53 protein-coding genes and 2 pseudogenes (2 of these 55 cut by a window edge) are annotated in these 56684 nt (G+C 70.8%); 29 read left to right on the forward strand and 26 right to left on the reverse strand.

Annotated features, from left to right (window positions below; all coding sequences use genetic code 11):
• Nucleotides 1-128: the final stretch of a helix-turn-helix transcriptional regulator gene (locus ABT078_RS07710; protein ID WP_351224907.1), read on the forward strand. 238 nt of this gene lie to the left of the window's left edge; 128 of the gene's 366 nt are visible here — the last part of the coding sequence; its start codon lies beyond the left edge, outside the window; it ends in the stop codon at nucleotides 126-128.
• A gap of 127 nt (nucleotides 129-255) precedes the next feature.
• On the opposite strand, the gene ykgO is transcribed toward ABT078_RS07710, so the two are convergent.
• The 7 genes from ykgO to ABT078_RS07745 form a co-directional block, all read right to left on the reverse strand.
• Complete coding sequence (ykgO, locus tag ABT078_RS07715) at nucleotides 256-378, reverse strand: type B 50S ribosomal protein L36 (RefSeq protein WP_336554702.1); 123 nt, start codon at nucleotides 376-378, stop codon at nucleotides 256-258.
• 80 nt (nucleotides 379-458) lie between these two features.
• Entirely contained in the window at nucleotides 459-719 is a 261-nt protein-coding gene (locus tag ABT078_RS07720) for a type B 50S ribosomal protein L31 (protein WP_351224909.1), read from the reverse strand.
• A 101-nt stretch (nucleotides 720-820) separates the two neighbouring features.
• Complete coding sequence (gene rpmG, locus ABT078_RS07725; RefSeq protein ID WP_351224911.1) at nucleotides 821-985, reverse strand: 50S ribosomal protein L33; 165 nt, start codon at nucleotides 983-985, stop codon at nucleotides 821-823.
• 233 nt (nucleotides 986-1218) lie between these two features.
• A complete protein-coding gene (locus ABT078_RS07730) occupies nucleotides 1219-2175 on the reverse strand; it encodes an aldo/keto reductase (RefSeq protein WP_351224913.1) in 957 nt (318 codons plus the stop codon).
• A gap of 185 nt (nucleotides 2176-2360) precedes the next feature.
• Nucleotides 2361-3545, reverse strand: a complete 1185-nt coding sequence (locus tag ABT078_RS07735) for an MFS transporter (protein ID WP_351224915.1) — start codon at nucleotides 3543-3545, stop codon at nucleotides 2361-2363.
• A gap of 190 nt (nucleotides 3546-3735) precedes the next feature.
• Nucleotides 3736-4995 carry a macrolide-inactivating glycosyltransferase gene (mgt, locus tag ABT078_RS07740; protein ID WP_502981174.1) on the reverse strand — a complete coding sequence of 420 codons (1260 nt, stop codon included), beginning with the start codon at nucleotides 4993-4995 and terminating at the stop codon, nucleotides 3736-3738.
• A gap of 324 nt (nucleotides 4996-5319) precedes the next feature.
• Entirely contained in the window at nucleotides 5320-6342 is a 1023-nt protein-coding gene (locus ABT078_RS07745) for an asparaginase (RefSeq protein ID WP_351224919.1), read from the reverse strand.
• Between the two features lie 207 nt (nucleotides 6343-6549).
• Between ABT078_RS07745 and ABT078_RS07750 the strand changes: the two genes are divergently transcribed.
• Together ABT078_RS07750 and ABT078_RS07755 are read left to right on the forward strand one after the other, a co-directional pair.
• Nucleotides 6550-7005: an Lrp/AsnC family transcriptional regulator gene (locus tag ABT078_RS07750; protein ID WP_351224921.1), complete on the forward strand. Its 456-nt coding sequence runs from the start codon at nucleotides 6550-6552 to the stop codon at nucleotides 7003-7005.
• Between the two features lie 187 nt (nucleotides 7006-7192).
• The gene (locus ABT078_RS07755) at nucleotides 7193-8101 is read left to right on the forward strand and encodes a thermonuclease family protein (protein WP_351224923.1); all 909 of its coding nucleotides are present in this window, start codon (nucleotides 7193-7195) and stop codon (nucleotides 8099-8101) included.
• Nucleotides 8102-8153: 52 nt separating this feature from the next.
• Here the strand turns inward: ABT078_RS07755 and ABT078_RS07760 are convergent, their stop codons facing one another.
• Both ABT078_RS07760 and ABT078_RS07765 read right to left on the reverse strand, forming a co-directional pair.
• Nucleotides 8154-8996, reverse strand: coding sequence for an SMP-30/gluconolactonase/LRE family protein (locus ABT078_RS07760; RefSeq protein WP_351224925.1), 843 nt, complete (start codon nucleotides 8994-8996; stop codon nucleotides 8154-8156).
• Nucleotides 8993-9763 (reverse strand): IclR family transcriptional regulator, encoded by a 771-nt coding sequence (locus ABT078_RS07765; protein ID WP_351224927.1) that lies wholly within the window; start codon nucleotides 9761-9763, stop codon nucleotides 8993-8995. Before ABT078_RS07765 ends, ABT078_RS07760 begins: the two co-directional genes overlap by 4 nt.
• A gap of 198 nt (nucleotides 9764-9961) precedes the next feature.
• Here ABT078_RS07765 and ABT078_RS07770 point away from each other — a divergent pair, with 198 nt between their 5' ends.
• The 7 genes and pseudogenes from ABT078_RS07770 to ABT078_RS07805 all read left to right on the forward strand — a co-directional run.
• The gene (locus ABT078_RS07770; protein WP_351224929.1) at nucleotides 9962-11125 is read left to right on the forward strand and encodes a mandelate racemase/muconate lactonizing enzyme family protein; all 1164 of its coding nucleotides are present in this window, start codon (nucleotides 9962-9964) and stop codon (nucleotides 11123-11125) included.
• Complete coding sequence (locus ABT078_RS07775; RefSeq protein ID WP_351224931.1) at nucleotides 11122-12159, forward strand: zinc-dependent alcohol dehydrogenase; 1038 nt, start codon at nucleotides 11122-11124, stop codon at nucleotides 12157-12159. The genes ABT078_RS07770 and ABT078_RS07775 overlap by 4 nt, the downstream gene beginning before the upstream one ends.
• 92 nt (nucleotides 12160-12251) lie before the next feature.
• Entirely contained in the window at nucleotides 12252-13238 is a 987-nt protein-coding gene (locus ABT078_RS07780) for a hypothetical protein (RefSeq protein WP_351224933.1), read from the forward strand.
• A 5-nt stretch (nucleotides 13239-13243) separates the two neighbouring features.
• Nucleotides 13244-14350 carry a multiple monosaccharide ABC transporter substrate-binding protein gene (gene chvE, locus ABT078_RS07785; RefSeq protein WP_351224935.1) on the forward strand — a complete coding sequence of 369 codons (1107 nt, stop codon included), beginning with the start codon at nucleotides 13244-13246 and terminating at the stop codon, nucleotides 14348-14350.
• 42 nt (nucleotides 14351-14392) lie between these two features.
• Entirely contained in the window at nucleotides 14393-15967 is a 1575-nt protein-coding gene (mmsA, locus tag ABT078_RS07790; RefSeq protein ID WP_351224937.1) for a multiple monosaccharide ABC transporter ATP-binding protein, read from the forward strand.
• Nucleotides 15968-15972: 5 nt separating this feature from the next.
• Nucleotides 15973-17211 (forward strand): multiple monosaccharide ABC transporter permease, encoded by a 1239-nt coding sequence (gene mmsB, locus ABT078_RS07795; RefSeq protein ID WP_351224939.1) that lies wholly within the window; start codon nucleotides 15973-15975, stop codon nucleotides 17209-17211.
• Between the two features lie 288 nt (nucleotides 17212-17499).
• Nucleotides 17500-17877: pseudogene (locus ABT078_RS07805) on the forward strand (DUF8817 family protein); the annotation flags it as partial.
• 217 nt (nucleotides 17878-18094) lie between these two features.
• Here ABT078_RS07805 and ABT078_RS07810 read toward each other — a convergent pair.
• Together ABT078_RS07810 and ABT078_RS07815 are read right to left on the reverse strand one after the other, a co-directional pair.
• Nucleotides 18095-18541, reverse strand: coding sequence for a nitroreductase family deazaflavin-dependent oxidoreductase (locus ABT078_RS07810; protein WP_351224941.1), 447 nt, complete (start codon nucleotides 18539-18541; stop codon nucleotides 18095-18097).
• 125 nt (nucleotides 18542-18666) lie between these two features.
• Nucleotides 18667-19155, reverse strand: coding sequence for a carboxymuconolactone decarboxylase family protein (locus tag ABT078_RS07815; protein ID WP_351224943.1), 489 nt, complete (start codon nucleotides 19153-19155; stop codon nucleotides 18667-18669).
• A gap of 127 nt (nucleotides 19156-19282) precedes the next feature.
• Between ABT078_RS07815 and ABT078_RS07820 the strand changes: the two genes are divergently transcribed.
• The 3 genes from ABT078_RS07820 (at nucleotide 19283) to ABT078_RS07830 (ending at nucleotide 21799) form a co-directional block, all read left to right on the forward strand.
• On the forward strand, nucleotides 19283-20272 hold the full coding sequence (locus tag ABT078_RS07820) for a pirin family protein (protein WP_502981172.1): 990 nt from the start codon (nucleotides 19283-19285) through the stop codon (nucleotides 20270-20272).
• A gap of 26 nt (nucleotides 20273-20298) precedes the next feature.
• Complete coding sequence (locus tag ABT078_RS07825; RefSeq protein WP_351224945.1) at nucleotides 20299-20649, forward strand: GNAT family N-acetyltransferase; 351 nt, start codon at nucleotides 20299-20301, stop codon at nucleotides 20647-20649.
• 277 nt (nucleotides 20650-20926) lie between these two features.
• Nucleotides 20927-21799, forward strand: a complete 873-nt coding sequence (locus ABT078_RS07830; RefSeq protein ID WP_351224947.1) for a hypothetical protein — start codon at nucleotides 20927-20929, stop codon at nucleotides 21797-21799.
• Nucleotides 21800-21927: 128 nt separating this feature from the next.
• Here ABT078_RS07830 and ABT078_RS07835 read toward each other — a convergent pair whose 3' ends face one another.
• Nucleotides 21928-22443 carry a PepSY domain-containing protein gene (locus ABT078_RS07835; protein ID WP_351224949.1) on the reverse strand — a complete coding sequence of 172 codons (516 nt, stop codon included), beginning with the start codon at nucleotides 22441-22443 and terminating at the stop codon, nucleotides 21928-21930.
• Nucleotides 22444-22902: 459 nt separating this feature from the next.
• Between ABT078_RS07835 and ABT078_RS07840 the strand changes: the two genes are divergently transcribed.
• On the forward strand, nucleotides 22903-23226 hold the full coding sequence (locus ABT078_RS07840; RefSeq protein WP_351224951.1) for an ArsR/SmtB family transcription factor: 324 nt from the start codon (nucleotides 22903-22905) through the stop codon (nucleotides 23224-23226).
• 333 nt (nucleotides 23227-23559) lie between these two features.
• Here the strand turns inward: ABT078_RS07840 and ABT078_RS07845 are convergent, their stop codons facing one another.
• From ABT078_RS07845 to ABT078_RS07855, 3 genes are all read right to left on the reverse strand, one after another.
• Nucleotides 23560-24246 (reverse strand): DivIVA domain-containing protein, encoded by a 687-nt coding sequence (locus tag ABT078_RS07845; protein ID WP_351224953.1) that lies wholly within the window; start codon nucleotides 24244-24246, stop codon nucleotides 23560-23562.
• A 140-nt stretch (nucleotides 24247-24386) separates the two neighbouring features.
• Nucleotides 24387-25184 carry a ZIP family metal transporter gene (locus tag ABT078_RS07850; RefSeq protein WP_351224955.1) on the reverse strand — a complete coding sequence of 266 codons (798 nt, stop codon included), beginning with the start codon at nucleotides 25182-25184 and terminating at the stop codon, nucleotides 24387-24389.
• 275 nt (nucleotides 25185-25459) lie between these two features.
• Nucleotides 25460-26449: a cation diffusion facilitator family transporter gene (locus ABT078_RS07855; RefSeq protein WP_351224956.1), complete on the reverse strand. Its 990-nt coding sequence runs from the start codon at nucleotides 26447-26449 to the stop codon at nucleotides 25460-25462.
• 929 nt (nucleotides 26450-27378) lie between these two features.
• On the opposite strand from ABT078_RS07855, the gene ABT078_RS07860 reads away from it, so the two are divergent.
• From ABT078_RS07860 to ABT078_RS07870, 3 genes are all read left to right on the forward strand, one after another.
• Nucleotides 27379-28242, forward strand: coding sequence for a universal stress protein (locus ABT078_RS07860; RefSeq protein WP_351224958.1), 864 nt, complete (start codon nucleotides 27379-27381; stop codon nucleotides 28240-28242).
• Between the two features lie 716 nt (nucleotides 28243-28958).
• Entirely contained in the window at nucleotides 28959-29408 is a 450-nt protein-coding gene (locus ABT078_RS07865; RefSeq protein ID WP_351224960.1) for a DUF5709 domain-containing protein, read from the forward strand.
• Nucleotides 29409-29697: 289 nt separating this feature from the next.
• On the forward strand, nucleotides 29698-30339 hold the full coding sequence (locus ABT078_RS07870) for an RraA family protein (protein WP_351224962.1): 642 nt from the start codon (nucleotides 29698-29700) through the stop codon (nucleotides 30337-30339).
• 48 nt (nucleotides 30340-30387) lie between these two features.
• Here ABT078_RS07870 and ABT078_RS07875 read toward each other — a convergent pair.
• Together ABT078_RS07875 and trxB are read right to left on the reverse strand one after the other, a co-directional pair.
• Nucleotides 30388-30474, reverse strand: a pseudogene (locus tag ABT078_RS07875) (peptide-methionine (S)-S-oxide reductase MsrA); the annotation flags it as partial.
• A 191-nt stretch (nucleotides 30475-30665) separates the two neighbouring features.
• Nucleotides 30666-31661, reverse strand: coding sequence for a thioredoxin-disulfide reductase (gene trxB, locus ABT078_RS07880; protein ID WP_351224964.1), 996 nt, complete (start codon nucleotides 31659-31661; stop codon nucleotides 30666-30668).
• Nucleotides 31662-32551: 890 nt separating this feature from the next.
• Between trxB and ABT078_RS07885 the strand changes: the two genes are divergently transcribed.
• The 5 genes from ABT078_RS07885 to ABT078_RS07905 all read left to right on the forward strand — a co-directional run bounded on the left by ABT078_RS07885 (nucleotide 32552) and on the right by ABT078_RS07905 (nucleotide 39697).
• Entirely contained in the window at nucleotides 32552-32920 is a 369-nt protein-coding gene (locus ABT078_RS07885; RefSeq protein WP_351224966.1) for a peptidoglycan-binding domain-containing protein, read from the forward strand.
• A gap of 279 nt (nucleotides 32921-33199) precedes the next feature.
• Nucleotides 33200-33424: a hypothetical protein gene (locus ABT078_RS07890; RefSeq protein WP_351224968.1), complete on the forward strand. Its 225-nt coding sequence runs from the start codon at nucleotides 33200-33202 to the stop codon at nucleotides 33422-33424.
• Between the two features lie 283 nt (nucleotides 33425-33707).
• Nucleotides 33708-35768: a DUF4139 domain-containing protein gene (locus ABT078_RS07895; RefSeq protein WP_351224970.1), complete on the forward strand. Its 2061-nt coding sequence runs from the start codon at nucleotides 33708-33710 to the stop codon at nucleotides 35766-35768.
• Between the two features lie 8 nt (nucleotides 35769-35776).
• Nucleotides 35777-37348 (forward strand): DUF4139 domain-containing protein, encoded by a 1572-nt coding sequence (locus ABT078_RS07900; protein WP_351224972.1) that lies wholly within the window; start codon nucleotides 35777-35779, stop codon nucleotides 37346-37348.
• Between the two features lie 957 nt (nucleotides 37349-38305).
• Nucleotides 38306-39697: an MFS transporter gene (locus ABT078_RS07905; protein ID WP_351224974.1), complete on the forward strand. Its 1392-nt coding sequence runs from the start codon at nucleotides 38306-38308 to the stop codon at nucleotides 39695-39697.
• Between the two features lie 93 nt (nucleotides 39698-39790).
• Here the strand turns inward: ABT078_RS07905 and ABT078_RS07910 are convergent, their stop codons facing one another.
• The 5 genes from ABT078_RS07910 to lnt form a co-directional block, all read right to left on the reverse strand.
• Nucleotides 39791-41686: a helix-turn-helix domain-containing protein gene (locus ABT078_RS07910; RefSeq protein WP_351224976.1), complete on the reverse strand. Its 1896-nt coding sequence runs from the start codon at nucleotides 41684-41686 to the stop codon at nucleotides 39791-39793.
• A 147-nt stretch (nucleotides 41687-41833) separates the two neighbouring features.
• Nucleotides 41834-42655 carry a 3-hydroxybutyrate dehydrogenase gene (locus ABT078_RS07915; RefSeq protein ID WP_351224978.1) on the reverse strand — a complete coding sequence of 274 codons (822 nt, stop codon included), beginning with the start codon at nucleotides 42653-42655 and terminating at the stop codon, nucleotides 41834-41836.
• Nucleotides 42656-42710: 55 nt separating this feature from the next.
• Nucleotides 42711-43193 (reverse strand): NUDIX hydrolase, encoded by a 483-nt coding sequence (locus ABT078_RS07920; protein WP_351224980.1) that lies wholly within the window; start codon nucleotides 43191-43193, stop codon nucleotides 42711-42713.
• A 36-nt stretch (nucleotides 43194-43229) separates the two neighbouring features.
• Nucleotides 43230-43586 carry a hypothetical protein gene (locus ABT078_RS07925; RefSeq protein WP_351224982.1) on the reverse strand — a complete coding sequence of 119 codons (357 nt, stop codon included), beginning with the start codon at nucleotides 43584-43586 and terminating at the stop codon, nucleotides 43230-43232.
• Between the two features lie 107 nt (nucleotides 43587-43693).
• The gene (lnt, locus tag ABT078_RS07930) at nucleotides 43694-45298 is read right to left on the reverse strand and encodes an apolipoprotein N-acyltransferase (RefSeq protein WP_502981173.1); all 1605 of its coding nucleotides are present in this window, start codon (nucleotides 45296-45298) and stop codon (nucleotides 43694-43696) included.
• 249 nt (nucleotides 45299-45547) lie between these two features.
• Here lnt and ABT078_RS07935 point away from each other — a divergent pair, with 249 nt between their 5' ends.
• The gene (locus ABT078_RS07935) at nucleotides 45548-46729 is read left to right on the forward strand and encodes an O-antigen ligase family protein (RefSeq protein ID WP_351224984.1); all 1182 of its coding nucleotides are present in this window, start codon (nucleotides 45548-45550) and stop codon (nucleotides 46727-46729) included.
• Nucleotides 46730-46765: 36 nt separating this feature from the next.
• Here the strand turns inward: ABT078_RS07935 and ABT078_RS07940 are convergent, their stop codons facing one another.
• A complete protein-coding gene (locus tag ABT078_RS07940) occupies nucleotides 46766-47326 on the reverse strand; it encodes a hypothetical protein (RefSeq protein ID WP_351224986.1) in 561 nt (186 codons plus the stop codon).
• Nucleotides 47327-47470: 144 nt separating this feature from the next.
• The gene (locus ABT078_RS07945) at nucleotides 47471-48274 is read right to left on the reverse strand and encodes a glutamate racemase (protein WP_351224988.1); all 804 of its coding nucleotides are present in this window, start codon (nucleotides 48272-48274) and stop codon (nucleotides 47471-47473) included.
• Between the two features lie 58 nt (nucleotides 48275-48332).
• Between ABT078_RS07945 and ABT078_RS07950 the strand changes: the two genes are divergently transcribed.
• On the forward strand, nucleotides 48333-49517 hold the full coding sequence (locus tag ABT078_RS07950; RefSeq protein WP_351224990.1) for a glycosyltransferase: 1185 nt from the start codon (nucleotides 48333-48335) through the stop codon (nucleotides 49515-49517).
• A gap of 13 nt (nucleotides 49518-49530) precedes the next feature.
• Here the strand turns inward: ABT078_RS07950 and ABT078_RS07955 are convergent, their stop codons facing one another.
• Nucleotides 49531-50868, reverse strand: a complete 1338-nt coding sequence (locus ABT078_RS07955; RefSeq protein ID WP_502981175.1) for a TerD family protein — start codon at nucleotides 50866-50868, stop codon at nucleotides 49531-49533.
• Nucleotides 50869-51125: 257 nt separating this feature from the next.
• Here ABT078_RS07955 and ABT078_RS07960 point away from each other — a divergent pair, with 257 nt between their 5' ends.
• Nucleotides 51126-51578 (forward strand): DUF6643 family protein, encoded by a 453-nt coding sequence (locus ABT078_RS07960; protein ID WP_351224994.1) that lies wholly within the window; start codon nucleotides 51126-51128, stop codon nucleotides 51576-51578.
• Nucleotides 51579-51689: 111 nt separating this feature from the next.
• Entirely contained in the window at nucleotides 51690-52514 is an 825-nt protein-coding gene (locus tag ABT078_RS07965; RefSeq protein WP_351224996.1) for an MOSC domain-containing protein, read from the forward strand.
• 675 nt (nucleotides 52515-53189) lie between these two features.
• On the opposite strand, the gene ABT078_RS07970 is transcribed toward ABT078_RS07965, so the two are convergent.
• A complete protein-coding gene (locus tag ABT078_RS07970; RefSeq protein ID WP_351224998.1) occupies nucleotides 53190-53693 on the reverse strand; it encodes a MarR family winged helix-turn-helix transcriptional regulator in 504 nt (167 codons plus the stop codon).
• Nucleotides 53694-53798: 105 nt separating this feature from the next.
• Here ABT078_RS07970 and ABT078_RS07975 point away from each other — a divergent pair, with 105 nt between their 5' ends.
• The 3 genes from ABT078_RS07975 to ABT078_RS07985 all read left to right on the forward strand — a co-directional run.
• A complete protein-coding gene (locus ABT078_RS07975) occupies nucleotides 53799-54359 on the forward strand; it encodes an NADPH-dependent FMN reductase (RefSeq protein ID WP_351225000.1) in 561 nt (186 codons plus the stop codon).
• A 472-nt stretch (nucleotides 54360-54831) separates the two neighbouring features.
• Nucleotides 54832-56019, forward strand: coding sequence for a CE1758 family FMN-dependent luciferase-like monooxygenase (locus ABT078_RS07980; RefSeq protein WP_351225002.1), 1188 nt, complete (start codon nucleotides 54832-54834; stop codon nucleotides 56017-56019).
• 3 nt (nucleotides 56020-56022) lie between these two features.
• Nucleotides 56023-56684, forward strand: the 5' portion of a protein-coding gene (locus ABT078_RS07985) for a CE1759 family FMN reductase (RefSeq protein ID WP_351225004.1). The gene runs 40 nt beyond the window's last position; 662 of the gene's 702 nt are visible here — the first part of the coding sequence; it begins with the start codon at nucleotides 56023-56025; its stop codon lies beyond the right edge, outside the window.

Consider the following 56684-nt stretch of genomic DNA (forward strand, 5'->3'; position numbering starts at 1 on the left):
ATCCCGCAGAGGCCGACCGCGAGATCGCCTCGCTGCTCGACATCCTCGCCGGGTCTCCGGACGGGGTGCGGGGGGCCTCGGCCGGAAAGCCCGACGAGGGAGCCGACGAGGGCTTCCGGGACCGGTGATCCGGGGCGACGAGCCGCCCGGCGAGCCGCGACGACGAGCCGTCCGCCACGACCTCGGGCGGACCGCATGAGAGAGGCCCGGCCACCGCGGTCTCCGCGGTGGCCGGGCCGTCCCCCGTCCGCGCCGTCACCCCTGACGGGCCTTGAAGCGCGGCTCCTTCTTGTTGAGGACGAACGTCGTCCCCCTGCGCCGCACGACCTGGGCACCAGGCCTGGCCTTCAGCGCACGCAGCGACTTGCGCACCTTCATCGCTCCTCCTTTCCTCGCCCGCCGGGCGGCGTGACGCCCGGCGCACGAGAACGGCCCTGCCGGTCGACCACCCCTGTGGTTCAGCCCTGGGCCGCGTCCGCCACGCCGTAACGGCGCTCGAAGCGCTCGACACGACCGGCGGTGTCCACCACGCGGGAGGTCCCCGTGTAGTAGGGGTGGCTCGCCGATGAGATCTCGACGTCGATCACCGGGTAGGTGTTTCCGTCCTGCCAGTCGATCGTCCTGTCGGACCCGGCGGTCGACCGCGTCAGGAACGCGACGTCCGCGGCACGGTCACGGAAGACGACGGTGCGGGAGACGGGGTGGATACGAGGCTTCACGGTGGGTGTCCTTCCTTGACGCCTTGACGGCTGGTGCCTTGCGGCCTTCCCGGACCTGAGGCCCGGATCGGTCGGCCGGCCCTGATGCGGGTCGCAGACCCTCAGCGCTGTTCGCGGAACAGGACGTGCTCCCCCGCCACCGGGTCGTACTTGCGCAGCACGAGCCGGTCGGGGTCGCTCAGCCGGTTCTTGCGGGTCACGTAGGTGTGACCGGTTCCTGCCGTCGACCGGAGCGTCACGACGGGGCGAAGGTCGTTACGTGCCATCACTTTCCCCTTTCACCGGAGAACCGGGTGGATCAGCCGGGCGGTCCGCCTCCACCGGATTCGACAGGTGTAACCGAGCTATTGCTCATTACATTCCCGGGGTGGCAGTGCCCCGTGGGACGGGCGATCGGCCACTCGACCGACCCTTCTCTCCCGCTCCGTCCCACCCGCCCCACCTGCCGCGCCCGCGCTGTGCACACCCTGCGCCCGCGCCGCCGTGCGGTGGTCGCGACTCAGGGCAGGGGCACACCCCGTGCCGTCAGCCAGAGGTCGTACCACTCCTCGTGGGTGAGGTCCGGCTCCCGCTGCGCCGCGTCACGGCAGGCGCGGATGCGATCGGGCTGGACGGTGCCTATGACCGGGGCCATGCGGGCGGGGTGGCGCTGCAGCCACCACAGCAGGATCGTCTCCGGAGTAGTGCCCTTCTTCTCGGCCAGTGTCGCGATCAGCTGTGCGGTGGCACGCTCCTGCGGCGTCTCCTGGCGGCCGGTGAAGCGGCCCTGAGCCAACGCGCCCCACGCCTGGAGTTCGATGCCGTTCGCGCGGCAGTATTCGAGCGTGCCCAGCGGGAAACCGTTGGCCGCCGCCGCGGGAGTGTTCACGAGGACACCTGCTTCGAGCCAGTCGCGGCGCTGGAGACTCATCTCCAGCTGGTTGGCGACCAGTGGCACGTCCAGGCGCGCCAGCAGCGGCGCGATCTGCTCGCCCGACATGTTCGAGACGCCGAACCGCCGCACCAGGCCCTGCCGGTGCAGGGACGTCAACGTCTCGGCGACGTCGTCGGGGTCGGCCAGCGGGTCCGGCCTGTGCAGGAGCAGCACATCGAGGACGTCGGTACCCAGCCGGGTCAGGCTCTCCTCCACCCGGTGTGCGATCGTGCGCCCGCGCAAGTCGTAGATGCCGGGGCGCTCTCCGTCGGAGAGGCGGATGCCGCACTTGGTCTGCAGCACGATGCGCTCGCGCAGCCCCGGTGTGCGGGCGAGGATCTCGCCGAACACCGCCTCGGCCTTGCCGTGGCGGTAGATGTCGGCGTGGTCGAACGTGGTGATGCCGGCATCCAGGGCGGCGGCGATCGCCGCCTCGGCCGCGGCAATGTCCGCTGCCCCGTAGGGGCCGGGTTCCCAGGCCCCGCCGAGTCCCATGCACCCGTACAACAGGTGCCCGCCGCTCAAACCCGTGTTCGCAGTCACGGCGTCACCCTACGGGGGCCCGAGCCGCCGCCGCGTCCAGGCCCGCAGCCGTGCGGGAGGGCGGGCCGCCGGTCCGGTGGGCCGTGCCCGCGCACTGACCGGTGGGCGGGCGAAGTGCCGCATACGCGCCCGCGCAGGCGGCCACCACCATCACACAGCCCGCCGGTCCGGTGGGCCGTGCCCGCTCACTGACCGGTGGGCGGGCGAAGTGCCGCATACGTGCCCGCGCAGGCGGCCACCACCATCACACAGCCGGCGAAGACCAGCCCCGCCCCGCGCAGCCCGAGCCACATGGCCATGGCGCCGACACCGACCACCGGCAGGGAGATACCGGTGTAGGCGACGACGAAGAACGCCGAGATGGTCCCGCCCCGGTGCAGCGCCGGCGCGGCACCGCCGACCAGGCTGAGCGCGGCGCGGAAGGCGAGGCCCTGCCCCGTTCCGCCGAACAGTGCGCCCAGGACGAGCAGGGCCAGCGACTGGGTGATCAGCGACGAGGCCACCAGCATGAGCCCCACGACCAGAACGCCGCAGCCGACGGGGAGCGCACGGCGCGCACCGACCTTCTGGGTCAGCGACTGTCCGATCGTCGAGGCGAGGAAAACGGAGAAGACGACGGCGCCGGAGACGGCGAGATTGTGGACGCCCAGGGTCGTCGCGGCGAAGGTCGGTGCCACCGCCGTGAAGAGACCCAGCAGGGCGAAGCCGGCGAACGCCGCCACGGACGAGGGCACGAACACGCCCTTCACCTCGGGCGGCACGGATACGCCTTGTGGCGTCAGCGGCGGCCATCGCTCAGGGTTCTCGACGGTCTCGGGCAGCAGCCAGGTGATCACGGAGGCCACGGCCACCAGGCCCAGGTGGACCCAGAACGCCAGCATCAGCGGCCAGGGCGCGTACTGCGCGAGCAGTCCGGACAGCAGAGGCCCGCAGCCCAGGCCGCCCATGTTGGCGGCGGTCGCGGCGAATCCGGCACGCGCCTTCTTGCCGGGTCCGGCCAGTTCGATGACGGCGGCCGTCGCCGCGCCGCTCAGCAGCCCTGCGGCGAAACCCGACAGCAGCCGGCCGGCGAAGAGCAGGGGCAGGCCGCTCTCCAGGAGGAAGCAGCACGCGCTCGCGGCGGAGAAGCCCATCGCCGCGAGCAGGACGGGCTTGCGACCGACCGCGTCGGAGTAGTTCCCTGCCACCAGAAGGGCGGTGATGACGGCGACCGCGTACACGGCGAAGACGACCGTCACCATCAGCTCCGAGAAGCCGATCTGCTGCTGGTAGAGCGCGTACAGCGGAGTGGGCAGGGTCGTCCCGGCCATGCCGATGGCGAACACCGCGGCAGCGGCCGGATAGCCGAGCCGCACTGCCCCGTCTGTCATTCCCCGGTCTCCCCCGCCCCTTCCGGCCGCGCGAACGATCACGCCGTCACCATACGAGCGACGATCCGCCGGTCGCGTCAGGCACGGGGGCGTCGTGCACGTTCGGACGCGGACGGACACAGACGGACGCAGTCCGGCAGGGCGGCCCGGTCGGCGGACGCCGGCCCGGCCGGGCAGCAGCGCGTGCGAATCAGTCGCGAGCCGTGGGCAGTTCGGCCTCCACCAGGTCCGCCGCGCGCTTGGTGCCGCCCTCGCCCGCCATGGAGAGCTTGATCTCGTGCAGGCGGCGGGCGACCTCCGGGTCGTCGACCAGGTCGAGTACCGCCTCGCGCAGGGTGTCCGCGGTGGCCTCCTCCATCGGGACGTGGCGGGCCACCCCCAGGGACGCGAGCATGTCCGCGTTGCCGAACTGGTCCACCGCCTGCGGGACGGCGACCATCGGTGTCGCGGTGGCCAGGCCCTCCTGGCTGCCGCCGGCGCCCGCGTGGGTGATGAAGGCGTCCGCCTCCCTGAGGATCGCCAGCTGCGGAACCCAGCCGCGGACCTCGATGTTCGCGGGGATCTCGCCGAGTTCGGCCGGATCGACGAACTTGCCGATCTGCAGCGCCACATGCCACCCGGGCAGGTCGCCGAAGGCCTTCACGCACTCCCGGTAGAAGCCCGGCTGCTTGGTGAACGCCGAGCCCAGCGACACGAGCAGCACCTTCTCCGCGCCCGCCGGCCGGGTCCAGGTGGCCTGCTCCCGGCGATCGCCCTGGCAGGCGCCGACGAAGGAGTGCACGAACTCGTCGACCCGGTCGGCGTTCGGCTGCAGCACCCTGGGGATGAGGACGATGGACCGGCGAGGGCGCCCGACGAACGGGTCGGGGTGGGTGCCGATGCCGTTCTCGGCAAGCCACGACTCGAAGCGGGCGTAGTACGCCCTGCCGCGCTCGGTCGCCCTGAGTTCGGCCGTCATCGGCTCGCCGACCTCCTCCTCGTATCCGTCCCAGGCGACGAGGTTCGGCGAGAGCGAGACGGCGGGCACGCCCCAGCGGTGGGCGAGCACACGCGCCGCGTACGAGGTGATGTCGTGGAGGACGAGATCGGGCTCGTCGCCGGCGAACGCCTCGGCCAGCTGCGGCAGCGCCTGGATCGCGTCGCGCAGGAACGGCTCGATGTTGTCGATCAACTCCGTTCCCCATGCCTCCGGCTCGTCTTCGGTCGGGAGCGTGGAGGTGTAGAGCACCGGCTCGGCGCCGGTGGCGGCGATCTTCTCGGCGAAGGACGGCGGGATCGCGTAGCTGACGCGGTGCCCGCGGGCAACAAGCTCCCGGATCACCTCGAGGCTCGGGTTCACGTGCCCGTGGGCGGCGATCGAGAACATGGCGATGTGGGCGCGCGGGGAAGTGGTCACACCGCCACAATAAACGAGACGATACGTCTCGTACAACCTCGTGCGACGCGACAGGACGTCGGTCGCTCTCGCAGTCGCGCAGAAAGCTCAGGACGAGGATCGGGAAGAGAGCGGGAAGCACGAGGAACCAGGCGCCGCGGCCCCTGGGGGCCAGGTGGCCGCCCGTCTGGTCCGGTGATCTGCCTGACCGCGCCGTCACGGTCGTCGCCAATGCCACAGATTCGACCCATTTGCGCCATCGGGCCGGCCTGGCGTCATGGTGCTGACGGCCCGTCGGTTCGTCAACCCCACCTGCGAGGATGCGAGAAGCGCCGGCCGGAACGAGACACCGGCACAGGCGGTCGCGTATCCGACGAAGCCTGGCGTCTGGACGAGGCCTTACGTCTGGACGAGCTGGACCGCCGGGTCGGCGTCGGCGGACACGGCCTCGCCGAGCGCGTGCCGCAGCACCCGCTCCCGCTCCCTCGGATCGGTGGAAGCGAGCAGCGCGGCGAGCACGGCGATCCGGGCCTGGCCGGCGCGCAACGTGCCGGACGGCACGGCGCCCGCGGCCACGAGGTCGACCGCGCCGCCATGGGTGTAGAGCTCGGCGACAGGTCCGGCCTGGACCCGGGTGGTCAGGGCGACGAGCACACCGCGTGCGCCTGCAGAGGCGACCGCCTGGACCATCTCGGGGGTCGCGTTGCCCGCGCCGGTTGCCACGAGGACGAGTCCCTGCGCCCCGGCGTCCACGGCCGCGTTCAGCAGCAGCGGGTCGGCGTCGGCATGGTGCATCACCATGTCGACGCGGGGCGGGGTGCCGGGCATGCCGGGCAGCGCGAGCGCGGCGGGCCGCCGTGGACGCCGCAGCACGGAGACGCGTCCGAAACCGACGTTCCCGACAGGGGCGCCGGACGGGTCACCGAAGGCGTCGCGGGCGAGCGTCTGCGTCTTGACGGTGCCGCGGGCCGGGTGCACCTTGCCGTCGAAGGCGACCACCACGCCGAGACCCCGCGTCGTGGCGGCGGTCAGCAGCGCGTCGTGGAGGTTCCCCGGTCCGTCGCCGTCGGCCGCGTCGAGGGGAAGCTGGGCGCCGGTGAAGACCACCGGGCGGGGGTCGTCGTGGTGGAGGTCGACCAGGAACGCCGACTCCTCCAGGGTGTCGGTGCCATGGGTGACGACGATGCCGTTCACACCGGGATCGTCGAGCACCTCGTGCACCGTGCGCAGCAGGGTGAGCTGGTGCGCGGTGGTGAGGCGGGGGCTGTTCACGCTGAAGAGGTCGACGACCTCGATGGTGACGCCTTCGGGCACCGCGGCGGTCGCCATGACTTCCCGGCCGTGCGCGTCGGCGGCGAAACCCGAACCCTGCCAGCGGCTGGCTATCGTTCCACCGGTGCTGATGACGACGATCCGTCCCACAGTGCCCACTCCTCGTCCGTGCCGCAGGTGAGGCGGCGAATCCGACCGGGCACGCGCCCCGGCCTCGCTCGTGGCCCCGGCCGGGCTGCGCCCCATGGCTGATCCGGGGGTGGCCGGAGCAGTCGATGGCAATGATATGGGTCATTCGTCGCAATTTGATCGCCAAATTCCGCATCCGTGGCCGAGATCTTGGTGGATAATTGCGCGGTGGATGAGATCGACAGGGAAATCTTGCGTGAGCTTCAGAACGATGGACGGCTGAGCAACCAGGAACTGGCCCAGCGAGTGGGCCTCACCCCCTCGCCGTGCATGCGCCGCGTCCGGCAACTGGAGCAGGACGGGGTGATCCAGGGCTATCGGGCGATCATCGACCCCGAGGCGGTCGGCCGGAGCTTCGAAGTCCTCGTCTCCATCGAGGTCAAGCGCGACCGTGGCGTGGTCGAGGCGTTCGAGGCCGCCCTCCAGGACATCCCCGACGTCATCGAGGCTCACCGGCTCTTCGGCAGTCCGGGATGCCTGCTGCGTATCGCGGTGGCGGATCTGCATGCCTACGAGCGGCTGTGGATCGAGAAGCTGACCGCGCTGTCCGGCGTCACCGAGGTCAACTCACAGATCATCATGAAGCGGATCAAGGAGTCGCGCGGTCTGCCGGTGGACCGCTGACGCTGCCCCGCCGGGCGCGGTGTGTCGTCCGTCGTGCCCTGCTCACAGGCGCCCGCTGTCGCCGGCCGGATCACCGTGAGCACGGGCGTCCCCGCCGGCACATCTGCCGCGAATCCGCTTGCGGGCCCGTGAAGTCGGCGCAATCCTGGCGAGGCGGCCCCTTCCGTGGCCGCCCGAGGAGTCGATCGTGATCGATCCCGTACAGATCCTGTGGTCACCCGCCGGTGCCACCATGCCGTCGCTGGGTTCTCGCGCTCTGGAGGACGTCCACGACGGCGACACCCCGAACATCCGGATGCCGATCCGCATGCTCTCCGTCGACACCCCCGAAGTGACGGCCGGTTCAGCGGAACGGGCGGCAGTAATCGACGCGGAGTTCTTGCAACTCGCGGAGTGGATCCGTCGGGGCGACGCCCCGATCTCCCCCGGCCTCGCGGACTTCCTCCTCCCCAAGCTGGAGACGGGCCGGGCAGCGAGCCTGCATTTCCAGCAGGGCACGCAGGCGTCCGAATTCTCCAAGGCCAACATCGCCCGGCGGCTGGCCCGCCCGAACGGCCGGCCCAGGAATCTCTACATCCATACGGCCGACGCCCCCTTCGACGACAACCACCGTCTGCTGGCGTACATCGCTCCCAACTACTCGGCGAAGGAACGCACGACGATGCCGAGGGCGGAGCGCTCGACCTTCAACCTCGACCTGGTGAAGGCGGGCTGGGCGGCGCCCTTCGTCATCTACCCGTCGATCCCCGGTGAGCTGGATCTGCCCCTGCTGCTGGCCGAGGCCGACCAGGCGGTGGCGGAGGGCCGGGGCATCTGGGCGTCGGACGAGACGCTGCTGGCGTACGAGTACCGCGCGGTCGAGAAGCTCCACGACATCACGAAGAAGAAGGTGGAGGGCCGCCCGCTCGCCCCGCGTGAACTGTTCGCGTGGCGAAGCCGGTACTGCGTCGACATGCGCAACTGCGTGCTGCACGGCCCGGAGGGCTATGTCGAGGTGCCGCCGGTCTACCGGCTGTGGCTGTGGCCGCAGGATGTGCAGGAGGCGATGGGGCGACTGAACCTGCGGCCGTCGCCGAAGCTGGTGGGCGCGGAATAGCGGTGCGGCGCGCGGTGCGTGGTCAGCAGGTGGACCTGTGTACGACGCGCGGTCACCCCCCGAAGGGAGCGCCGGGCAGCCCCTCGCCCGCGTCCCGCAGCACCAGCACGGAGCCGGAGAGCGGGTGCGGGCGGGTCAGGCCGGTGCGGGCCGTGGTGATGTAGAGGTCACGGAGGCCGGGGCCGCCGAAGACGCAGGCCGTGGGGCGCCGCACGGGGAGTTCGACGGTGCGGTCCAGGTCACCGCGCGGGGTGTACCGGCGGATCTGGGCGCCGCCCCAGAGGGCGACCCAGACACAGCCGGCCGCGTCGACCGTGAGTCCGTCCGGGACTCCGGCGGCGGGCTCGACGGCCGCAAACGGTCGCCGGTGGGTGGCGAGTTCGGCTCCGGTCGGGCAGACGTCGATCCGGCGGGTGGGGCTGTCTATGTAGTACATGAGCGTGCCGTCCGGGCTCCAGCCGATGCCGTTGCTGACCGTCACCTCGGGGAGCATCTCAACGGCGGTCCCGTCGGGGGCAAGGCGGATCAGGTTGCCGCCGCCGGGCGCCTCGTCGTAGCGCATGGTGCCCGCCCACAGCGCGCCGTCGGGAGCGACGGCCGCGTCGTTGCCGCGGCGGCCCGGTACGGGGTCGTGCAGCAGCCACGAGAACGCCCCGTCCTTGTCGTACCGGCCGATGCCGTCCCTCAGATTCACCACCAGCCCGCCGCCGGCCAGCGGCTTCGCCGCACCGACGTGCTGCTCGGTGGCCATGACTGCGCGGTGGCCGCTCTCCGGGGCGTAGGTGTGGACGCGCGAGCCGAGGATGTCCACCCAGATCAGCCGCTGGGCGGCCGGGTCCCAGGTGGGGCCCTCGCCCAGTTCGGCGTGCTCGTGGACTGCGATCTCGGCCTTCATCGGGTGGCCCGGTGGCCGAGCCGTACGGAGAGGTCGGCGGCACCCTTCGCGGCCAGCTCGGCGAGCTCGGTCTCGCGCTCCTCGCTCCACCGGATCATGGGGACGGAGACGGAGAGCGCGGCGACGACCCGCCCAGCACTGTCGCGTACAGGTGCGGCGACACAGCTGACGTCGGGGTTGGACTCCTGGTGTTCGGTGGCGATGCCCCGCTCGCGGATCGCGTCGAGGACCACGCGCAGTGCGTCGGGATCGGTGATGCTCCCGGGAGTCATCGCGACCAGTTCGCGCCCCTCGATGCGGCTGTCGAGCTCGGCCGGGGGCAGGGAGGCGAGCAGCATCTTCCCGACGGCGGTGCAGTGCGCGGGGAGTCTGCGGCCGGCGGCCGAGACCATACGGACCGCATGGGTGGAGTCCACCTTGGCGATGTAGATGACGTCGGTGTCCTCGAGGAGCGCGACATGGACGGTCTCGTCGCAGGTCTCGGCGACCTCGCGGGCCACCTGCCGGCCCTCGGCGGCGAGGTCGAGCTGTTCCGCGTACCGGCTGCCGAGCTGGTAGATGCGGACGCCGAGGCGGTAGCGGCCGGGCTGTTCGGGGACGGGCATCAGGTAGTTGCGCGCCGCCAGTGTGGTGAGCAGCTCGTGCACGGTGGTGCGCGGGAGTTGGAGCTTGCGGATGACCTCCGGTGCGGAGAGTGTTCCGTCGCTCGACAGGAACAGCTCGAGTATGTCCAGCGCCCGGCTCACCGCGGGAACGAGGCGTCCCATGGCCGTCCACCACCCTCATCGCTCTTGATGTTCGAAACTCCGGCCATTGGCCGGTATGGCGAACACAGGCTATCCACAGCTCACTTCACCGGGCAATGGCCGCGCGGACCATTGACACCTCCCGGAACAGCCGCTTACGGTCACGCCTACATTTCGAACGCGTGACGAAATACCGAACAGATTCTAGGGGCAACTGCCGTGCGCATCACGGGAATCAGTACTCACGTCGTCGGGACCCCCTGGCGCAATCTCACCTATGTGCTCGTGCACACCGACGAGGGACTCACAGGTGTCGGCGAGACCCGCATGCTCGGCCGCACCGACGCGCTGATCGGCTACCTCCGTGAGGCCGAGGCCAACCACATCGCCGGCTCCGACCCGTTCGCGGTGGAGGACCTCGTACGCCGCATGAAGTACGGCGACTACGGGCGGGCCGGCGAGATCGTCATGTCGGGCATCGCGGTGATCGAGACGGCCTGCTGGGACATCAAGGGCAAGGCGCTCGGGGTGCCGGTCTGGCAGCTGCTCGGCGGCAAGGTGACCGACAAGGTCAAGGCCTACGCCAACGGCTGGTACACGACCGAGCGGACCCCGGAGGCGTACCACAGGGCAGCCCGCGCGGTGATCGAGCATGGATACCTGGCACTGAAGATCGATCCGTTCGGCACGGGGCATTTCGAGCTGTCGCACCAGGACACTCTGTATGCGATCTCTCTGATCGAGGCGGTACGGGACGCCATCGGGCCGGACGCCGAGCTGATGCTGGAGATGCACGGCCGGTTCTCGCCCGCGACGGCCATCCGGCTGGCCGGGGAGCTGGCGCCGTTCCGTCCGGCCTGGCTGGAGGAGCCGGTACCGCCGGAGAACCTCAAGGCGCTGGAGAAGGTCGCCGCGAAGGTGGACATCCCGGTGGCGACGGGTGAACGCATCCATGACCGGGTCGAGTTCCGCGAGCTGTTCGAGAGCCAGGCCGCCGACATCATCCAGCCGGACGTGGGCCACCTCGGCGGTATCTGGGAGACGCGGAAGCTGGCCGCGACCGCGGAGACCCACTACATGCTGGTCGCCCCCCACAATGTCGGCGGCCCGGTACTCACCGCCGCCTCGCTCCAAGTGGGGTTCAGCACCCCGAACTTCAAGATCCTCGAGCACTTCAACGACTTCGCGGACGCGGAGATCAAGAAGGTGGTGAAGGGAGCTCCGCAGGTGGTGGACGGCTATTTCCACCTGTCGGACGCACCGGGCCTCGGCGTCGAGCTCGACACGGACGCCGCGGCGGAGTTCCCGCAGCAGCAGGCCCGCTTCGACCTGTGGGCCGACGGCTGGGAGCAGCGCAATCCGTCGCGAGGCGGCGGCAGATGACGGGCGCGCCGAGCGGAGCGGGGCACGCCGTCGTACTCGACGCACCGGGACAGCACCGGCTCGTCCCTCACGAGCCGGCCCCGCCCGGACCGGGGGAGGCTCTCGTCCGCGTGCACGCGAGCGGCATCTGCGGCAGCGACCGCGAGATGTACCAGGGCAACCGGCCCGAGGGGTACGTGCGTTACCCGGTCACCCCCGGCCACGAGTGGTCCGGCACCGTCACCGCGGTCGGCGCCGGGGTGCCGCCGGAACTCGTCGGCAGGAAGGTGGTCGGGGAGGGCTTCCGCAACTGCCAGGTGTGCGACCGGTGCCACGACGGGGAGACCACGCTGTGCACGGCCGGATACGAGGAGACCGGGTTCACCCGGCCGGGCGCGATGGCGCCGACACTGACGCTTCCGGCACGACTGCTGCACGCGCTTCGGGATGACGCCGATCTGACGGCCGCTGCCCTGCTGGAGCCCGCTGCGTGCGTGGCGGCCGCTGCGCTCGTGGCGCGACCGCGGCCGGGTGAGCGCGTCGCGGTGATCGGCGCAGGCACCCTTGGGCTGATCGCCGTCCAGCTGCTGGCCGCCTCGTCCCCCGCCGAGCTGTACGTGGTGGAGCCGAGGCGTGAACGTGCCGAGCTTGCAGGGAAGTTCGGGGCCACTCCGGTGACCGAACCGGAGGAGCTGGCCGGCTTCGACGTCGCCGGGGGGTGCGATCTGGTGGTGGAGGCCGCCGGGGCGGCCGGCTCCGCCCGCGACGCGGTGAGGTTCGCCCGGCGTGGCGGCCGGGTCGTCCTGACCGGCATCCCCGCGCCAGGAGCCCTCGGCCTTGATCCGGCATCGCTCGTCACCCGCCGCCTGACCGTGCACACCGTCTTCGGCGCGCCACCCGCCGCCTGGTCCCACGCGGTACGGGCCTTCGGGGCAGGCCTGCTCGACCTCGCTCCACTGGTCACCCACGAGCTGCCGCTCACCGCGTTCCCACACGCGATCGAGCTGGTGGGATCGGGCGATCCCAAGGTCGGCAAGGTACTTCTGCGGCCCTGATCCGCGCGCCGGCACGAGCGCGTGACCGCCCGCGCCGGCGCGCCTCCAAAGACTCGAACCGCATCCGAAATATCGAACATGAAGGACTGCCCGTGCCCGACGTTCCCCCTTCCACTCCCCGCCGCCCCGGGGAACACGCGCTCGCCTCCCTCGGCCTCGGCACCCCCGCGCTCTCGCCCGCCGATGCCTCCCCGCACTCCTTCCCCGACGGGGGCAGCTGGCGTACCGAGGTTCCCTCCGTGGAGGGACCGGAGGCGCTGGACGCGGTCCTCGAGGAAGCCACGCGGCTCGATGTGCCGGTCCATCGCATCAGCCAGGGCAGCGGCATCTGGATGCTCACCGACGCCGAAATAGCCGAGATGGTGGACGCGGCGGCCGAACACGACATCGAGCTCTGCCTGTTCACCGGCCCCCGCGGCACCTGGGACATCGGCGGCTCGGTACGTACCGACTCGCGCGGCGGCGGTCTGCGCGCCCGCGGCCACGACGCCGTCGCCGGCTGTGTGGAGGACGCCGTCCGCGCCACCGAACTGGGCGTGCAGTGCCTCCTGGTGGCGGACGAGGGCGTGCTGTGGACGCTGCACCAGGCGCGGCGGCGGGGCATCATCCCGGCGGACACCACGCTCAAGGTCTCGGCCCTGATCGGCCCGGTCAACCCGGCCGCGTACGCCGTCCACGAGCGCCTGGGTGCCGACTCGGTGAATGTGCCGAGCGACCTGCCGCTCGCCCACCTCACCGAGATCCGCCGGGTCAGTGCCGCGCCGATGGACATGTACATCGAGGCACCCGACGACCTGGGCGGCTACGTCCGGATGTACGAGGTCGCCGAGCTGATCCGCCGCGGCGCCCCGTTGTATCTGAAGTTCGGCCTGGCGAAGGCGCCCTCGATCTATCCGTCCGGCCTGCATCTGCGCGAGACCGTCCTGGCGACCGCCCGTGAACGGGTGCGCCGCGGCCGGCTCGCCCTCGATCTACTGGCCCGGCACGGCGCGGACGGCGGAATGTCGCCGCTCGGATCCCGGCTGCCAGGCACCCTGAACCGCTTCCCGGACACCACCCACGAGACCGACAAGGACTGATGATCATGCCTATCCGCAGAGCCGCCACTGCCACCGCCCTCGCGACCTGTCTCGCGCTCGCCCTCGCCGCATGCGGTCAGAGCGGCGCGGGCGGCAGCAAGGAGGAGAAGGACGCCAAGGACCTCAACGTCGGCATCGCCATGCCCACCAAGTCCTCCGAGCGCTGGATCGCCGACGGCAAGAACATGGTCACCAGCCTGGAGAAGTACGGGTACAAGACCACGCTCCAGTACGGCGAGGACGACCCTGACCAGCAGGTCTCGCAGATCGAGAACATGATCACCCAGGGAGTGGACGCGCTGGTGGTCGCGGCCATCGACGGCCGGGCACTCGCCAATGTCCTCCAGCAGGCGGCGGACGCCAAGATCCCCGTGATCTCCTACGACCGTCTGATCCTCGGCTCGCCGAACGTCGACTACTACGCCTCCTTCGACAACGAGAAGGTCGGCGAGCTCCAGGGCGGCTACCTCGTCGACAAGCTGGGCCTGAAGGACGGCAGCAACAAGGGCCCCTTCAACATCGAGCTGTTCGCCGGCTCGAACGACGACAACAACACCCGCTACTTCTTCCAGGGCGCCATGAACGTTCTGCAGCCGTACATCGACAAGAAGCAGCTGGTCGTCAAGTCCGGCCAGACCCGGCTCAACCAGGTGACCACCCTGCGCTGGGACGGCGGCACCGCCCAGAAGCGCATGGACGACCTGCTCACTTCCTCGTACGCCAAGGACCGGGTGGACGCGGTCCTCTCCCCGTACGACGGCATCTCCATCGGCATCCTGTCGGCGCTGAAGTCCGACGACTACGGCAGCGCGAGAAAGCCGCTGCCCATCGTCACGGGGCAGGACGCCGAGGTGGCCTCGGTGAAATCGATCATCGCGGGCGAGCAGACCCAGACCGTCTACAAGGACACCCGCGAGCTGGCCAAGGTCGCGGCACAGATGGTCAATGCGCTGCTCGATGGCAAGAAGCCCGAGGTCAATGACACCGAGACGTACAACAACGAGAAGAAGGTCGTACCGGCCTTCCTCCTGGACCCGGTGAACGTCGACAAGAGCAACTACCAGAGCGTGCTGGTCGACTCCGGCTACATCAAGGCGAGCGACCTCGACTAGCCAGGGACTTTCCGCACTCCGAGGAGATTGGCAGGCACGACCATGGCGGGACCCGTCCTGGAAATGCGTTCGATCATCAAGACCTTTCCCGGCGTCAAGGCGCTGTCGGACGTCTCCCTGACCGTCCGTGCGGGCGAGGTCCACGCCATCTGCGGGGAGAACGGCGCCGGCAAGTCGACGCTGATGAAGGTCCTCAGCGGCGTCCATCCGCACGGCAGTTACGAGGGGGAGATCCTCTTCCAGGGTGAGCCGTGCCGGTTCAGGGACATCGGGGCGAGCGAGAAGCGCGGCATCGTGATCATCCACCAGGAGCTCGCCCTGGTGCCGTATCTCTCCATCGCGGAGAACATCTTCCTCGGCAACGAGCACGCCACACGGGGCGTGATCAGCTGGCACAAAACGCTCCGGCACGGCGCCGCGCTGATGCGGCGGGTGGGTCTGGACGAGCATCCGCAGACGCGGGTCGCCGACATCGGCGTCGGCAAGCAGCAGCTGGTGGAGATCGCCAAGGCGCTGTCCAAGGAGGTGAAGCTGCTGATCCTGGACGAGCCGACCGCCGCGCTCAACGACGAGGACAGCGGCAAACTCCTTGACCTGATCGAGGAGTTGAAGAGCCAGGGCATCACCTCGATCATCATCTCGCACAAGCTCAACGAGATAGCCCGGATCGCGGACTCGGTGACCATCATCCGGGACGGCCGATCCATCGAGACCCTCGATGTGAAGGCCCCGGAGACCACCGAGGAGCGGATCATCCGCGGCATGGTGGGCCGCGACCTGGACCACCGCTTCCCCGAGCGCACTCCGCACCAGGCGGAGGCCGGTGCGGCACCGGCGTTGGAGATCCGGGACTGGACCGTGCACCACCCGATCGACCAGCACCGCAAGGTCGTCGACGGAGTCTCGCTGAACGTACGGCGCGGGGAGATCGTCGGCATCGCGGGCCTGATGGGGGCGGGCCGCACCGAGTTGGCGATGAGCGTGTTCGGGCGCAGCTACGGGCGGTACGGGGGCGGCACGGTCCTCAAGGACGGCGTGGAGATCCGTACCCGTACCGTTCCCGAGGCGGTCGGACACGGGATCGCGTACGTCACGGAGGACCGCAAGCACTACGGGCTCAATCTGATCGACACCATCAACCGCAATGTCTCGCTGAGCGCCCTGTCCAAGGTCGCCCGGCGCGGCATCGTCGACGAGCACGAGGAGCGCAGGGTCTCCGAGGGCTACCGCCGGACCATGAACATCAAGGCTCCGACCGTCTTCGAGCCGGTCGGCAAGCTCTCGGGCGGCAACCAGCAGAAGGTCGTCCTCAGCAAGTGGATCTTCGCGGGCCCCGAAGTCCTGATTCTGGACGAGCCGACCCGCGGCATCGACGTGGGCGCCAAGTACGAGATCTACACGGTCGTCGACCGGCTGGCCGCCCAGGGCAAGGCAGTCCTCTTCATCTCCTCGGAACTCCCCGAGCTGCTCGGTATGTGCGACCGCGTCTACACCATGGCCTCCGGCCGGCTCACCGGTGAGGTGGCCCGCGCCGAGGCGACCCAGGAGTTGCTGATGCGGCACATGACCAAGGACACCGTCTCTCACGTTTCCCAGAACGACAGGAACAAGGGGTAGCACCCATGAGCGCCAATCTCACGGCCGAGACCGAGGCCGACCCGGCCGGCAGCCGGCCGGGACCGGGCCCCGGCGTCGGCCGCCTGATCCTCGACGGGCTGCGCGGCAATACGCGGCAGTACGGCATGCTGATCGCCCTCGGCCTGATCGTGGCCCTGTTCGCGGTCTGGACCGGCGGCGATCTGCTGCTGCCGCGCAATGTCTCCAACCTGGTCCTGCAGAACAGCTACATCCTCATCCTGGCGATCGGCATGATGATCGTCATCATCTCGGGCCATATCGACCTGTCGGTCGGCTCGCTCACCGCGTTCGTCGGTTCGGTGGCGGCGGTGCTGATGGTCGAGCACAGGATGGCGTGGCCGCTGGCGGTGGTGCTGGTGCTCCTGCTCGGGGCGGCAGCAGGTGCGATGCAGGGCTTCTTCATCGCGTACCTCGGCATTCCGTCGTTCATCGTGACCCTCGCCGGAATGCTGCTCTTCCGCGGTCTCACCGAGATCTTCCTCAAGGGCCAGACGATCGGGCCCTTTCCGGACGGGCTGCAGACCGTCTCCAACGGCTTCCTTCCGGAGGTCGGGCCGAGCACCAACTACCACAATCTGACACTGCTGCTGGGCCTGGCCCTGATGGTCTTCGTCGTGTGGCAGGAGGTGCGCGACCGCCGGCGCCAGCAGGAGTTCGCACTGGAGGTGCCGCCCGCCGGGCTCTTCGCCGTGAAGCTGGGCGCGCTGATCGCCGCGGTCCTGGTCTTCACGCTGCTGCTGGCCAGCTACAAGGGCGCCCCGGTGGTGCTGCTGATCCTCGCCGCGCTGCTGGTCGGCTTCGGCTATGTGATGCGCAACGCGGTCATCGGGCGCCATGTGTACGCGGTCGGCGGCAACCTGCCCGCCGCCAAACTGTCCGGCGTCAAGGACAAGAAGGTCACCTTCGCCGTCTTCCTCAACATGGGAATGCTCGCGGCGCTGGCAGGACTGGTGTTCGCCGCCCGGTTCAACGCCGCCTCGCCCAAGGCCGGCATCAACTTCGAACTGGAGGCGATCGCCGCCTCGTTCATCGGCGGAGCGTCGATGAGCGGCGGCGTCGGCACGGTACTGGGCGCCATCATCGGCGGCCTCGTGCTCGGCGTGCTCAACAACGGCATGAACCTTGTCGGGATCGGCACCGACTGGCAGCAGGTCATCAAGGGCCTGGTGCTGCTGGCGGCGGTCGGCTTCGACGTGTGGAACAAGCGCAAGGTCGGTTCGTAACCCCTCTCCCCGTCAAAGGAGTCGAACGGGTATGAGCACCACAGACGCACGCTTCTCGCCGCGTCGGCGGCGGCCGCGATCGCCGCCGCGACGGCGGGCACGGCACAGGCGCACACGCACTCGTACACTCCGGGCACCAGGAAGCCGACGAGGGAACTCTTCGGCAGGCTCGCCGACGGCACCAGGGTGTACCGCTGGACGCTGGAGAACGGCGGCACCCGGCTGAAGGCCCTGTCGTACGGCGGCATCGTCCAGTCCCTGGAGACACCGGACCGGCGCGGCCGGCACGTCATGACCGATCCGGGCGGCAACTGCATCCGCGTCGGGCAGAGGACGAGCGGGACCCCGGAGACCCGGGCCGGCACCAAGGAGACCTTCGGCCGGGCCCTGGACCACGCGTCCCTCTTTGCGGACTCGAAGGACGACCCGGCGGGCGCTGCGAAGATCATCGACAGGGTGCTGCGCCTTGAGGACGAGCGGCCCACGCCCGTGCAGTTGTTCCGCCTTCTGGTGCTGCGTGCGGACGTCGCCGGGCGCCTCGGCGACGAGAAGAGCGCGACGTCGGCGAGGGCCGAGGCCGCTGCGGTCCGGCTCACGGCCGAGGAGCGGGAGTCGGTCCACGACGACCTCGAGCGTCTCGAGGATCTCCGCACCCAGGACGGGTGATGAAAACGCCGGTCACCGCCACCCCGCCAGGGACCGCGACCGGCCGGGACCGTCACCGGGTCGGGCCCGCCCGCTGCATCCGCCTGGCCGTGGAGCCGGGCGCCGATCCGGGCCACCGGCCCGTTCGCCGGACCGCCGCGTCCCGCGACTCACGACTCACGACTCACGATCGTTCAGGGCCGAGACTCACTCACGTGACACACCGCCCCCTGCCCGCTCAGTGCCCCTCGGCCACCGGTTCCAGAACGAAGACCGGGATCTCCCTGTCGGTCTTCTTCTGGTATTCCGCGTAGTCGGGCCATGTCTCGACCGCGCGAGACCACCACTGGGCCTTCTCCTCACCCATGACCTCACGTGCGGTCATGTCCTGGCGCAGCGTCCCGTCCTGGAGCTCGACCCTCGGATCGGCCACGATGTTGTGGTACCAGACCGGGTGCTTGGGGGCACCGCCCAAGGAGGCGACCACGGCATAGCGTCCATCGTCCTCCACGCGCATCAGCGGCGTCTTGCGGATCTTGCCGCTCTTCGCACCGCGGGTCGTCAGAATGATCACGGGCCTGCCGCGCAGCGTCGTCCCCTCTGTGCCACCGGAGCTCTCGTAGAGTTCGACCTGTTCACGCACCCAGGTCTCCGGACTCGGCTGGTACTCGCCCACCAAAGGCATGCGATCCTCCTCGACTGCACGTCGTGCCGCTCGTTTCCCCCATCCTCACGCGCTCACCCCCCATGCCGCGACGAGACGCGCTGGCGACATGGGCAGCAGGAACGGGCCGAGGCGGGTGCGGCGGATCACTGCTGGGGCTTGTTCCGCACCGGATGCTTGCTCATGATCGAGACCCGGTTGAACGCGTTGATGGTGATCGCCACCCAGATCACCGCGGAGACCTGGTCGTCGGTGAGCGCCTGGCGGGCAGCGTCGTAGGCGGATTCCTGCGCGGCGATGTCAGCAGGGTCGGTCACCACCTCAGCCAGTGCGAGTGCCGCACGCTCCCCGGGCGTGAACAGTTCGGTGTCCCGCCAGGCCGCCAGCACCCCCAGCCGCTGCGGGGTCTCTCCCCCACGCAGGGCGGACCTGGTGTGGACGTCGAGGCAGTAGGCGCAGCCGTTGATCTGCGAGACGCGAAGGTTGATCAGTTCCACGACGGCACGGTCGAGTCCTGCGTCGGCAGCGACCGCACGAACCGCTTCGGACGTCTGCATCAGCGCGTAATGGGCCTTGGGGCTCTGTTTGTCGATGAAGATCCGCCGGGCCGAGGGCCCTGCCGTTTCGCTGCTCAACCTGGGACTCCTTCGGGGCTGCCGGCCCCTTGTTCCGCCCTGCACCCGGTCGGGTTTGTCGTCCGTCCTATGATCAGGGCATTATAATTGAAAATCAAACCATCTTGGTGGCGGAGGGCGGTTCTCGGTGAGCAACGTCGAAGCGGAATCCATCGAGCTGCGCTGCGGAGCGCCTGCGGACGGCGGGCACGGGACAGAAGCGGCGCAGGTCGACGTGCTCACTCCGCGTGACGTGCCTCTGGGTGGCCCGCGGGCGATGACGGTGCGGCGCACGCTGCCGCAGCGTGCCCGGTCACTGATCGGAGCCTGGTGCTTCGCCGATCACTACGGCCCCGACGACATCGCGGCGACGGGCGGCATGGATGTCGCCCCCCATCCGCACACCGGACTGCAGACCGTGAGCTGGCTGTTCAGCGGGGAGATCGAGCACCGCGACAGCATGGGCAGCCACGCCTTCGTACGGCCGGGCGAGCTGAACCTCATGACGGGTGGGCACGGCATCAGCCATTCGGAGGTCTCGACCCCGCGGACGACGGTCCTGCACGGCGTCCAGCTGTGGGTGGCGCTGCCCGAGGGACACCGGCATGCGGATCGCGACTTCCAGCACTACGTACCTGAGCCCGTACGCATCGACGGGGCCGAGGTCAGGGTCTTCCTCGGCTCCCTCGCCGGGGACGAGTCCCCGGTGCGGACGTTCACGCCCCTGCTCGGCGCCGAGATCGTCGTCGAGCCACGCGCGACGATCAGGCTCGCTCTGGACCCGGCCTTCGAGCACGGCCTCCTCGTCGACCACGGCAACGTCCGCATGGCCGGCGCCCTTCTGGCCCCGGCGGAGTTGGGCTTCGTCCACGCCGGGGTCGACGCTCTGACGTTGACGAACGAGTCGGACGACCCGGCACGGACCGTTCTGCTCGGCGGAACCCCGTTCGAGGAAGAGATCGTCATGTGGTGGAACTTCATCGGTCGCAGCCACGAAGACATCGTCCGGGCCCGGGAGGAATGGCAGAACTCCTCCGACCGTTTCGGCACCGTCCAGGGATACGCGGGTGATCGCCTTCCCGCGCCCGCGCTGCCCAACGCCACCATCACACCGCGCAGGAATCCGTCCCGTCGCTGACACCGCCCTGACCTGAAAGGCACCTGATGAGCCAGCCCACCCCCGCCCCGGTCGTCGAGCGGAACGACGCCCGGCACCGTTACGAAATCCTGGTCGACGGCAAGCGCGCAGGCCTGTCCGCCTACCGCGACCGCGGTGTGCAGCGTGTCTTCTACCACACCGCTGTCGACGACGCCTTCGCCGGACAGGGCCTCGCCTCGCAGCTGGTCCACCACGCGCTCACCGACGTGCGCGACTCGGGGATGCGGATCGTGCCCGCCTGCCCCTACGTGGCCAAGTACCTGAAGAAGCACGAGGAGTTCGTCGACATCACCGACCCCGTCACGCCCGACGTCCTGACGTGGCTGGAAAGAGAACTGGCTGACCGCGCTGGCTGACCGCGAACGCTCGCGTCGCTGACGCCACCTCCCTCGTGCGACCTCGCTCTCGCCGGCGTCCCCGCCTGCACCTCACGTCGCGTGAGGAAGCAGGCTCGGGGGGCGTAGACGGAGTGGAGCGAAAACGCGGCCCGGCACACGTCCTCCCACTCCCCCGAACCCCACCCCGCGGTGCCCTCTGCCCAGCGCCCGCCCGGGTGACGTCGCGTGCGCAACCCGCGGAACTCGCGGTCCTGCCACCAGGGTCCCGTTGGTGCTGCCCAGCACAGTAGGGAGCGTGGATGTCGAGCAGGTCATCGAGGAGCTGTACGGGGTGCTGCCGGAGGAGTTCACCGCGGCCCGTGACGCCCGTGTCGCCGAGGCCCGGCGGGCCAAGGAAACGGCCGCGGCGAAGCGGATCGCCGGCCTGCGCCGCCCGACGTCTGCGGCCTGGACGTCGAACCTCTTCGTCCGCAGGAGACCGAAGCAATGCGAGCAGCTGCTGGCTCTCGGGGAGACGCTCAGGGAGGCGCACCGCACCCTCGATCCGCAGAAGTTCCGGGAAGCGAGCGGTCAGCAGCACAAGGTCATCGGTGCGCTCGCCCGGGAGGCGGCCGCGCTTGCCGAGCAGGCCGGGCAGTCGGTGAGCGAGACCGTCCGTCACGAGGTCGAACGGATCTTCCACGCCGTACTCGCGAGTGCCGACTTTGCGGCGCGCTGGTCGGCGGGCTCGCTCGTCAAGGCGCCCGAAGCCGCCACCGACTTCGGCGCGCTCGTTCCCGAGCTCCTGCCCTCCCGTCCGGCGCCGCAGGCGAAGGGAACCCCTGCCGCTTCTGCCCGGACCACCGCCCAGAAACGGGAGGCCGAGCGTCGTGACAAGCTGGAGCATGCCCGTGCCGTGGCCGGGGAAGCCGAAGCCGAGGCCCGCCACCGGGACGAGGCGCTCCGCGCGGCAGAAGAGGCGCAGCGGACCGCGGATGCCCGCGCCGACGGGGCAGCCGAACGTGTCGCCGAGCTGGAGCGGCAGCTGCGCAATGCGCGCCAGGAGGAGCAGGACGCGCGTACGGCGGCGGCCGAAGCCGGGTCGGCGGCGAGCGAGGCCGGGCGTGCGGCGAAGGTCGCCCACCGCGCGGCCGACCGAGCCGCGCGGGCGCTGGGGGGCCTTGGCTGAGGACGAAACCGGCGACTTGGCGTGCGTTGTCCGGCGCGTCCTCAAAGGCGCCGGGTGGGGCGCTCGCCCTGTCCCGCCCAACGGCGGGCGGGGAGCGCATCCCCTTCCCGCCGCGGCGACGCGCCGGCTCAGTCCCGGTCGACCTCCTCGCGCAGGACGTCGCCGTTGGCGGCGTCGATGTCGAACGCGGTCTTGTACCAGTCGTTCGCCGTCACCACGTCGACGGACCAGATCGTGGCACCGCCGTCCGAGTCCTCGAGTCCGACGGCGCTCACGGTGCCCTTCTTCCGGTCCGTGGCGGTCGTGACAGCCTGCTGTGCGGTGATCTTGGCGCTGCTGAGCCGGCCGGCCAGTTCCCGCTTGTCCTCGGCGTCCTGATCAGACTCGACCCGGGACCGGGTCACCTTTCCGGAAACGGCGTCGACCTCGACCTCATGGGCCGTTCCGTCCGCCGCGGCGATCTTGCTGTCCCATTCCGGGCCTCCGCCCGTGGAGCGCTTCAACTCGATGTCGACCAACTTGGCGCCTTGCACCGTCGCCAGCGCGGTGTTCGCTGCCTCGTCCCATCCGATCTTCACGGCGGCGATCAGATCCTTCCGCTCCGTCTGATCCTCGGTGAGGCCCCCGGTCGTCTGCTCGCCCACCGACTGACCCAGAGCAGTCGGCGCCGCGGCGGAGGATTCACCGTCCCCACTGTTCCCGCATCCACACACCACGACCGCCGAAGCGGCAACAGCACACAGCGCACCAATGACACGGCCACGGCGACGACCGCCGGGATTCACGGATCCAGAACTCATGCGCCTAGCCTCTCCCCGGAGCAGCTCGTGGCCGTCGCCCCACACCCCGCTTCGCCCGATCAGCCCCAAGGAATCCCCCACACGACTCCCCGAGCGGACCGCAGGGGCCCAGCTCGCGCCGAGACGCCCGGCAAGCTGCCCCAGCATCAGGCATGAAGGTGGCGCGGCACGGCCGGCATCGGGCGGCGGCCCTCATCCGGGCGCGGCAGCCCGAGCGCGGTGAAGTCCGGCTGCGAGCGCATCGGCCTTCGCCCCTTGAATACAGGGGTACTTGAATTCACGCTTCTCTGTAACATGCCTGCCATGTTGTCGCTCGCATCGTCGGCCGAGGTGCTGGCCCGCTTCGGTCGTGCTCTCGCCGACCCCATCCGCTGCCGACTGCTGCTCGCGCTGCGCGAGGCCCCCGCCCACCCGTCGGAGCTGGCCGATCAGCTGGGCATCAGCCGCACGCGCCTGTCGAACCACCTGACCTGTCTTCGCGACTGCGGCCTGGTGGTGGCCGTCCCCGAGGGCCGATGGACGCGGTACGAGCTGGCCGATGATCGCCTCGCGCACGCACTGGACGACCTGAGGGCCGCCGTGGTCGCCATCGATGCGGACCACCAGGACGTCGGGGCGGACCGATAGCTCTCCGTCCTCGGCAACCGTCGTCCGCCGTACGGTGCGTACTCCCCCGGCGGAGTACGCACCGCGCCACGTGCGCTCCGGTCGTGCACAGCAGGTGTCGGTGTCACCGCCGGAACGGGCGCCCGCGACAACGCCGCCCGTAGGGCTGTTGTGCTGCTGGTCGCCAAGGCCTCGCGCCCCGCGCCCGCGCCCGTGCGTCGACACTCCCGGGCCGCCGTCGCACTCCCGTGGTGGTGGCGTCCCCCTCTCGGTTCGGCACCCCTCGTGTCGGCCGTGGTCTGCCACGCCGTCAGGAGGCGGCACGGCGGCCCTCGGGGGTTGCGCACCGGGTTGTCACCCGGTCTTCCAGCTGTTGTCGGCTGCGGCGTCCGAATGGTTCGAGCCCTGCTGGGGGACCTGTGGTTGCCGGGGCCACACCGGTGGAGCCTGATGGTGGACGAGTCCGGTCGGCTGCGAGGGCACCGTGACACCGAGGTACTCGTCGGCCCGGCGCTCGACCTCCTCGAGCTGGTCGTCGAGTTGGACCGTCATGCGGCTGCGGTACTCCTCGATCAGGCCGCGCAGCCCCGCGAGTTGACGTTCCAGGGTGAGCCGGGAGCTGGTCATCGTCTCCAGCTCGGAGCGTTTCTCCCGGATCTTCCTGTCCAAGTCCGCTGCCATTTCGGCGGCTTCGTAGGTGCCCTGCTGAGCGCGCGCAGTGGCTTCGCGCTCGATCACGTCGGCGCGTGCCTGGGCTTCGCCGATGATGCGACCGGCCTCGGCGCAGGCGGCGGCGATCGCCTGGCCGACGGTCTGATCCGCCAGGGCGATGATGCGCGACGCGCCCTGACTGTCGGAGGCGGCCAGTTGCTGCGCCGAGGAGGCTGCGGCGAGCTGCTGCTGCAGCACCGCGTTGTCCCGGTAGAGACGGTCGAGCGTGAATTCGACGTCGAACAGGAAGCTGTCGACTTCACCCAGGTCGTATCCCTCACGCAGTCGCGCGGTGGTGAACCACTTGTGATGGACGTCATCGGGGGTCACCAGGGGCCTTTCCTGGCCCAGGACTTCCGGATGGCGACAAGGGGCGTCGGCTCGGTCGATTTCCGTTCTGAGGGCTTCATTGCTGCAGCATGCGTCACCCACGACTGTGCCTTTCTGTTCTGTGAGATCTCGTCCGGGCGTCAGTGCGCGGCCAGGAGAAAGGCCCCCATCGCAAAGGTGGTGGCAGCCGCGGCGGTGATGTGCCAGCGGGAGAGCTGGCCCTTGCTTCGTTTCCGGGCAGCGAGCTTCAGACCGACGACCGCGATGCGCAGGATGACGCCGGCGACCAGGGCCAGGGCGAATGGCAGGACCGCTGCGGGGAGCGGACGGACGGTGGTGATCAGGACGCCGACGGCCGGGCTCGCGCAGGCCACCAGCAGCCAGGGAGCGAGGCGCTGCTTCGTCTCCCGCAGCATGGCCGCAAGTGCCAGTCCGTCGCCGGCGGATGCCACCATGAGCGTCAGGATCACCGGGATGGAGAAGGCCAGGGCCAGCGCGGTCCCCTCGACGACGCGGTGGGTGGACAGGGCGGCTGCCGCCCCCAGACCCACCGACAGCGCACCGGCGCTCTCCTTGAGCCTGCGATGGCGGCCGGGGGCGTGGGCGCCTGCCGCCTGGGCAGCCGCTTCCATCTCACAGCCGCAGCCGTTGCGGGTGAAGAATGCCATCACGAGGTAGGCGGTCACGGCCGTCGCGAGGGAGAGCCAGACGGGCATCCCCACCGCGGCGCCCTCGTGCCATGCTTCCGGAAGCAGGTCCACCACGGCTGTGGTGAGCATCATGCCCGAGGCGATCACCAGGATCAGGGCCGCCTGCCGGGAGCTTCTCTTCGCCAGGACCGCTCCCGTGGCCGTGGCGGCCGCCATGAGCGACACGGCGAGCCATACCCGGAATCCGGGAATGCCCAGCAGGAGTTGGAAGAAATCCGTCACAGACATCTGTGCACCCTCCCGTGCCCATTGTCCGAGGCACGCGCGGAACGTAGTGCTCTGTTGCGGTAGTTGAATCGTGATGCCGCTTCTGCGGCGGGCTCGGGGAGGGCGAACCGGACCCTCTGGACTATTCGTGCATCGCTTTCGACAATGCCCGCGACGCATGCCGGGAAACCGTCAGAAGGTGACTTGTCGACCAAGACCCGAGGGACGGCAATTCATATGAGGGGTCGTCTGGATTTCGTTTCGTCCGATGAATGAGGGAGCTGCCGACTGTTGCCCTAGAACACTCGTGCACTGCCTACGTGGGCCCGGCCGTGGGAGTCGGCGCAGTGTGCGACGTCGGCCCCGACGCGCTCGGACGCGTGGTCCACCTGGAGGGTGAGGTGCTCGATGCCGTACTGGTCGTGCAGCATCCGCTCGGCGGCCCGGCGCACGGTGTGGCAGTCCGCCGTCGGGGTGACGAGGATGTGTGCGGACAGCGCCGTGTAGCCCGAGGTGAGCTCCCAGACGTGCAGGTCATGCACTTCCCACACAGATTCGAGCGCCGCGGTCTTCGCGCCGACCTCGTCGGGATCGACGCCGACCGGGGCGGCCTCCATGAAGACGCGTCCTGAGTCGCGAACCAGCCCCCAGCCCGCCTTGAGCATCAGCGCGGCGACCACGAGCGCGGCGACGGCGTCCGCTTGCGCCCATCCGGTCAGCCAGACGACGAGACCGGCGACCGTGGTGCCGATGAACGCATAGAGGTCGTTGAGCAGGTGCTGGAAGGCGCCCTCGACGTTGAGGCTGGTGCGGTTGGCCTTGCTCAGCAGCCAGGTGGCGGCGACGTTCACGGCGATGCCCGCCGCTCCCGTCATCACGATGTACAGGCCCTCGACCTGCGGGGGGTCGTTGAGCCGACGGATGCCTTCATAGACGAAGTACGCGCTCAGCAGCAGCAGCGTGATCCCGTTGACCTGGGCGGAGATGATCTCTGCCCGCCTGTGCCCGTAGGTGAATCCGCCACGGGCGGGCCGTGCCGCGATGCGCATCGCGACCAGCGCGAACACGATGGCCGCGGCATCGGTCAGCATGTGCCCCGCGTCGGAGATCAGGGCCAGCGACTGCGCGATGAAGCCGATGACGACCTCGATGGCCATGAATCCGACGATCAGCGCCAGCGCACCCGACAGATACCGGCGATCGGCTCCTGCGATTACGCCGTGGTGGTGCCCGTGGCCGCCGTGCGGTTGATCGTGACCATTCTCAGCGATGTTGCGCCGGCTCATGGGCAAACCCTTCCCTCGCGCCTCCACATGACGGGTCGTCACTCACGGTGACGATTCGAACGGTACAGGGATCCATGAATCCATGAAAGGCTGTATCGCTCGATCGAGTGGCAGACGGTCGGCGGACGCATATCTCCGACCGCAAACGGACAAGGAGGGGATTCCTGCGGCCTGCGCGATCGGTCCCGCAGGGTCACGACGGCTGCGTTGCGCATGGCACGGTCGGGCCGATGACCTGATACGGAGGAGGCGGCCGTAGAGCCTGGCGGCGACATCCCCGTGGCTGCTCGGCGGCATGGCGAGAGCGTCGGCGCCGCCCGAAGGGCAGCGAGGACTCCGGGCCGCGCGACCGCTCGGGCAACCCGCGGGCCGCCCCGACCAACGCCTGCAGGGATCGCATCCGCGGCTGCGCCCTCGACTGCGATGGATCGGGCCGACACCGCCCGCCGCGGCGGAACACGCCCCGCCCCGGGCACGAGGCAGATGCCTCCGTGCCCGCGGCGGAACACGCCCCGCCCCGGGCACGGAGGCATCTGCCCTGACCATTCGTCGCCTGCGCCGGATGGTGCAGTCGTCACCGTCGTCGAACGCAGCGCCGCCCTGGCCGCCGCGGGAGCCCGCGCTGAAGGGGGTGCTCCCTGGCGGACGGGCCTGCCACGCCCGGGGATGTAACGCAGCGCCGCCCTGGCCGCCGCGGGAGCCCGCGCTGAAGGGGGTGCTCCCTGGCGGACGGGCCTGCCACGCCCGGGGGTGTCCGGACGGGCGCCTGGGGGCCGGTGCACATGGGCAGCCCTCACTATCCGTGACGCCCTAAATCGCACTATTTACGGTGACTCGGTAGTTTCCTGATCAGGCGCCCTCGCGCGTGGAATGCCGATGGCGGCCCTCGTGACGGTCCCTTCGCAACAGCCCGAGGCAAGGAGAGCAGCATGTCCCGACCCATCGCCGTGGGAGTGGACGGCTCCGAAGAAAGTCTGGCGGCAGTGGACTGGGCCGCTGACGAAGCGGCCCTGCGCGGTAACGGCCTGCGGCTGGTGAACGCCACGCGGTGGGCGGAGCACCAGTTGCAGGGCGTGAAGGTGTCGCACGAGGACCGTGCCGACGAGGCGGAAAGCGTGCTCACTGCGGCCGAGAAGCGCGTCCGGGCCCGACGGCCGGACCTCGCCGTGACCGCGAAGGAGATCGAGGACGCCCCCACCAATGTGCTGCTGGCCGCAGCCTCGGAGGCGGAGCTGCTGGTCATGGGGTCGCACGGGCTCGGCAGCGTCGGCGGCTTCATCATCGGCTCGGTGGGGCAGGAGGTCGTCGCGGAGGCGAAAAGCCCGGTGGTGCTGGTGCGCCCGGGGTACGGGGATGCCGGGTCCGGCGCCTCCGGCGCCGGGAATCGCCAGAAGGTGGTCCTCGGTCTCGACGTGAGCGAGGTGAAGGACGAACTCATCGAGTTCGCGTTCGACTTCGCCGGGCGGCACGGCGTCCCGTTGCAGATCGTGCACACATGGCACCTTCCGTTCTTCCAGCGCCACAGAGCAGCCGACGACACGGGTACGGAGGCGGAGATGGCGTCGGCGCTCTCGGGCGCGGTGCGTCCCTTCAGGGACAAGTTCCCGGCGGTCAAGGTGTCCGAGGTGTCCAATCCCGGGCGGGCGGCCGAGCACCTCGTCGAGGCGGCGTCGGACGCGCGTCTCGTGATCGTCGGCCGACGCAGGGCGGCCAAGGGCTCCCATGTCGGATCGGTCACCCACGCCGTGCTCCACCACGCCTCCTGCCCTGTGGCCGTCGTGCCGCACACCTGAAGGACCGTCCCGTAAATGATCTACGTCGGATGATCCACGTCGGCGTTGACTGACCTGCTCGTGCGTGGGGACAGACCTGCGACGAGCGGGGGCGCAGGTCTGCGATGCCGAGAGATCGGTCCTGGTTCACCGGCCGGACTGCGGCCGGGTCGCAGTGGGCCGGGCACGCCGCAGGGGAGACCTCGTTGCCGAGGACGAGCCCGTAAGTGCCGGCCTCGATCACACCATGGCCGCCGTACGGCCGATCTCCGGGCGGACCGCACGGCAGGGCCTTTTCGACCACGATCGCCTCACGATTGGTCGGACCGTCCTGATCCCAGGCGGAAACCCCGACCGAGAAGCAACGCGTTAGCATGGAAAAGCAGAACCCGATCAATGACAAGGCTCTTCTCGCCTTGTCCCGGCGGTGGAAGAGACCGCCACCGCGGCGGGTCTTGACTCGCTCCTGGTCGAGCATCTGAAGATCCGCACGTCCCAGATCATCGGGGCAGTCCAGGCTGGGACTGCAACAGCACCGGCGAAGAGACCATCATCGGAATCCAGCCCGAACCACTGTTACGGGCGAGCGCGATGGCTTCATCGGCGAGGAGCAGCAAGAGACAGCCGATGGACATCGAGTTTACAGCCCCGTACTGGACTCGGAGTGGCAGGGAATGGTGGCTCCATGTCGCCAACGGCGGTCGCCACCACATCCGACCGATTCAAAGGACGCAGCGATGGCATCGAAGAGCGAGTCGGACAGCGCCGAAGCGGCGGGGTTGCTCAGATCACAGGAAGGTCTGGACAACGAAGAGGTCGGCGAGTTCCTGGACGAGGGGTACTCACCGCCGGAAAGGCCGCTCGCGATCGGGGAGTGGGGCATCACGGCTCGTGAAGCGTCGTCACACGAGGACCTGGGCCATCGGCTTGCCCGAGAAGTGCAGGAGGAGGTCGCCGACGAGGGAGACGGGCTCGGAGATGCCTCGGACACCGACGGCGAACTGATCGACGACCAGGTGGGCGGTGCGCGTGCCGGCCGTCTGGTGGCCTGGGACACGGACGTCGTGCACAAGGACTACGACGGTTACGACTATTGGGCGCGTGACGTGGGCATTGACGGCGGCGCTGCCTCGGCCGAGGAGGCAGCCGTCCATATCGTTGCCGACCCGGACGACCACGAGCGCTGAGACCTGATCCGTCCGGGCCGGATCCCCGAGATGCGTTTCGCTGATCGGTCAACGGCAGCAGGGGCGGAGGTGGTGTGCGTAGCGCCGTTCCTGACAGGCCCGAGGCAGCCGCTGATCGCCCATCCGTGCCGGCCCAACCGGTCGTTGGACCCGACGCCGTTGCGGGGGATGCGCACCCCGATGCGCTGAGCATGCACACCACTCCACAGGTAGGAGCACCTATCGGGGAGAGTCCTCGGTGTTCCGGCGTCACGGCCCATGACACCCGGCTCGGCTGGGAGGTACGAAAGTGAACGAAGAGGTCCGGCTGCACGATCTGTTGGCGCATCTGAGCACGGCCGACATCGTCGATGCCATGGGGCGTTTCCACCGCCACCGATGCCATCTGATCGACCTGGTGAGCCCCACGCCGCACCGAGTGCTCTTCGGCCCGGCAGCGACGATCTCATACCTCCCCTCGTGCGAGGAGGAACTCCCGACCGACCGGTACAACTTCTCTCGCCTCTTCTACGACGCAACCCGGGACGGCATGCAGGGACGGGTGCTTGTACTCGCGAGCAACGGGCACCCCGGGGTTTCGTTGGGCGGCGGGACGAAACTCTCTCGGCTTGCCGTCCATGGCCTCGCCGGGGTCCTGGCCGACGGCCGTCTGCGCGACTTCGCCACGCTCTCGACATACGAGTTCGCCACCTACTGTCGCGGCGAGACCGTGCGGTGGGGCGGCGACACAGTGACGCCCTTCGAAGCCGACCGGCCTGTCGTCGTGGGGGGCGTGGTGGTCCGGCCCGGCGACTATGTGTACGCCGACTCCTCCGGCGCCGCGGTGATCCCACAAGCACACATTCGTGAGGTGCTTGAAGAGGCGCAGCGCGTGGTGAGCGAAGACGCGGCATTCGCCGAGCGTATTCGCCACGAGGACGGCGCACCGTAGAGCACGACCCAAAGCCGCACTGCAATACCAGGCCACAAAAGCCCGGGGTCAGGCCCTCGCGCGCTTGGGCAGCCGCCATTCGGGACGCACGAAGTGACAGGTGTAACCATCTGGGTAGCGTTGCAGGTAATCCTGCAGGCGTCCGGCGCGTTTGCTTGACCCGTGCAGGTCTTCGCTGTCGTCGGACCCTTTGAACCCACTCCGCCACCAGACGGGGCCCGCGGTGCCCCGGGTCGGTACGCGGGCCGAGGGTGAGTCCATCGTCGCGGACCTCGTCCGCGTCCCACCGTGACCGATCGGGGGCGCCTGCCACCGCCGGCGGTGGGTCAGTGCACGAGCTCGGCTACGGCCGTGGCCTCGAGGCGGGCTTCCTCACAGGTGGTGCAGTCGTCGAGCGCCGCGAGGTACCTCTCGGCGTCCAGAGCCGCCGCGCAGCCGGTCCCGGCGGCGGTGACAGCCTGCCTGTACTCGTGGTCGACGACGTCTCCGCAGGCGAACACGCCGTCCAGGTTGGTGCGCGTGGACTGGCCTTCGACAGCGACGTAACCGGCGTGGTCGAAAGAGATCTGGCCCTTGACCAGTTCGACCCGCGGATCGAGCCCGATGGCCACGAAGACGCCGGTCACCGGCAGGTCGGTCTCCTCCCCGCTGTTCACGTCCCGCGCACGGACACCCGTGACCTTGTCCTCCCCCAGAACGTCGACCACCTCCCGGTTCCACAGAAAGCGGATCTTCTCGTTGCGGCGCGCCCGTTCCTGCATGATCTTCGAGGCGCGCAGGCTGTCACGGCGGTGCACAACGGTGACCGAGCGTGCGAACTTCGTCAGGAAGGTGGCCTCCTCCATAGCGGAGTCGCCGCCGCCCACGACCACGACGTCCTGGTCTCGGAAGAAGAAGCCGTCGCAGGTGGCGCACCAGCTCACGCCGCGGCCGGACAGCCGCTTCTCGTTCGCCAGCCCCAGCTCGCGGTAGTGGGACCCGGTGGCCAGGATGACCGCCCTGGCACGGTGGGTCTCGCCGGCGCTGTCGACGACCTCCTTGACCCTGCTCGCTAGACGGGCTTCCACTACGTCGTCGGGGATCATCTCGGCGCCGAAACGCCCCGCCTGGTCCCTCATCTTCTGCATCAGGTCCGGGCCCAACACCCCATCGGGGAACCCCGGATAGTTCTCCACGTCGGTGGTGTTCATCAGCGCACCGCCGGCGGAGACAGCCCCCTCGAACACCACCGGGCGCAGTTGCGCTCGGGCTGTGTAGAGCGCGGCGGTGTAACCGGCCGGACCGGAGCCGATGATGATCACTTCCCGGACGGTGTCATTCACGTTGATCACCTACCTGAGCTCAGGGAATGGAACGAGACCGGCCGGCAGTCACCTTCCATGCCGCCGCGTTGCGCAGGACCACGGTCGTGCACGGCGGGCAGACCCCGCTGCGGCTGCGGCGCGGCCTCGGCCGGCAGTCCGCCGTTGACGACGGACACCTCGGGTCCCAGCGGCAGACGACTCCACCATGCACGCGCGAAGACCTGCACGCATCCCAGCGCCGCACAAGCCCCACATGTGCGACGGAATCGACGCCGTCGAACGCCTCGTGGCCGAGACGTCCTGAAGTCGCACGACTCCTCTCTGTACGGATCAGTGCTTCCTCGCACGAGGCAGCGGCTCAGGCGTCGTGTGCCCCTCGTGTGCTCCCCCTCGGACGCGCGGCGCAGCCGGTCTGAACCATGCCCGCTTGTCGAGCAGGGCCGTGGCCAGGGGCAGTGCGGGATGTAGCTCCATCACTTCGGCCACGGTCCGGCACACAACATGGCTCCACTCCCCGACACGGACGACCGGGTCGCACGTACCACCTGCCCGCCCGGCAGTCCGGGAACGGCGGTGGCATCCCTGCCGTTGTTCGTTCGAGGCCATGAAGGGACGCGACGCTCGGTGCAGATGCCACCGCACATTGATCAACGGCGTCGGCTGCCGAATGGAGCTGCAGCTCAGCCCGGGTGGAGTGGCGGTCGAACTCCTCGGCGACCTGCACACGCGCGGACGACACATGCGCGGACACCACCGGGGAGCCGGAGGTGATGGTCCCCGATGTGCAGGTCCTCCACCTCCGCACTCGCGGGCCGCGCGTCGACCAAGGAGGATGGACGGTGCCCTGCACCCCGGACACCGAGCCGCGCAAGCCGACCGGGGTCGACCGGACAGAAAGGGGAGGTCATATGAGGCAGCGCAGGCTCATGGCCTGGGGCGCCGCCCTGTTCACCGCCGCGTCCCTGGGTGCCGCCGTCCCCCAGGCCGCGGCCGTGCCCGCCCAAGGAGGATGTTCCTACACCCCATCGACGGCTCGCCCCGTCCTCTGGTACGGCCGCACCGGCCACGCGGTCCGGCAGGCACAGTGCCTGAGCAACCGGTGGGGCGGCGAACCGCCCAAGCTCCTCGTCGACGGCGTCTTCGACATCCGCCTGATCGACAAGATCAGGTGGATCCAGGGCTGCCACGGCCTGCCCAGAAGCGGGGTCATCGACCCGAACACCTGGCAGGCCCTCTACCACCCGGCCCCGGACTGCTACAACCCGTACCCGGGCTGAGCCACCCAACCAGAAGGCTGTTGGCCAAATTCACGGAACCGGGCACCACCACCCACACGGTGGCTCCGAACTGCCCGCCACCCTGCCCACCTTCATCGCCGTCGGCCTCGGGCCCGTGCGCACACCCGCGTTCTGCACGGCGGGCGTGGAGAAGGCGTCGTTGTCGTTGCCGAGCACGGCCGTGCCGGACGTGTCCGTGTTGAAGCCGGCCGCAGGGTCTGGGCACCGACGACCGCCCGTTCGACGCAGCCCGCACGGCCCTCGTGGGCCGTGCCGCGCTTGTCGGCCAGGAAGCGGGACCTGCGGCCCGTGCTGCGCTTCGAGTCGGCCGACGGGCATGCGGCCACCCTCCGTCTTCAGTGCGCGAGGCGGCACCTGGAGCGCGAGGCCACGCCATTGTCGACCGTCGCGTACAAGGACGCGGTGGCGGGCGCGGATCGTACGGCGCCTGACCGATACCACGGTCGCTGCTTCGGTGCGCTCATCGGTGACCGCACCGGCTGAGCCGGGCTCCTGACACGACAAGGCCCCCGGCCGCCGGCCGTACATGGCAAGACGGCGCAGGGGCCTCGTTCGTCTGCCGGAGGCGCGCGACAGGTTCGCGGCCTCGGGTGCCTCTTTGCCGGGCCCGAGGCCGGGGTGGGATCGAGCAGCATCGACGGAACCGCCCGGCGGCAGGAGTCGATTGACGATCGCACGGAGTTCATCCGGGACATGGGGACGGAGCCGGGCACGCGGACCACTGGCGTAGGCTTCGCACAGCATGGACGCGGCGGGGGCGGAGCGCATGACGGCTGAGACGGCGCAGACGTGGGGGGCGACCCTCGATTCGGTGGTGGTGTACGCGCAGGGCGCGGTCTGCCGCCGACTGGCCCGCGGCAGCGTGCCGCCGGACGGCCGGGTGCGGGTGACGGGACTGCCACGCTCGCTGGATGCGGGTTCGCTGCGGGCCCGTGTCCTGGGCACCTCCGGTGTGCGGGTCATCGAGGCCCGGGTGGAGGTCGAGGCCAGGCCGGCCGCCCCCGGCACCCCCGACGCGTTGCGGCGCGAGGTCGAACGGCTGCGCGACGAGTACGCGGCGGCGGAGGGGCGCCGGGACCGGCAGCTGGGCCTGATCGAAGAGGTCAGGGCGTTGGGACCGGTCCCACCGACCCGTAAGCGCGAGGACCCGCACCGCCGCACCCCCGTCGACGCGTGGCTGGAGCTCGCCGACTTCGTCGACACGCGGCTGACGGGCCTTCAGGCCCGGCTCGTCGAGCTGGAGGAGGGGCTGCGCCGGGTCGAGCACGAGCTCCACGTCGCCGTGGACAAGCTCGAACGCGCCTCCGACGACGCACCGTCAGCACACGTGGAGACCACGGTCTCCGTGGCCTTGACCCTCCAAGGCGCCGGAGACGCGGAGGTGGAGCTCGAGTACGGGGTACCGGGCGCCGTCTGGGTGCCCGCCTACCGTCTCACACACCGTCAGGGCGACGGCACCGGCCGTCTGCTGCTGCGCGCCTCGGTCGCCCAGCGCACCGGCGAGGACTGGACGGGCGTACGCATCGGCCTGTCCACCGCCGACCTGCGGCGCCGCACCGACCTGCCGAGGCTCCGCTCGATCCGGATCGGACGCCGTCAGCCCGCCCCGGCGCCTTCCGGCTGGCGTGAGCCCCCGGCGGGGCTCTCCGGCCTCTTCGCGGGGTACGACGCGGCAGGCCCGCGCCCTGCCACCGCAGCCGTGCCCGTGGCCGGCGCCGCGCGTGCGGCTGCCGGGGCCGCCCCGCCACCGGCGCCGCAGGCCTACGGCGCGCCGCCTGCAGCGCTCCCGGTACCCGGTGGTGCGGCCGGCCCCTCCCCGGAGGTCTTCGGCGGCGGGGTGCCCGACCTCGCGCAGCCGGTTGGGTCGCGACCGCGCGGCAGGCCACGACCGGGCGGCGGGCCACGCCCGCGCGGCGCATCCTTCGCGACCCCCGCCCCCATGGCACCCGCAGCTCCTGGCAGTCCCGCGCCTCCGGAACCGGTCGCCGGTCCGCCGCGGCCGAGCGTTGCCGAGCTCGACTACGCCGCCCTGATCATGAGCGGCCCGGACGAGCAGGGCAGTCGCAGGGGCCGGCTGTTCCCCGCCTCCCCCGACGACCTGCCGGCCGCCGAGTACCGCCGCCGCGCCGAGGCCGTGGCCGCGCTACCGCTGCCCGGGCACGCCGTGCGGCCCCGCCAGTCGGCGGGCTCCTTCGACCACCGCTTCGACGCCGCCGCCCGTGCCGACATCCCGTCCGACGGCACCTGGCACACCGTCACCGTCGCCGAAATCCCGGTCGGTCTGCGCACCGAGTACCTCTGCGTGCCGTCCGTGGAGGAGACCGTGTACGCGACGCTGGTGCTCTCCAACGCCACCGACCGGGCTCTGCTGGCCGGTCCGGTGGAGGTCACCGTCGACGACGAGTTCGTGCTGACCGCCGCGCTGCCCACCCTCGCCCCCGGCGGTGTCCGCCGGGTGGGCCTCGGGCCGGCCGAAGCAATCCGGGTCACCCGCCGTACCGAGCTGCGCGAGTCGGCCTCGGGGCTGCGCAACAACACCACCGTGCTCGATCACCGCGTCCACGTGGAGCTGGCCAACCGGCTCGGGAGGCCGGTCACCGTGGAGGTCCGCGAGCGCGTCCCGGTCACCTCGGAACCGGATGTCCGGATCGAGGAACGGGCCGACTGGACGGCACCCGTGGACGGCGAAGGACCCGAGCACCATGCCCCGGGCACCCGCCTCTGGCGGGTGGACCTGCCCGCCGGTGGCACAGGCGCCCTCGACGGCGGCTACGAGATCCGCATCCCGGCCGGCAAGGCCCTGGTCGGCGGCAACCGGAGGAACTGACGCACGCCATGTCCACAGCCCCGGAACCGATCCCCCTTCCCGTCACCGCCGTCACCTGCCTGGAGGACCGTGCCCACATCGAGCGCGCCACCGTGCTCGACCTGGAGGCCGGGATCCAGCGGCTGCGTCTCGGACCGGTCAGTGCGCTGGCCGTCGACCGCACCCTGCACGCAGAGCTGACGGCCGATCGACCCGGCCGTCCGGCGACCCTGCTCGACCTGCGGATCGTCCGCACCTGGACTCCGCGCGGGCCGCTGCCGCCCACCGACGACGACTCGGCGCTGCTCCACCGCATCCACGACCTCGAAGAGGAGCGGCTCGCCCTGGGACAGCGGCGCGACCGTATCCGGGCCCGCCTCGACCTGCTCGGCCGGCTCGCCACCGATCTGCTGCGGGACATCGGGGAGGGCACCGGGTTCGGCGAGGCCGAACCGGAGCGCTGGGCCCGCGAACTGGACCGGGTGGATACGGAGCGCGACGCCTACGGCGAGGAACTCCGCACCGTGGAGGCCCGCCTGGCCACCCTCGCGGTCGAGCTCGAAGAGACTCAACGGGCCTTGGACCTCGCAGAGGAGGAACCCGCCGAGCTGGTCGGCCACATCGAGCTGACCGTGGAAGCCGCGGTCGCCGGACCGGTCGGGCTGCGCCTGAGCCACCTCACCCCGTGTGCGCTGTGGCGGCCCGCCTACCGGGCCTTGTTCGACGGCGACACCCTGACGCTGGAGACCGACGCGATGGTCTGGCAGCGCACCGGCGAGGACTGGTCGGACGTGCGGCTGACCTTGTCGACGGCCCGCTCGGCACTGGCCACCGACCCGCCGCGGCTGGTCGATGACCGGCTGACACTCAGGGACCGCTCCGCAGCGGAGCGCCGCACGGTCGACGTCGAACTGCGCGAGGAGGAGATCAGGGACCTCGGCCCTGCCGCGGTGCTCGGCCTGCCGGGGGTGGACGACGACGGCGAGGTACGGGTGCTGAACTCCCCCGCGCCGGTCTCCGTGCCCGGCGACGGCCGCGCCCACCGGGTGCCGCTCTCCGCCTTCACCACGGCCGCGAGCTGCGAGTACGCCTGCTCACCCGAGTTGTCCCCACTGGTCACCCAGGTGGTGCGGTTCGACAACCGGTCCGTCCATGCGCTGCTCGCCGGACCCGTGGACCTGGTCCGCGGCAGCGGATTCGGTGGCCGCGGCACGCTGGACTTCACCGCCCCCGGCGCCCCCGCCGAGCTCGCCTTCGGCAGCCACGACGACTACCGGGTGGTCAGGGAGGCCGAGGAGTCCCGCGACTCGGCCGGAATCACTCAGCGGACCGTGGTCACCCGTAGGGTCCGGCTGTACCTGTCCCGGTTCTCCGCTCCCTGGGAGCACGACGAACGGGTGGTCGTCCTCCGGGAACGGATCCCGGTCTCGGAGGTCTCGGCGGTGGAGGTACGCCTGCGCAAGGAAGCATGCTCCCCGGCGCCCGAGGTGGTCGACGCCGAAGGCATCGCCCGCTGGGACGTCACCCTCCCGCCCGGCAGCCGTCGCACGGTCACCCTGGTCTACGAGCTGTCGGCGAGCGCCAAAGTCGGCGGGCTCTGAGCTCGGTGGTGGTCCTGCACGCCTGCTGGCACAGGCCCGATCCGGGCCCCCGCCCCGGCCGGTGGCCGTCTCGGACACCCGCAGGACATGAGGGACGGTCACCGCGGGGGTACCTGGTCCCGGATGCCCTCGAAGAGTGCGACGAACACGTCGATGAGTGCCGGGGAATGCACCACCAGGGAGCCTGCCAGTGGCCGGTCGCTGTGCTGCGGCAGGAGGGCGGTGGTCCGGTCGAAGAGCGCCGGCTTGACGGGGAGCCGTGAGCCGAGCCGGAGTTCACCGCCGCCCGCGGTGCCGCGAGGCGGGCCTGGGCGGGCAGTTCACACCTGTGCAGCCGCGGGCCTCGGTCCACTCACCGCCCCGGCCGTCGACGGTCGGCGTCTGGGCAGACCGCCACCACCGCGATCGACACCATGCCTCGCCGCGACATGCCCAGCCGGTCCGCCGGATGAGCCGGCGCCTCAAGAGGGCGAGGAGTAGCCGACGACGGCTCTCATCGACCGGCGCGATGCCGCCTCCCTCCCCACCTTCATCGCCGCCGGCCTGAGCCCCATGCGCAGACGTGATGGCCTGACAGGCAATCCCTCGGCCGAGTCCGCATGACACCGGCAGCGGCCGGCGGCGGGGAATCCGCCGCGGTCGGCGCGGACCCCCTGCCGCCTGAGCCCACACGGTGTCCTCGTCCGCACCAATGCCGAAGTCCGATGCTCCGTAGTCAGCACCAAATCAGCACGGGAGTCAGCACCGCGCCGGCCAACCAGGCTGAACCACCCAATTCCGGCAGATGTCATCCGCTCTCCACTCCGAGCTCGAACCAGCCCCTACACGTCTCACATAGCGGCTGCACGCACAGCGGACGACTGAAGTATGGTGTCCCACCACATGTGCCACTGACCTGCGTGTTTCTACGGTGTGGCGACACGAAATCGTCCCCGTTCCCGCTCGGAAGTGGTATCCATGACCGCCTCGGCAACCGCTCCACCCGCCCCAGGCTCGCTCAAGCGCATCGTCGCCGCGAGCCTCATCGGCACCACCATCGAGTGGTACGACTTCTTTCTCTACGGATCGGCGGCAGCGCTGGTCTTCAACGAACTGTTCTTCCCGGATTCGGATCCGCTGGTCGGAACCCTGCTGGCGTTTCTGACGTACGCGGTCGGGTTCGCCGCGCGGCCGCTCGGCGCGCTGGTGTTCGGGCACTACGGTGACCGGCTCGGGCGCAAGAAGCTGCTGGTGCTGAGCCTGCTGCTGATGGGCGGGGCGACGTTCGCGATCGGGCTGCTGCCGACGCATGCGACGATCGGGGCCGCCGCTCCCGTGCTGCTGACCGCGCTGCGACTGGTGCAGGGATTCGCGCTCGGCGGTGAGTGGGGCGGCGCCGTGCTGCTGGTGTCGGAGCACGGCGATGCCCGCAGGCGTGGGTTCTGGGCCTCGTGGCCGCAGACAGGTGCGCCGGCCGGCCAGCTGCTGGCGACCGGTGTGCTGTCGGCCCTGACGGCACTGCTGTCGGACGCCGCGTTCTTGTCGTGGGGCTGGCGCATACCGTTCCTGCTCTCAGGTGTGCTGGTGATCGTCGGCTTGTGGATTCGTCTCTCTGTCGATGAATCGCCCGTGTTCAAGGCGGCGATGGCGCAGGCCGAGGAGCGGAAGGCCGCCGCGGGGCAGATCGAGAAGATGCCGCTCGTGGCGGTCCTGCGGCACCACTGGCGCGACGTGCTGATCGCGATGGGTGCGCGGATGGCCGAGAACATCAGCTACTACGTGATCACCGCCTTCATCCTCGTCTACGCGACCACCTCGGCCGGACTCAGCAAGCAGACCGCGCTGAACGCGGTGCTCATCGCCTCCGCCGTGCACTTCGCGGTGATTCCCGCGTGGGGCGCGCTCTCCGACCGGATCGGGCGGCGCCCGGTGTATCTGATCGGGGCCGTCGGCGTGGGCCTGTGGATGTTCCCGTTCTTCGCGCTCATCGACTCCAAGTCGTTCGGCAGCCTGCTGCTGGCCGTCACCGTCGGCCTGGTGCTGCACGGGGCCATGTACGCACCGCAGGCGGCGTTCTTCTCCGAGATGTTCGCGACCCGCATGCGCTACTCCGGCGCGTCGATCGGCGCGCAGTTCTCGTCGGTGGCCGCCGGGGCGCCGGCCCCGCTGATCGCGACCGCGCTGCTCGCCGACTACGGCAGCTCGACGCCGATCGCCCTGTACGTCATCGCCGCCGCGCTGGTGACGGTCGTCGCCATCGTCTGCGCCCGGGAGACCCGGGACCGCGATCTGGCCGATGTCACGGCAGGGCCGGAGACCCGTGAGGCACGGGACGCGGTGGCAACCGCCGACGCGCCGACGACCGCCTGAGCCCGAACCTGACCGCGACAAGACCCTGCGGGCCGTGTGGGCCGCTGCGCAGCGCACTGTGCAGTGGTCCACGCGGCCCGCTTCGTGCCGTCGTCAGCGGGAGACGGCCGCCGATATCGCGTGCAGCCGGAGCGCCAGCTGAAGCTCCAGGGCGCGGGCCGGCGACTGCCAGTCCTCCCCGAGGAGCCGGCCGATGCGCTCGAGCCGCTGCGCCACCGTGTTCACATGGACGTGGAGTGCGTCCTTCGTACGGGCAGGGCTCATGCCGCTGGCGAAGTACGCGTCCAGCGTGCGCACCAGGTCCGTGCCGCGCCGCTCGTCGTAGTCGGCGACCGGGCCGAGGGTGCGGTGGACGAAGCCCTCGATGTCGCGCGTGTCGGCGAGGAGGAGACCGAGGAAGCCCAGGTCCGCGGCCGCCGCGCCCTCTCCGGAGCGGTGCAGGAGCCGCAGGGCCTCGACACAGCGCCGCGCTTCGGCGTAGGCGGTGGCTATCGCACCCCGGTCGGTGACCGGAGCCTGGACCGTGGACGAGGCCCCGACCGTGACGGGCTCGCGGAGGGTGCCACCGAGCTGTCTGGCGGTCTGGCGGGCGATGTCGGCGGCGCTGTCCGCGGGGCCGATCGGCAGCAGCAGGACCGCACCGCCTTCGCGGGCCGCGGCCAGGCCCTGGCGGGTGGCCGCGAGGTGGGCGGCGGCGGAGGCAAGGCGCTGACGATCGGCGGTGGCCCGCTCGGCGCTGTCCCCGGTGGGGTGGGCGTCGACACGGGCGGCGAGCACCACGTGCGGGGCGTCCAGGTCGGCGTGGAGCCTGGCCGCCCGTTCCCGCAGCAGCCGGGCGTCGCGACCGGGAGAGTCCAGGAGATCGTCGAGAAGTTCACCACGCACCCGCTGCTCGGCCTCGCCCGCGGACCGCCGGGCCAGCAGCAGCAGGGACGTCACCATCGCGGCCCGCTCCAGGGTGCGTCGGTCGACGGGGTCGAGGGACGGGTGGCCGTGCAGGACCAGCGCGCCCAACAGCTCACCGCCTGCCGACACCGCGGCCACCCAGTCGTCGTCGTCCCGGATCGCGTGGCCGTCGGTGCCGTCCAGCTGCAGCGCGGCGAGCGAGGGTGCGGCGGGGTCGACGAACTCGACGGTGCCGTCGAGGATCTCGGAGAGCGCCCCGGCGACGTCGTGGACGCCGCCGCCGTGCAGCACGAGCTCGGTGAGCCGGTCGTGCACGTCCGACGCGCGCTCGATGACGGCGCTGTGGTCACGGATGATCTCGTTGGCCCGCTCGAGCTCGGCGAGCGCGGTGCGCGTCTCGGCGAGCAGGTTGGCGGTGTCGATGGCGACGGCGGCGTGCGCAGCGAGCGAGCCGAGCAGCGCGACCTGCTCGCGCTCGAAGACACGGGCGCGCCGGTCGGCGGCGAAGAGCACACCGATCACCTGGCTGCCGAGCGACAGCGGTACGCCGAGGATCGCGACGAGGCCCTCGTCCCGGACGCCCGAGTCGATGGCGCGGGTGTGCTGGAAGCGCTCGTCGTCGAAATAGCTCTCGGTCACATACGGCCGTGCGGTCTGGGCGACGAGTCCGCCGAGCCCCTCCCCCATGCCGAGCCGCAGCTGCTGGAAACGCGCCGAGACCGAGCCTTCCGTGACGCGCATGTACGTGTCGCCCGCGACGGGGTCGTTCAGGCTGAGGTACGCCACCTCCGTGCCGAGGAGCGAACGGGCGCGCTGCACGATGGCCCGGAGCACCGCGTCCAGGTCGCGCAGACCCGACAGGTCGTGCGCGGTCTCGAAGAGTGCCGACAGCTCGGCCTCACGGCGCCGCCGGCCCTCCAGCTCCGCGCGCACGCGCAGCGCGAGCTGCTTGGCGTGCTCCAGGCCGGCCAGCGTCTCGGGGCCCGCGCCGCTCGCACGGGCGAGCAGCACGGGCCGGTCGTACACCTCCGCGGCCGCGCCGCGGGCGAGGAGCTCCAGGTAGGAGGCCTGATCGTGGGACATGGACACAGGGATACCTGCCGTGCGGGGGGTCGCACCAGCCCCTGTGGACGACACGGCCCCTGTGGACAACTCCGTCACCCCCCGCCCCGCCCGGTGCCGCCTGCCACAAGCGGACGGCGCAGGGCGCGGCTCACCGGGCGACGCGGGTCAGTGCGCCGTCCAGCCCCCGTCCATCGCCAGCGACGTGCCGGTGATGAAGGACGCCTGTGGCGTGCAGAGGTAGGCGACCGCCTCGGCCACCTCCTCCGCCTCGATGAGCCGCTTGAGCGCCGAGTCCTTCAGCAGGATGTCGGCGACGACACGCTCCTCGGGGACGCCATGAGCCGCCGCCTGGTCGGCGACCTGCTTCTCGACCAGCGGGGTACGCACATAGCCGGGGTTGACGCAGTTGGAGGTCACCCCGTGAGAGGCACCCTCCAGGGCCGCGGTCTTGGAAAGCCCTTCCAGACCATGTTTGGCCGCCACATAGGCGGACTTGTAGGCCGACGCCCGAAGCCCATGTACGGAGGAGATGTTCACGATGCGGCCCCAGCCCTGCCCGTACATGTGCGGCAGCGCGCCCCTGATCAGGCGGAACGGTGCCTCGAGCATCACGGTGAGCACGGTACGGAAGACGTCCGGCGGGAACTCCTCGATGGGACGGACCAGCTGCAGCCCGGCGTTGTTGACAAGGATGTCGGTGCCCGCTGCCGCCGCCTCCGCCGCGTCGAGGTCGGTCAGGTCGAGCACGTGCGGCTCCACGGTGCCGGCCACCCCCAGCCCCAGGGAACGCTCGACGAGTGCGTCGAGGCCGCCCGCCTCCCGGTCCACGGCCCTGACCTTGGCCCCGGCAACCGCGAGCCGCAGCGCACAGGCTCGGCCGATGCCGCTCGCCGCTCCGGTGACGAGAGCCGTACGGCCGCCGAGGTCGAGTCCGACGGAAGGGGTGGACGCCAGGGCATGGGGGGCGGGACCCGGATTCATGGTCATGTTCCGCACCCTAGGCAGCCCTCAGGCACCGACCGATGTGGGCAGCGCCCACAGTTCACTCAGGCAAGGTGGAGTCGAACCACGTCGGATCGTCGCTCATGGCTTGCTTGATCCGGAAGAGGGCGAACTCCTGCAGCTCCGGCAGCGCGTCCACGGAGAACCAGCCCACCTCCAGCGACTCCTCGTCGTTGACCCGCGCCTCACCACCGACGGCACGGCAGCGCAAGGAGACGTCCATGAACTGGCACTGGTCGCCGTTCGGGTACGTCACCGGCTTCGACAGCGCCTGGACGAGCACGACCCGCTCGACGACACAGCGAACGGCGGTCTCCTCGTACACCTCACGCACCGCCGCCGCCGCGGGCTGCTCCCCCGGCTCCGGAATACCCCCGATGATCGACCACTTGCCGGTGTCGGCCCGTCTCCCCAGGAGCACCCGTCCTTCGTCGTCGAAGACGACCGCGCTGACGCCCGGCAGATAGAGCAGCTGAGAGCCCGCACTGGCCCGGATCCGGCGGATGAAGTCAGGAGTACCCATACCGCCGACCCTATGTGGTGATCCCGCGCGCCGCCTTCAGGGCCTCGACCAGCGGCAGCACGGTCTCGCGGTGGCTGAGGTACTTGACCGCAGGGTGCGCGTCCAGCCCCGGACCTTCGTCTCGGGGCCGATCTCGACCAGCACCGCCGCCACGGCCCGCTCGCGCACCGCCTCGTCGTCCGGGTACGCCGCCACCTGCGCCAGATTGCGCAGGAGCACCGCCTTGAAGGCCGCGAATCCGGCGCGAGCCACGATGCCGCAGCGCGCAAGGCTTCCGATCGTCAGCCGCAGCACCTCCGCCATGCCCTGCTCGGGCCCCAACTGCTCCCGAAAAGCGGCCGGCTCGCGGGCCGCCTCCTCCCGGTCCGCCGGATCGCCCGCGTGCTCCTCCACGTTGAGCAGGAAGTCCTCACCGACCCGCTGGGCGGGCCTCCGGCACCTCGCCGGCTGCCCCCGGCCGTCCGCGACCTCCTCGACCGGCGGCGGCCTCGCCGTTGCGGTCAGGTTTCCCGTCGGCTGCGTCCACGGACCGTGGCGTAGCCGACCCAGCCCAGCGCCCCGGCCGCGAGGGCGGCCAGGACGCCCTCGGGCAGGGTGCCCATGCGGGTCGCGGGGGTCAGCGTGGAGCGCAGCGGGACTTCGGCGACCAGGGCGTCCGGGGTGAACATCTCGGTCTGCTGGACGATCTTCCCGTCCGGGCGGATCACCGCGCTGACGCCGCTCGTGACGGGGACGACGACGGCCCGGCCGTGCTCGACGGCGCGTACCCGGGACATCGCCAGCTGCTGGTAGGTCATCTCGCTGCGCCCGAAGGTGGCGTTGTTGCTCGGTACGGAGATGAGCTGGGCGCCGTGCGTCACGGTGTCGCGGACCGCCCAGTCGAAGGCGGCCTCGTAGCAGGTCGCGAGGCCCACCTTCGTTCCGGCGAGGTCGAAGACACCCACCTTGTGGCCGGGGCCGAAGTCGCGGCGGACCCGGTCGACGTCCGAGTTGAACATCCGGACGAAGGACCGCATCGGGATGTACTCGCCGAACGGCTGGACGTGCCGCTTGTCGTACGTGGCGACGGGCCCGCGCGCCGGGTCCCATTCGATGAGGGTGTTGCGGAGCTTGCCGGTCTCCGGGGTGACGACCGCGCCGATCATGGTGGGCACGCCGATCTTCCGTACGGCCTCGTCGATCACGAGGCGCGCGTCGGCGTTGCGGTACGGGTCCAGGTCGGAGGAGTTCTCCGGCCACAGCACGAAGTCGGGCTTGGCCACCTTGCCCGCGGCGACGTCGTCGGCGAGCTGCTCGGTGCGGCGCGCGTGGTTGTCGAGGACCGCTCGGCGCTGGGAGTTGAAGTCGAGTCCGAGGCGGGGCACATTGCCCTGGACCGCGGCGACGGTCGCCGTGCCGTCCTCGGCCGAGTCGTCGACGAGCGGCAGCGCGGCGAGCGCGGCGGTGACGGGCACGAGGACGGTGAGCGCCGCTGCCGCGAGGGGGCCGCGGGGCAGTTCGCCGGTTCTCCTGTACGCAGGGATCAGGCGCACGGTCTCGTACAGCCCGAAGCCGCACAGGGCGACCGCGAAGCCGAGCACGGGCGTGCCGCCCACCGCGGCGAGCGGCAGGAAGACGCTGTCCGCCTGGCCGAAGGCGATCTTGCCCCAGGGGAAGCCGCCGAACGGCACGCGCGCGCGGACGGCCTCGCCGAGGATCCAGACGGCCGCGCCCCACACCGGCCACCACGGCAGCCGGGACACGAGGGCGATGCCCAAACAGGTGACGGCGATGAAGAGGGCCTCGACGGCCGCGAGCGCGAGCCACGGGACCGCTCCCACCTCCTCGCCGGTCCAGACGAGCAGCGGGAGCAGGAAGCCGAGCCCGGAGATGTGTCCGAGGCCCAGCGCCGCACGCGCGCGGCGGCCTCGGAGGCACCAGCCGAGCAGCGCGAAGCCGGGCAGGGCGAGCCACCACAGGGGGCGGGGCGGGAAGCTCAGAAAGAGCAGTACGCCGGACAGTGCGGCCGCACCGGGCCGTACGAGCCGCCGCAGCAGCCGATGGGTCCGGCCCCGGGAGGCTTGGACGGGTTGCTGGGTGTCGACGGTGGTCATGGTCGCGCTCACGTGCCGGAGTCTACGGGCGCGGGTCGGACACCCGGCAGTCCGGCCCGGCTCGGGCAGCCGCGGACGGGTCGCCGTATCCGGCGATGCCCCGAGTGCGGATGCCCTGAGGACCGATGCCCCAGGGGCACAGTTCCTGCGCAATCCATCCACAAACCACCGCCCCTGCCGTTACCGTGTGCGCCAGCCCTCTCCGTCTGCCCGTCCGGCAGACCGCGGACGGGGCCCGTCACAGGTCGGGGGGTCGACGGGATGGCAACAGCGCCGGGCCGGTCGTCGGCCGTACGGGAGCGGCAGGAGCGGGAGCTGCAGGAGCGGGGCAGTGCCCCCGACGCCGTCGGCGTCGTCGTGCTCGGCTGCTGCGCCGCCTGGGCGCTGATCAGCGCCGCCGGCCGGGATGCGCGGCCCGAGGGGGTGCTGCTCGCCGTACTGGCCGTCGCCGCGGGATACGCGTGCGGGCGGATCTGCGGAACGCTGCTGCCGGTGACCGCCGCGGCCGCCGCCGCACTCGGCGGGCTCGGGCTGGCGATCGCCTCGCCGCACGGGGTGCCGGGCGTCACGACCATGGCGCCGGCCCCGCCGGGACACACGGGCGCGGCCGCCGCACTGCTGGTCCTGGCGACGGGAGCGGCGTGCCTGGCCGCGTCGGCGGCCGGGCCCGTGTCCGTGCGCCTCGTGCTCCGGTTGCTGGCCGTCGCCGTCGTCTGCACCTCGCTCGTGCTCGGCTCGGTCGCGGGGTTCGCTGCCGCCACCGGCGTACTGCTGTGTTCGCTCGCGGCGGCCCGTGTGCGCCACCGGCTGCCGGGGCTTGCGGGGTTCGCGCTGGCCACGGCGCTCGTCGCCGGCGGCTCGTGGGCGGTGGCGCAGGACGCACTGCCGGACGGGCTGACCGTCTCGCTCCAGGGCCAGCTCACCCAGCACCGGATGCAGCTGTGGCACGACGCGGCCGCCCTCACGGAGCAGCATCCGGTGCTCGGTGCGGGTCCCGGCCGGTTCGGCGATCTGAGTCCCACGGTGCAGCAGTCGCTGTACTCCGACGGCAAACCGCACTCCGCGCCGTTGCAGCAGGCGGCGGAGCAGGGGTTCGTGGGCGCTGGGCTGCTGGGTGCGCTGTACTGCTGGATGCTGTTCGGCCTGTGGCGCTCGTCGCGCTCCACGGCAGTGGTGCTGAGCGCGGGGGCCGCGCTGACGGCGCTCGCCGCGCTGGCAAGCGTCGGCAATCCCCTGAGCTTCACCCCGGTCACCGCGGGCGCGGGTCTTCTTGCCGGGCTGGCCACGGCACGCCGGGCCGGTGACCCGTCGTACCCCAGCGCGGACCCGTACCCCACCGCGGAAACGTTCCCCCTGGGCCCCTTGCCGGCGGTCGCCCCGTTGCCACCGGCGCGGGCCACCGGACCGAGGGACACCCCTCCGGACACCCGGCACCGCGCCTGAGGCCGCACCGGCCCTATGTCGCGGCCCCCGGGCCCTTCAGGCCCCCGCCGACGTCCCCGTCGAGGCCAGGCGCAGCCGGTCGCGGATCACCCGCACCGCCGCCTCGGCGTCGTCGACGGTGACCGTGAAGGTCCGGCCGTCGCCGAGGCGGAGGGCGATGCCCTCGCCACGGCGGACGATGACGGCGGTGCCCATCTCCGGGCGCCAGCGATAACCCCAGCCGCCCCATTGCCGTGGGCAGACCCTGGGGACGAACTCGGCGCCCACCACGGACGCGAGCGGGATTCTCCGGCGGGGCACGCCGATGTGGCCGCAGCGCACCTCCATGGCGTCGCAGTCCACCGTGACCGCGACATGGACGAAGGCGAGGGTGCCGAACAGCATCAGCAGTCCGGCCGCGACGCAGCCGATCACCGACATCAGGAGGGCAATGATTCCCGAGGTCCACGGTGAGTCGACGGCGAGTTCGATGCCGAGCGCCATGCAGCCCGCTCCGGCGGCCGCAAGGACCCATTGGATGCGGTTCGTGGCGCGACCGGTCCAGATTTCGGGCAGTGGCTCAGCGGCCTGCCCCTCGGTACGAGGCTGGTCCGTCATGCGTAGCAGCGTACTCACGTTCCGCTCGCCCGGCACCGGTCCTCCGTCCGGAAAACCCCGCTGCGGCAGCACCGGGCGTCCCCGTCGTCGCCGGCGGATACGGGGAGCGGCCCGGGTCACGCCGCCGGGCTGCCCGGTGTGCGCTCAGTGCGTGGGAGTGACCGGATTCGCCGCGCCGAGCAGCCGGCCCTCGGCGTACATCAGCGCCACCTCCGGCAGCGTCCCTTCGCGCCCGCTGTGCAGCACGGTCAGCCGGGTGCTCAAGGTCGCGGCGGGCTCGGGCCGGGCGTCGATGCGGCGCAGCGCCTGGGCGGCGACGGCCCCTGCGGAGCCGTGCAGGGCGAGCGGCGGCAGCCCGTCCGGGCGGCCTGCGGAGACGGCGGTACGGATGCGCTCGGCGACGAGCTCGTAATGGGTGCAGCCGAGGACGACGGCGCGTACGTCCATCGGAGTGAGAGCGGCCGCCGCGGCGACGGAACGGTCGATGGCGTCCTCGTCGGCCTGCTCGACGGCGTCCGCGAGCCCGGGGCAGGGCACCTCGGTGACATCGACGCCGTCGGCGAAGTCGCGGATGAGGCCGCGCTGGTAGGCGCTGCCGGTGGTGGCGGGGGTGGCCCAGATGGCGACCCGGCCGCCTCCCGCGGCGGCCGGCTTGATCGCGGGGACCGTGCCGATGACGGGCACGCCGGGCTCCAGTTCGGCCCGCAGCGCGGGCAGCGCGTGCACGGTCGCGGTGTTGCAGGCGACGATCAGCGCGTCGGGACGGTGGGCGACGGCGGCGCGTGCGGCGGCGAGCGCGTGCTCGCTCACGTCGTCCGGCGTACGCGGGCCCCAGGGCATTCCGTCGGGGTCGGTGGAGAGGACCAGATCGGCGTCCGGCCGCAGCCGGCGCACGACGGCGGCCGCCGGCAGCAGGCCGATTCCGGAGTCGATGAGCGCGATCTTCACCCGGTCACCCTAGCCGACGGCCCTTGCGGTCCTGCCCGTGTGGGGCACACTGCGGCGAATGAGCACCATTGCGTGGATCGCCGCGGGATCGCTGGCCGCGTGGCTGTGGCTACTGCTGGGTCAGGGCTTCTTCTGGCGTACGGACCAGCGGTTGCCGCGGCGTGCGGCGCCGCGGTCGTGGCCGTCCGTCGTGATCGTCGTACCGGCCAGGGACGAGGCCGGGGTCCTGCCCGAGAGCCTGCCGTCGCTGCTGCGGCAGTCCTATCCGGGCGACGCCGAGGTGATCCTCGTCGACGACGGCAGCACGGACGGCACGGGCGAGCTCGCCCGCAAGCTGTCCGAACAGTACGGAGGGCTGCCGCTCACCGTGACGTCGCCGGGCGAACCGGAAGCCGGCTGGACGGGCAAACTGTGGGCGCTGCGGCACGGCATCGCGCTCGCGCGGACCCGCAGGCCCGAGTATCTGCTCCTCACCGACGCCGACATCGCGCACGAGCCCGACAGCCTGTGCGAGCTGGTCGCAGCGGCCGGCACGAACGGACTCGACCTCGTCTCGCAGATGGCGCGGCTGCGGGTCGCCACGGCCTGGGAGCGGCTGGTGGTGCCGGCCTTCGTCTACTTCTTCGCGCAGCTCTATCCGTTCCGCCGGATCAACGGGAAGCGCGCCCGGGCGACGGCCGCGGCGGGCGGCTGCATGCTGCTGCGCACGGAGACGGCCGAGCGGGCGGCGATCCCCGAGTCGGTGCGGCAGTCGGTCATCGACGACGTGGCGGTGGCGCGGGCGGTGCGGCGGGCAGGCGGCCGGGTGTGGCTGGGGCTCGCCGAGCGGGTGGACAGCATCCGCCCCTATCCCCGTCTGGCGGATCTGTGGCGGATGGTGTCGCGCAGTGCGTACGCCCAGCTGCGGCACAATCCGCTGCTCCTGGCCGGGACGGTGGCGGGGCTCGCAATGGTCTACCTCGCACCGCCCGTTGCGGTGTGCGCCGGGCTGTTCGGCCCGGACGCCCCCGGGGACGCGGTGGCGGGCTGGACGGGGTTCGTGGCGTGGGCGGTGATGGCCGGTACGTACGTGCCGATGCTGCGGTACTACCGGCAGACGCTGTGGCTCGCTCCCCTGCTGCCCTTCACGGCCCTGCTGTATCTGCTGATGACCGTCGACTCGGCGGTGCAGCACTACCGGGGGCGCGGTGCGGCCTGGAAGGGGCGTACGTACGCCCGTCCCGAGGCCGCACCGGACCGTTGACGCCTGGCGCACGTCACTTCCTGCCAGGTGTCCAGTTCATGCCCCATCCGTAGGCGTAATCCATGGTGCGCTGGGGGCTGACTCCGCGTTCCGGCACCAGATAGCGCGCCTCACGCTGGACGATGAGGTCCCCGCCCTGGTTGGTGATCAGGGCGAGGGCACAGACCGTGGAAGGGACGGTGCACTCGTCCAGGGAGAAGTCGATGGGGGCGCCGTGCTGCGGCTGGAGGGTGACAGTGGCGTGCAGGTCGGCGAAGCTGCGGGCGCCCTCGTAGATGGTGACGAATATGACGACGCGGCGGAGCTCGTGCTTGTGGTCCAGGTTGATGGTGAGGTTCTCGCCGGTGGCCACGGCGCCGGTGCGGTCGTCGCCGTCGAGATGGATGTACGGGGGCTGGTGGAGCGAGCCGTACGCGTTGCCGAGGGCCTGGACGACTCCTTTGCGGCCGTCGGTGAGTTCGAAGAGGGCGCACAGGTCGAGGTCGAGGTCGGCGTGCATGGCGACGGCGCGGCCGAGCTTGGCGCCCCAGCCCTTGAACTGTTTGCGCACTTCCCAGTTGAGGTTGACCCGCATGGCGCCGGAAGTGCCGCCCTGCTTGCTGAGCGAGACGGTCGGCGACTCCTTCGTCAGGGTGACCTTGGTGAGGCGCACGGGTGCGGGGGCGGGCGCGGGCGGTGCCGGGCGCGCCGGCGCGGCCGCGGGTGCTGCGGGCGCCGGCGTGTGCGCCGGTGTCGACGGGGCCTGGGGCCAGGCGGGTGCAGGCGCCGGTGCCGGAGGTACGGCCGCTGCCGGGGGCGCGGTCCGCTGCGGTGCCGCCGCCTGCTGGGGCTCGTCGACCGTGATGCCGAAGTCGGTGGCGAGACCCTCGAGTCCGCTCCCGTACCCCTGCCCGACAGCACGGAACTTCCACGCGCCCTGGCGCCGGTACAGCTCACCGAGGATGAAGGCCGTCTCGACCGTCGCGTCCTGGCTCTCGTAGCGGGCGATCTCCTTGCCCCCGGCGGCGTCGAGCACGCGTACGTACAGCCCCGGCACCTGTCCGAAGCTGCCGCCGTCCGCCGATGCGGCGACGACAATCCGCTCGATGGCCGGCTCGACGCGGCCCAGATCGACGACGAGACGGTCGGTCGTCCCGTCCCCGGCGGTGCGCTTGCCGTCGTGGCGCACCGCGCCCGAGGCGTGTTCGGGTTGGTTGTAGAAGACGAAGTCCGCGTCGGAGCGGACCTTTCCCGACCCGGTATCGAGCAGCAGGGCGGACGCGTCGACGTCGGGTACCCCGTTTCCGGAACGCCATCCCAACTCGACATGAACGCTCAGCGCGGGTACTGGAACATTCGCTCCTTTGAGCATGGACATTCTCGCCCCCATCACGGGTCCTCGTGCCCGGACAATTCCGTGCCGACAACCTAGCCGCGACGCCGTCCGAGCGCCCCCCGCGACCCGTGGGTAACCCCTTCCCAGCTTGCCCTTTACACGATCTAGACGATGCGCGACGACCGTTTTTCCCGAGTTCGCTCGCATTGGGGATCCGTGGTCACTAGGAACACGTCAAACAACCCTCTTATCGGGCTCCCCAATCAGCACATCGTGGGCTTAACTTATGTGCCATGACCTCCCCCCGCTCCAACTACGGCGGCGGTTACTACGCCGCGCCGTCGTTCCCCGACACCCCGATCTACGACTCCCTGGTCGCGGAGCGGGGCACGCCTCAGATCGCCCCGATCCGAGTGCCTGCCGCTTACGACACCGTCGGCAGCTATCTGCCGGCGCTGCCCGCGTCCCTTCCCGCCCTCCCGGCGGCCCCCTCGCAGCCCGCACCTTCGTACGGCTACCCCCAGCCGATGCAGCAGCCCGTGCCGCTGCAGCAGGCGCCCGCGCCGTACATCCCGCAGCAGCCGGCCGGCCCCCGCGGCTACCCGGGCGCCCAGCCGCAGCCCATGCCCCGCCCGGCGGCCGGCGGTTACGAGTCGATGCGCCCCGCCGCGGCGCCGCGTCCGATGCCCGCCCCGGCGCCCTACGAGGACCCGTACAACCGCCCGTACCAGGGCGGCGGCTACTGACCGACCGGGCAGTGACGAACGGGCGTCGGCCGACGGTCACCGGCGCCCGGTTCCGAGCGGCGGGCAGCCGTCGTCCGGCGGGACGCACGGGGTTCCTGGCAGGATGACTGTATGGCGAATCCAGTGCTCCGTTCCGTCCATGTCCACCCGGTGAAGTCGGTCGCGGGATACACGCCTGACGCGGCCGTCGTGGAGCCGTGGGGCCTCGCGGGTGACCGCCGGTGGATGCTCGTCGACCAGGCGAGCAGGGCCGTCACGCAACGCCAGCACGCCCGGCTGGCGTTGGCCTCCGCCGAGCCGCTCACGGACGGCGGGATCCGGCTGTCCGCGCCCGGCCTGGCGCCGCTGAGCGTCACGGTGCCGGAGCCCGCGGGCACGGCCGTCGTGGAGATTTTTGGGGAGAAGGTCGAGGCGGTGCCCGCGGGCGCCGCCTCCGCCGCGTGGTTCGGCGCGTTTCTGGGCGCGCCGGTCCGGCTGATGCATCTCGACGACCCGGCACACCGGCGCCCCGTCGATCCGGACTATGCGCTGCCGGGCGAGACGGTTTCCTTCGCCGACGGCTTTCCGCTGCTCGCCACCTCCGTCGCCTCCCTCGACGCGCTGAACTCGCTCATCGCGCAGGGCGACCACCCCGACGAGGGCCCGCTGCCCATGAACCGCTTCCGGCCCAATCTCGTCGTGGACGGCACGCCGCCGTGGGCCGAGGACGGCTGGCAGCGCCTCCAGGTGGGCGAGGTCCGCTTCCGCGTGGCCAAGCCGTGCGGGCGGTGCGTCGTGACCACCACCGACCAGCGGACGGCGGAGCGCGGCAAGGAGCCGCTGCGGACCCTCGCCCGGCACCGGCGCTTCGGGGACCGGCTGGTCTTCGGACAGAACCTGGTCCCGGAGCAGACCGGAACCGTGCGGGTGGGGGATCCCGTACAGATCCTCGACTAGCGTCCCGCGCCGGAGATCCGTCGGCCGAAGCGGCGAGAGATTCGAGGACCTCCCCGGCTGTCCTGGTCCGGATGTATGGCTTGGGCGGCCCCTGCACGAAGCCGGACGCCGAACTCCGGCACCCTGCCCGACCCGTGGTGAAGCGGAACGGCTGACCACACCCGGCCCCTGCCGTCGCTGCACGCTCAAGCAGCGGATCGACGGCCTCCTCACCGACGGTACGGGCGCCGTCCCACCGAAGCTGCAGGCCCTCCGCGAGGCCCTGGCCAGCACCCAGCGGCCAGCGGACGGCGACGGCCATGAGCCGGCTCTCGAAGCATCGCCTTCACCGTCTTGTCCGACCTGGCCTCCGGCTGACGTCCCCTGACCCACGAGGCCCTGGACGAACTCCCTGACAGCAAGGGCGTCGAGCACCTCCGCAGCGTCCTCCTGGCCGCCGGCGCCCTGCTGCCCCGGGACGAACAGATGGTCCGCCTCGCACGGCACGTGAAGGACCTCGGCGCCTCCCACGCCACCCCCGAGGGCGGCAGATCCTGCACCGCTGCGCGACCTGGCACCTGATCCGCCGGCTTCGCCGACGAAGCCGCGGCAACGACATCACGCACACCCAGCTCATTTTCGGCAGGTGGGGCCGGGCGCTCCGGCTTCGCGACGACCGCAGGGCCCCTCTCCACGTCAGCGACCGCGGTCGGCGGCGTCGACGGCCGCGTGGATCCGGTCGAAGGCGGACCGGAGGGTCTCCAGCTCGCCGGGTTCCAGTGCGTCGAAGACCAGCCGGCGAACGTTCTCGACGTGCGCCGGCGCGGACGCGGCGAGCTTCTCGTAGCCCTCGGGGGTGAGGATGGCGAGGGTGTACCGGCCGTCGGCGGGATCGGGCCCACGGCGGACGAAGCCCTGTTGCTCCAGCCGCCTGACCACGTGGGAGAGCCGCGAGAGGGACGAGTTGGCGTTGCCGGCCAGCGTGCTCATCCGCATCGTGTGGCGGTCCTGCTCGGAGAGCATCGCCAGCACGTGGTACTCCATCCAGTTCAGGTCGGCGTCGCGCTCCAGCTGCCGCTCCAGCGCCGGGGGGAGCAAGGTCAGGACCCGCGCCAGCGACACCCACGCGGACAGCTCACCCCCCTGCAGCCAGCGCGGCTCCGTCGTCGTCGCCGGCCGCCCTCCTGTGTTCTTCGTCATGCGGACCACAGTACTCGATGGAGTTGAAGCTTCAAGTTAATCGGCTACTATCCACTTGAAGCTTCAAGTCATTGCCCAAGCACCGCACAGATCAGGAATGCGCACATGACCAGGATCGGCATCATCCTCGGCAGCACCCGCCCCGGCCGCAACGGCGAGAAGGTGGCCCACTGGGTCCTCGACCAGGCCCGCGCCCACGGCGGCGAGGCCACCTTCGAGCTGGTGGACCTCGCGGACTACCCGCTCCCCCACCTCGACGAGCCGCTGCCGCCGTCCATGGGCCAGTACCAGAACGCCCACACCAAGGAGTGGGCCGACAGGATCGCGAGCTTCGACGGCTTCATCATCGTCACCCCGGAGTACAACCACTCCACTTCGGGCGTGCTGAAGAACGCCATCGACTACCTGTTCGCCGAGTGGAACAACAAGGCGGTCGGTTTCGTCTCCTACGGCGCCGTGGGCGGCGCCCGCGCCGCCGAGCACCTTCGGCTGATCGTCGGTGAGCTGAAGATGGCCGACGTCCGCACCAACGTGGCACTGTCGCTCTACACCGACTTCGTCAACTTCAGCGACTTCGCGCCCGGCGAGCACCAGGCGGCGAGCCTGTCCACCCTTATCGACGAGGTCGTCGCGTGGAGCCGCGCCCTGGCTCCGCTGCGGGGCTGACCGGAACTGCCGGGTCGGTCCACACCGATCGGCCCGGCACGCAACCGACACGCATCAAGGCGACGAGCCGGACACGCGCAGGCCGTCCAGGGCAACGTCGCTGGTGTCGACCCCAAGGATGGGGCCAACATCAAGACTTGGTGGCTCGTCACCTGAGGGCCCCCGTTTTCGGCGACGGCGCGGTTCCTGCCGCTTGCGGCGTTGCAGGCCGCAACGCCGCCCGGAGCCACGCACTCGCACCGTCTCCAGTTCTCTCTGCTGATCGGACGGGTGGCCCAACGGGCCTGCTCAAGGGCGTCCAGAGATCAACGCGCACCGCCCATGAGCGTTGAGTCGCCCTGCCGGACATGACTTGCCGGCCAAGGACCTCCCGTCGGCACCCTGTGATCCGACTCCGCGCCGTAACGCGCGTAGTCATTCGGCACGTCGCCATCCCCTCACCACTCAGAACCATTCAGTAAGGCGGATCATCATGGAATTCGGAATCTTCGGCGTCGGCGACGTCAGCCGTGATCCGGTCACCGGGCGCACGCCCAGCGAGGCGGAGCGCATCGACGGGGTCGTGCGCACCGCCAAGCACGCGGAGGAGGTGGGCCTGGACGTCTTCGCCATCGGCGAGCACCACAATCCGCCCTTCATTCCCTCCTCACCGACAACGCTCCTCGGGCACATCGCGGCCATGACCGAGCGCATCACGCTCAGCACCTCGGTCACCCTCATCACGACCAACGACCCGGTGCGCATCGCCGAGGAGTACGCGATGCTGCAGCACCTCGCCAAGGGCCGGGTCGACCTGGTGCTCGGCCGCGGCAACACCGTGCCGGTCTACGCCTGGTTCGGACAGGACATCCGCAAGGGCCTCGAGCTCGCGCTGGAGAACTACAACCTGCTGCACCGGCTGTGGCGGGAGGATGTCGTGGACTGGGAGGGCACCTTCCGCACCGCGCTCCAGGGCTTCACCTCCACCCCGCGCCCGCTGAACGACGTCCCGCCCTTCGTCTGGCACGGCTCCATCCGCACCCCCGAGATCGCCGAACAGGCTGCCTACTACGGCAACGGCTTCTTCGCGAACAACATCCTCGCGCCGTACGGGCACTTCGAACGTCTCGTCTCCTTCTACCGGCAGCGCTACGCCCACTACGGCCACGGAACCCCGGAGCAGGCCATCGTCGGCCTCGGCGGACAGGTCCACATCGCCAAGCGGTCGCAGGACGCGGTCAAGGCGTTCCGCCCCTACTTCGAAGGCTTCCCCCTGTACGCCGGCCACCGGCTCGAGGAGTACATGGCCACCACGCCGCTCTCGGTCGGCAGTCCGCAGGAGGTCATCGACAAGACCATGGCCTTCCGGGAGCGCTTCGGCGACTACCAGCGCCAACTGTGGAACGTGGACGGCATGGGCCTGCCCGTCGAAGCCGCCCTCGAGCAGATCGAGCTCCTCGGTACCGAGGTCGTCCCCGTGCTCCGCAAGGAGATGGCCGCGCTCCGCGCGCCCGGCGTCCCCGAGACCCCCACCCACGCGAGCCTGGTCAAGGCCAAGTACGGCGACGAACAGCCCCGGCAGCCGCGCCCGAACCCCAACCGCGGCGACAACGTCACCGGCACGTCGCCCTACCAGGACAGCGACCCCGCCATCGCTGCCCGCTTCCCCGGGATCGGCTGAGCCATGACCGACACCGCACCCCCGACCGCCCGCCCGCTGACGCTCGTCGTCGTCAACGCCGGCCTCAGCGACCCCTCCTCCTCCCGGCTGCTCGCCGACCGCATCGCACAGAAGACCGTCGCAGCGCTGCGGGAGCAAGGGCGTACCGCCACGACCCGCCTCGTCGAACTGGGCCCTTTGGCGGTCGACATCGCGCGGGCGGTCGTCTCCGGCAACCCCGGTGACCGCCTCCAGGCCGCGATCCGCGAGCTCGCCACCGCCGACGGGCTCATCACCAGCACCCCGGTCTACACCGCCGGCGTCAGCGGCCTGTTCAAATCCTTCTTCGACGTCCTCGACAACGACCTCATCGTCGCCAAGCCCGTGCTGCCCGCCGCTACCGCGGGCAGCCCCCGCCACGCGCTGGTGGTCGAGGACCAGGTCCGCCCCATGTTCGCCTTCCTCCGCGCCCTCACCGTGCCGACCTCGGTCTTCGCCGCTCCTGAGGACTGGAGCGCGACAGCGCTCGGCGAGCGGATCGACCGCGCGACGACAGAACTCGCCGCCCTGATGGCCAGCGGCATCGGCGACACCATCGCCGGCCGGGCCTGGTCCGGCTACCAGCACCGCTTCGGTGGCAACGCCACGCGCGCCGAACAGAGCGTCGACGACGTCGACTTCAAGAC

The organism is Streptomyces sp. NPDC002133 (genome assembly GCF_040296405.1).
In the GTDB taxonomy this organism is placed as follows: Bacteria; Actinomycetota; Actinomycetes; order Streptomycetales; family Streptomycetaceae; genus Streptomyces.

Excerpts from the sequence above, each read along its gene's own strand:
- ykgO (WP_336554702.1), bottom strand. The coding sequence starts at position 378 with ATGAAGGTGCGCAAGTCGCTGCGTGCGCTGAAGGCCAGGCCTGGTGCC.
- rpmG (WP_351224911.1), bottom strand. The coding sequence starts at position 985 with ATGGCACGTAACGACCTTCGCCCCGTCGTGACGCTCCGGTCGACGGCA.
- ABT078_RS07735 (WP_351224915.1), bottom strand. The coding sequence starts at position 3,545 with ATGACAGACGGGGCAGTGCGGCTCGGCTATCCGGCCGCTGCCGCGGTG.
- ABT078_RS07760 (WP_351224925.1), bottom strand. The coding sequence starts at position 8,996 with ATGAAGGCCGAGATCGCAGTCCACGAGCACGCCGAACTGGGCGAGGGC.
- ABT078_RS07765 (WP_351224927.1), bottom strand. The coding sequence starts at position 9,763 with ATGGGACGCCTCGTTCCCGCGGTGAGCCGGGCGCTGGACATACTCGAG.
- ABT078_RS07775 (WP_351224931.1), top strand. The coding sequence starts at position 11,122 with ATGACGGGCGCGCCGAGCGGAGCGGGGCACGCCGTCGTACTCGACGCA.
- chvE (WP_351224935.1), top strand. The coding sequence starts at position 13,244 with ATGCCTATCCGCAGAGCCGCCACTGCCACCGCCCTCGCGACCTGTCTC.
- mmsA (WP_351224937.1), top strand. The coding sequence starts at position 14,393 with ATGGCGGGACCCGTCCTGGAAATGCGTTCGATCATCAAGACCTTTCCC.
- mmsB (WP_351224939.1), top strand. The coding sequence starts at position 15,973 with ATGAGCGCCAATCTCACGGCCGAGACCGAGGCCGACCCGGCCGGCAGC.
- ABT078_RS07810 (WP_351224941.1), bottom strand. The coding sequence starts at position 18,541 with ATGCCTTTGGTGGGCGAGTACCAGCCGAGTCCGGAGACCTGGGTGCGT.
- ABT078_RS07825 (WP_351224945.1), top strand. The coding sequence starts at position 20,299 with ATGAGCCAGCCCACCCCCGCCCCGGTCGTCGAGCGGAACGACGCCCGG.
- ABT078_RS07840 (WP_351224951.1), top strand. The coding sequence starts at position 22,903 with ATGTTGTCGCTCGCATCGTCGGCCGAGGTGCTGGCCCGCTTCGGTCGT.
- ABT078_RS07850 (WP_351224955.1), bottom strand. The coding sequence starts at position 25,184 with ATGTCTGTGACGGATTTCTTCCAACTCCTGCTGGGCATTCCCGGATTC.
- ABT078_RS07855 (WP_351224956.1), bottom strand. The coding sequence starts at position 26,449 with ATGAGCCGGCGCAACATCGCTGAGAATGGTCACGATCAACCGCACGGC.
- ABT078_RS07860 (WP_351224958.1), top strand. The coding sequence starts at position 27,379 with ATGTCCCGACCCATCGCCGTGGGAGTGGACGGCTCCGAAGAAAGTCTG.
- ABT078_RS07865 (WP_351224960.1), top strand. The coding sequence starts at position 28,959 with ATGGCATCGAAGAGCGAGTCGGACAGCGCCGAAGCGGCGGGGTTGCTC.
- ABT078_RS07885 (WP_351224966.1), top strand. The coding sequence starts at position 32,552 with ATGAGGCAGCGCAGGCTCATGGCCTGGGGCGCCGCCCTGTTCACCGCC.
- ABT078_RS07895 (WP_351224970.1), top strand. The coding sequence starts at position 33,708 with ATGACGGCTGAGACGGCGCAGACGTGGGGGGCGACCCTCGATTCGGTG.
- ABT078_RS07900 (WP_351224972.1), top strand. The coding sequence starts at position 35,777 with ATGTCCACAGCCCCGGAACCGATCCCCCTTCCCGTCACCGCCGTCACC.
- ABT078_RS07905 (WP_351224974.1), top strand. The coding sequence starts at position 38,306 with ATGACCGCCTCGGCAACCGCTCCACCCGCCCCAGGCTCGCTCAAGCGC.
- ABT078_RS07910 (WP_351224976.1), bottom strand. The coding sequence starts at position 41,686 with ATGTCCCACGATCAGGCCTCCTACCTGGAGCTCCTCGCCCGCGGCGCG.
- ABT078_RS07915 (WP_351224978.1), bottom strand. The coding sequence starts at position 42,655 with ATGACCATGAATCCGGGTCCCGCCCCCCATGCCCTGGCGTCCACCCCT.
- ABT078_RS07920 (WP_351224980.1), bottom strand. The coding sequence starts at position 43,193 with ATGGGTACTCCTGACTTCATCCGCCGGATCCGGGCCAGTGCGGGCTCT.
- ABT078_RS07935 (WP_351224984.1), top strand. The coding sequence starts at position 45,548 with ATGGCAACAGCGCCGGGCCGGTCGTCGGCCGTACGGGAGCGGCAGGAG.
- ABT078_RS07940 (WP_351224986.1), bottom strand. The coding sequence starts at position 47,326 with ATGACGGACCAGCCTCGTACCGAGGGGCAGGCCGCTGAGCCACTGCCC.
- ABT078_RS07950 (WP_351224990.1), top strand. The coding sequence starts at position 48,333 with ATGAGCACCATTGCGTGGATCGCCGCGGGATCGCTGGCCGCGTGGCTG.
- ABT078_RS07955 (WP_502981175.1), bottom strand. The coding sequence starts at position 50,868 with ATGCTCAAAGGAGCGAATGTTCCAGTACCCGCGCTGAGCGTTCATGTC.
- ABT078_RS07960 (WP_351224994.1), top strand. The coding sequence starts at position 51,126 with ATGACCTCCCCCCGCTCCAACTACGGCGGCGGTTACTACGCCGCGCCG.
- ABT078_RS07965 (WP_351224996.1), top strand. The coding sequence starts at position 51,690 with ATGGCGAATCCAGTGCTCCGTTCCGTCCATGTCCACCCGGTGAAGTCG.
- ABT078_RS07970 (WP_351224998.1), bottom strand. The coding sequence starts at position 53,693 with ATGACGAAGAACACAGGAGGGCGGCCGGCGACGACGACGGAGCCGCGC.
- ABT078_RS07975 (WP_351225000.1), top strand. The coding sequence starts at position 53,799 with ATGACCAGGATCGGCATCATCCTCGGCAGCACCCGCCCCGGCCGCAAC.
- ABT078_RS07980 (WP_351225002.1), top strand. The coding sequence starts at position 54,832 with ATGGAATTCGGAATCTTCGGCGTCGGCGACGTCAGCCGTGATCCGGTC.